The organism is Paraburkholderia caribensis (assembly GCF_002902945.1).
In the GTDB taxonomy this organism is placed as follows: Bacteria; Pseudomonadota; Gammaproteobacteria; order Burkholderiales; family Burkholderiaceae; genus Paraburkholderia; species Paraburkholderia caribensis.
Genome location: NZ_CP026101.1, coordinates 3,158,095 through 3,215,765, shown reverse-complemented (window position 1 = coordinate 3,215,765; position 57,671 = coordinate 3,158,095). Strand labels below are relative to the sequence as shown.

The window sequence follows — 57,671 nt, the reverse complement described above, 5'->3', positions numbered from 1 at the left end:
CTCCAGACGACGCGCCCGATGACCAATGCACCGATGAATCGTCTGGTGTTTGCTCAGGACACGGGTTCGGCGATCAAGGGCGGCGTGCGTGCCGACTATTTCTGGGGACTCGGTGACGAAGCGGGCGATCTGGCTGGGAAAATGAAGCAGGGTGGCCGGATGTGGCTGTTGCTGCCTAATTCTTGATCCTCGGTCTTGATCCTGGGTCTTGATCCTGGATCTTGATCCCGGGCCGTGATGCTGAGTGCCGAGCCCTAGGTCAGCGGATAGCCCGATCTGAAACAGCCCGACGGTTTATGTCACTGCCGTCGGGCTGTTTGCTCTTGTGCGCAGGTACTGTGCGATTCGCCGGCGCGTCGAGCGTCACGCGCCTGCCTTGCGCTTGTCGATCACGCGGCGCGCCTTACCCACCGAGCGCTCGATGCCGTTCACGCCTAGCAGCACCACGTTCGCTGTTACGCCGATAAGTGCCTTGATGTCATAGGCCAGCGCTTTACGTGCGGTGTCCAGCGCGGCCGTGTCCGGCGCGGTCTCCGGGCAAGGTTCAATGTTCAGCGTCATCACGTCGAGCGGGCCTTCTTTGGTCAGCACGATCTGATAATGCGGCGCGAGCGCGTGCTGCTTCAGCAGCAGTTCTTCGATCTGCGTCGGGAACACGTTGACGCCGCGAATGATCATCATGTCGTCCGAGCGACCGGTGATTTTTTCCATCCGGCGCATCGTGCGCGCGGTTCCGGGCAGCAGGCGCGTGAGATCCCGCGTGCGGTAACGGACGATCGGCAACGCTTCCTTCGTCAGCGATGTGAACACGAGTTCGCCGAGTTCGCCGTCGGGCAACACTTCGCCCGTTTCGGGATCGATGATCTCGGGGTAGAAGTGGTCTTCCCAGATCGTCGGGCCGTCTTTGGTTTCGACGCATTCGGACGCCACGCCCGGACCCATTACCTCGGACAAGCCGTAGATGTCGACGGCGTCGATACCCATCCGTTCTTCGATCGCGCGGCGCATGTCGTTGGTCCAGGGCTCCGCGCCAAAGATGCCAATGCGCAGCGAGCACGTCTTGGGATCGATACCCTGGCGCTCCAGTTCGTCGGCGATCGACAGCATGTAGCTGGGCGTCACCATGATGATGTCGGGACGGAAGTCCTGGATCAGCTGCACCTGTTTTTCGGTCTGACCGCCGCCGAACGGAATGACCGTGAGTCCCGCGCGTTCCGCGCCGTAGTGCGCGCCGAGCCCGCCCGTGAACAGGCCATAGCCGTAGCTCACGTGCACCTTGTCGCCGCGCCGCGCGCCTGCCGCACGGATCGAACGTGCGACGAGATTCGCCCAGGTGTCGATATCGCGCGCGGTATAGCCGACGACAGTCGGCTTGCCTGTCGTTCCCGACGATGCGTGAATACGCGAGATCTGTTCTTGTGGTACGGCGAACAGGCCAAACGGATAGTTGTCGCGCAGGTCCATTTTCGTAGTGAAGGGGAAGCGCGACAGGTCGGACAGCGTCTTTAGTTCCGACGGATGCACACCCGCTTCATCGAACTTGCGCCGATAGACAGGGGAATTCTCATAGGCGTGGGCGAGCGACCATTTCAGCCGTTCGAGCTGTAGCGCGGCGAGCTCGTCGCGGCTCGCCTTTTCGATGGGATCGAGCGGGAGCGGGGTAGTCATCGAATGTCTCCTTGCTTTCAGAATAGGATGCCGCGCGAAAGGCGACGCAATTACGTGAGAGGCGACGTTCCCTGTCAGTCGTCGACGCGGATCACGGTGCCTTTGATTTGCGCGGACTTGCCGCGAAACATCGCAACGGTTTCGTTCGCGCGGTTCGTGATGCGAATGTCGTAGATGCCGTTGCGGCCGCTCAATGTTTGCTCGATAGCTTCCGCAGTCAGGACGTCGCCGCCTTGCACAGGGCGCAAAAACTCAATGGAGCAGCCCGCTGCGACGGTATTGATGTTGTACGAGTTGCAAGCGAACGCGAATGCCGAATCGGCGAGCGTGAACATCAGACCGCCGTGACAGATCTGATGGCCATTCAGGAAATCCGGCCGTACGCTCATCCGGAGGCGCGCGTAGCCAGCGCGCACTTCGAGAATCTCGATGCCGAGCGCCTTGCTGCAGGCGTCGTTCGCATACATGGCTTCGGCAGTCGCGCGGGCGAGTTCGTCGGGCTTCATCGGGTTGCTCAGGTTGGGTTGCGTGGACATGTCAGCGGCCCTCGAAGCGCGGCGCGCGTTTTTCGATGAACGCGCGGACCCCTTCCGCGTAGTCATGCGATGCGCCGAGTTCGCGCTGCATGTCGCGTTCGAGATCGAGTTGCTGATCGAGTGTTTGCGTTGCGCTCGACCGCATCGCCTGCTTGATGGCCCCGATCGCGCGCGTGGGCTGCTGCGCGAGTTGCGCGGCGAGCTGGGTTGCCGCGCTTTGCAGTTCGCTATCGTCCACGGCCTTCCAGATAAGGCCCCAGCTTTCCGCCTTGTCGGCGCTGAGCTTGTCGCCCGTGATCGCCAGTCCCAACGCGCGAGCCATGCCCACGCGTTGCGGCAGGAACCACGTGCCGCCGGAGTCGGGCACGAGGCCAATTTTCACGAACGCCTGGATGAAGCTCGCCGAGCGTGCGGCCAGCACGAGGTCGCAGGCGAGCGCGAGATTCGCGCCGGCGCCTGCGGCCGTACCATTGACGGCGGCGATGACGGGCAGCGGAAGCGCTTGCAAACGCCGGATCAACGGATTGAAGTGTTGATCGATCAGGTCGCCGAGATTCGTCATGGCACCCGGCGTGAAATCGAGATCGGCCAGATCCTGGCCAGCGCAGAAGCCGCGACCGGCACCCGTGAGTATGAGCGCGCGCGCGGCGGCCGCTTCTACTTCGTCGAGCGCCGCATTCAGTTCCCGATGCATGGCGCGCGTGAAGCTGTTCAGCTTGTCGGGACGGTTCAGCGTCACCGTCGCGACGCGCGTTGCAGCGTCGAAGTCTACGCGGATGGCTTCATAGGGCATCGCTTGTCTCCTCGTCTCCATTCGGTTTCGGGTGTCGGGTCGCTCAGACGCGCTCGATGGCGAGTGCGATGCCCTGTCCGACGCCGATGCACATCGTGCACAGTGCGTAACGGCCATTGGTGCGCTCGAGCTGATACAGCGCCGTCGTAATCAGGCGCGCGCCGGACGCCCCGAGCGGGTGCCCCAGCGCGATCGCACCACCGTTGGGATTGACGCGAGGATCGTCGTCGCGCAAACCGAGTTGACGCAGAACGGCCAGACCTTGGGACGCAAACGCTTCGTTGAGCTCGATCACGTCGAACTGGTCGAGCGTCATATTGAGTTGCTTGAGCAGCTTCTGCGTGGCGGGCGCCGGCCCGATGCCCATGATGCGCGGCTCGACGCCTGCCGTCGCCATGCCGATCACACGAGCACGCCGCCGCAGGCCGTACTGTTCTGCCGCTGTGTGACTGGCAATGAGAAGTGCGCATGAACCGTCGTTGACGCCTGATGCGTTGCCTGCCGTCACCGAGCCATCCGGCCGCACGACACCCTTCAGTTTGCCCAGTGATTCGAGCGACGTTTCACGCGGATGCTCGTCGAGCGTCACGCGGATTGGTTCGCCCTTCTTCTGCGGAATTTCGACGGGCACGATTTCCTGCGCGAGCGTTCCATCGCGTTGTGCGCGGGCCGCCTTTTCCTGACTGCGCATTGCGAACGCGTCCTGGTCGGCCCGGCTGATATTGAAGTCGACGGCGACGTTTTCCGCCGTCTCGGGCATCGAGTCGACGCCGTAGTCGCGCTTCATCTGTGCGTTGACGAAACGCCAGCCGATGGTCGTGTCGTGAATCTCCGACTGCCGGGAGAACGCCGATGTTGCCTTGCTCATTACGAACGGCGCGCGCGTCATGCTCTCGACGCCGCCCGCAATCATCAGGTTTGCCTCGCCAGCCCTGATCGCGCGGGCAGCCGTGCCGACCGCGTCCATGCCTGATCCGCACAGCCGGTTAATCGTGCCGCCGGGCGCGTCTGTCGGCAAGCCGGCGAGCAGTGCTGACATGCGTGCCACGTTCCGGTTATCTTCCCCCGCCTGATTGGCGCAACCATAGATCACGTCGTCGAGCGCGCGCCAATTTACGCCTGGATTTCGTTCGATCAGCGCCTTGATCGGGACAGCGCCCAGATCGTCGGCACGGACGTCTTTGAGCGCGCCGCCGTACCGGCCGAAGGGAGTGCGAATCGCGTCACAGATAAATGCGTCGGTCATGTCGGGGTTCCTGCAAGAGAGCGGACCGGCAAGCGCGCCGGCCCTTGAACTGCATGTTAGTTCGACGTCTGACACGGTTTCAGTCGGCCCGAAGTTATAGGCCAAAACGTCGGTCAAACGTCCTATATCGTTCGGCCGACTTACGCGGCGACGGCCTTCGGTTCAACATGAACCCGGCTTTGAACGACGCGGAAGCGATTCGCGACGAAGGCAGCGTCGGCGAGCGCGGCATTCGCAGCGGGGTTGGCGCCCGTGCCGTGGAAGTCGGAGAACGCTGCCGACTGATTGACGAAAACGCCGCCCGTCAGATTGATGGAGAGCGCGACGCCGCCAAGAATCGAAGCTTCCGTGGCCGCCTCGATCACCGTGTCGTCCGTGCTATAGACCGAGAGAGTGAGCGCGCCGTGTTCGGCGGCGATGCGACCGGCAAGTTCGAGTGACTGCGCAGTCGAGTCCGTGGCGATCACGAAGGAGATCGGGCCGAACCATTCTTTCGTGAACTTCGCTTCGTCGGTCGCGGCATCGAGTTGCAGCACAAGAGGAGTTCGTACGCGGGCGCCCGCGAATGTCGGATGCTCTAGCGACTGGCTGTCCGCGAGAACGTGTCCCAGCTCGCGGGCTTCGTCGATACGCTGCTCGATCGCTTCGTTCTGGATCGCGCCCAGCAGTTCTACAGCGCGGGCCGGGTCCGAGCCGAGTTTGTAGACAGCACTGGCAATTGCGTCGGCAACGGCCTGGAACGAGATCGTGCCTTCGGCCGTTCGAATGCCGTCGCGCGGCACATAGATGTTTTGTGGCGCAGTGCACATCTGGCCCGAGTACAGGGCCAGCGAGAACGCGATGTTACGCGCGACGGCTTTGATGTCGTCGACGGAGTCGATCACGATCTGGTTAACGCCGGCCTTTTCGGTGAACACCTGCGCCTGGTGTGCGTTGCGCTCCAGCCAGGTGCCGTTTTGCGTACTGCCCGTGAAGTCGATCAGCTTGATTTCCGGGCGCTGTGCGAGGTTCTGAACCAGTTCGCCGTCGTTCGGTTCGGTCGCGAGCAAGGTCACGACGTTCGGATCGAAACCGGCTTCACGCAGCACGTCGCGGGCGACGCGCACGGTGATCGCGAGCGGCAGGATCGCGCCCGGGTGCGGCTTGACGATGACAGTGTTGCCAGTTGCCAGGTCTGCGAACAGACCCGGGTAACCATTCCACGTCGGGAAGGTGCAGCACCCGAGGACGAGACCTGTTCCGCGTGGCGCGATGTTGAAGCGCTTCTGCATCGCGAGCGGCGGATTCTTACCTTGCGGCTTTTCCCAGTGAGCGGTGGCGGGAATTCGGCGCAACTGATCCCACGCGTAGGTGACGGCTTCGAGCGCGCGATCCTGCGCATGCGGACCGCCCGCCTGGAAAGCCATCATGAATGCCTGACCAGTGGTGTGCATCACGCTGTAGCCGATCTCAAAGCTCAGCCGATTGAGGCGCGCAAGAATCTCGAGGCTCACGCCGATCCAGGCTTTAGGACCAGCTTCGCGCCATGCCGGTTGCGCTTTGGCTGCAGCTGCAATCAGTGCGTCCGGATCCGATTTGGGATACCGGACGCCGAGCGGAAAACCGAAAGGCGATTGTTCCGCTGCTGTGATCTCGCCCGTGCTCGGCTGGTCGAGTTCGAACTTATTGTTCAGGAGAGCTTTGAACGCCGATTCGCCGTCCGCGTTCGCCGTTTCCCCGTACACTTTGGGACTCGGCATTTCAGAGAACGGGCTCCAGTAGCCGCGGGCTTCAATGGCGGCAAGGGCTTTCTGCAGCGTGTCTTCGTGCTTCGTAAAGAGTGTGTGGGTCATGGCGGGCAAGATGCTGACTGAATGTTGGAGGCAACCTCGTCGATTTATTGACCGACCGGTTGGTTGGTGAATGTTAGCATTATTGGGATGCGGCGCGAGCCTCTTGCGCCTGCTGGTAAACACTTAGGAGGAGTGCATGGGTTTCGAGAACATTCTGGTTGAGACGCGTGGCCGCGTCGGCCTCATTACACTGAACCGTCCGAAGGCGCTTAACGCGCTCAATGACGCACTGATGGATGAACTGGGCGAAGCGCTGAGGGCGTTCGATTCGGATGAGGGCATTGGCGCCATTGTTATTACTGGAAGCGAGAAAGCATTTGCGGCGGGCGCGGACATCGGAATGATGTCGACATACTCTTATATGGATGTTTATAAGGGCGACTACATCACGCGCAACTGGGAAGCTGTCCGATCAGTTCGCAAGCCGATCATTGCTGCCGTTGCCGGTTTCGCGCTTGGCGGTGGCTGCGAACTCGCGATGATGTGCGACATCATTCTTGCGGCTGACACTGCGAAGTTCGGTCAGCCGGAGATCAAGCTTGGCATCATGCCTGGGGCCGGCGGTACGCAACGATTGCCGCGCGCGGTGTCGAAGGCCAAGGCGATGGATATGTGCCTGACCGCGCGATTCATGGATGCCGCCGAGGCGGAGCGTTCCGGACTGGTGTCGCGTGTGATCCCGGCGGCGAATCTGATCGACGAGGCAATCACTGCGGCTGCGACCATCGCCGAGTTTCCGATGCCGGCGGTCATGATGGTAAAGGAGTCGGTCAACCGCGCTTACGAGACGACTTTGGCAGAGGGCGTGCATTTCGAGCGTCGATTGTTCCATTCGCTCTTCGCAACGGAAGACCAGAAAGAAGGGATGGCTGCGTTCGTCGAGAAGCGAAAACCCGTCTTTAAGCACCGTTGATGGAATCGCTCAAAAACCACTTGCAACCCCGCATGCAAGTGTCTAGAATTCCGGTCTTTCGCGCTGCGGCCAACGCGGCGCGAAGCAAACGAGGAAGGCGGGAGAGCCAGCATTGACGGGGCTTTCCGGTGGAGTCGGCGGGTTGGGAAGTTAAAAAAACCGGTTGACGAAACGAAAAAGGTTCTTCATAATCTCGTTTCTCTGCTGCTGACGCAGCAACGTGGTGAAAGCAAGGCGCTTCCCGCGAATGTTCTTTAACAATCAACAGCCGATAAGTGTGGGCGCTCGATGACGAGGCGCGCGGTGATCTTCGGGTCACTGATAGCGAAAGTAATCGAGTCTCACACGGAAGAAATTGAGGAAGGTTTGACTGGGTTGAAAGACCCAGCGCAGATCTTTCGTCAGTGATTTTGAGTGAGCGACCGGTTTCTGACGAAACCGAAAAACAGTAACAGGTTTGAACTGAAGAGTTTGATCCTGGCTCAGATTGAACGCTGGCGGCATGCCTTACACATGCAAGTCGGACGGCAGCGCGGGGGCAACCCTGGCGGCGAGTGGCGAACGGGTGAGTAATACATCGGAACGTGTCCTGGAGTGGGGGATAGCCCGGCGAAAGCCGGATTAATACCGCATACGCTCTGTGGAGGAAAGCGGGGGATCTTCGGACCTCGCGCTCAAGGGGCGGCCGATGGCAGATTAGCTAGTTGGTGGGGTAAAGGCCTACCAAGGCGACGATCTGTAGCTGGTCTGAGAGGACGACCAGCCACACTGGGACTGAGACACGGCCCAGACTCCTACGGGAGGCAGCAGTGGGGAATTTTGGACAATGGGGGCAACCCTGATCCAGCAATGCCGCGTGTGTGAAGAAGGCCTTCGGGTTGTAAAGCACTTTTGTCCGGAAAGAAAACCGCTTCTCTAATACAGGGGCGGGATGACGGTACCGGAAGAATAAGCACCGGCTAACTACGTGCCAGCAGCCGCGGTAATACGTAGGGTGCAAGCGTTAATCGGAATTACTGGGCGTAAAGCGTGCGCAGGCGGTTCGCTAAGACCGATGTGAAATCCCCGGGCTTAACCTGGGAACTGCATTGGTGACTGGCGGGCTAGAGTATGGCAGAGGGGGGTAGAATTCCACGTGTAGCAGTGAAATGCGTAGAGATGTGGAGGAATACCGATGGCGAAGGCAGCCCCCTGGGCCAATACTGACGCTCATGCACGAAAGCGTGGGGAGCAAACAGGATTAGATACCCTGGTAGTCCACGCCCTAAACGATGTCAACTAGTTGTCGGGTCTTCATTGACTTGGTAACGAAGCTAACGCGTGAAGTTGACCGCCTGGGGAGTACGGTCGCAAGATTAAAACTCAAAGGAATTGACGGGGACCCGCACAAGCGGTGGATGATGTGGATTAATTCGATGCAACGCGAAAAACCTTACCTACCCTTGACATGTACGGAACCTTGCTGAGAGGTGAGGGTGCCCGAAAGGGAGCCGTAACACAGGTGCTGCATGGCTGTCGTCAGCTCGTGTCGTGAGATGTTGGGTTAAGTCCCGCAACGAGCGCAACCCTTGTCCCTAGTTGCTACGCAAGAGCACTCTAGGGAGACTGCCGGTGACAAACCGGAGGAAGGTGGGGATGACGTCAAGTCCTCATGGCCCTTATGGGTAGGGCTTCACACGTCATACAATGGTCGGAACAGAGGGTTGCCAAGCCGCGAGGTGGAGCCAATCCCAGAAAACCGATCGTAGTCCGGATCGCAGTCTGCAACTCGACTGCGTGAAGCTGGAATCGCTAGTAATCGCGGATCAGCATGCCGCGGTGAATACGTTCCCGGGTCTTGTACACACCGCCCGTCACACCATGGGAGTGGGTTTTACCAGAAGTGGCTAGTCTAACCGCAAGGAGGACGGTCACCACGGTAGGATTCATGACTGGGGTGAAGTCGTAACAAGGTAGCCGTATCGGAAGGTGCGGCTGGATCACCTCCTTTCCAGAGCTTTAGCGTTTCACAAGTTGAGCGCTCACACTTGTCGGCTGTTAATTGAAGACAGGCTCAGGGGTCTGTAGCTCAGTCGGTTAGAGCACCGTCTTGATAAGGCGGGGGTCGATGGTTCGAATCCATCCAGACCCACCAGCGTCTTGTCTGCGGTGGCTGATCGCGAAACCCCCCTGTGTACTGTGTGACTGGGGGATTAGCTCAGCTGGGAGAGCACCTGCTTTGCAAGCAGGGGGTCGTCGGTTCGATCCCGTCATCCTCCACCAATTCCCAATGCACAGTGTTCTGCAGAACGCAGAAGACTTCGCATTGGCAATTGAGCCAGTCAGACTGGATATGAAGCAGTAACTCATATCGGCTGTCGTTCTTTAACAATCAGGAAGAAGTAGTAAAGAGATTCACGAAAGCGTGCTTAGAGATGGGCGCGTGAGTAGGTGAATCAGGGTTGTGATTGTATCAATGTATTTTTTGAGTTCATCGAAAGACGAACCTGGAATACGGCACAACGCGAATACTCAGCCTGTAGCGAGTGAGTCTGGCGTGGCAACACGACGAGACACACCCGTTATAGGGTCAAGCGAACAAGTGCATGTGGTGGATGCCTTGGCGATCACAGGCGATGAAGGACGCGGTAGCCTGCGAAAAGCGGTGGGGAGCTGGCAAACGAGCTTTGATCCACCGATATCCGAATGGGGAAACCCACTCCTTATGGAGTATCCATGGCTGAATACATAGGCCATGTGAAGCGAACGCGGTGAACTGAAACATCTAAGTAACCGCAGGAACAGAAATCAACCGAGATTCCCAAAGTAGTGGCGAGCGAAATGGGACCAGCCTGTACTCTTTATCTTTGTTGTTAGCCAAACGCTCTGGAAAGTGCGGCCATAGTGGGTGATAGCCCCGTAGGCGAAAACAGCGAGGAAGAACTAGGTGTACGACAAGTAGGGCGGGACACGTGAAATCCTGTCTGAAGATGGGGGGACCATCCTCCAAGGCTAAATACTCGTGATCGACCGATAGTGAACCAGTACCGTGAGGGAAAGGCGAAAAGAACCCCGGGAGGGGAGTGAAACAGATCCTGAAACCGCATGCATACAAACAGTCGGAGCCTCGCAAGGGGTGACGGCGTACCTTTTGTATAATGGGTCAGCGACTTACATTCAGTGGCGAGCTTAACCGATTAGGGCAGGCGTAGCGAAAGCGAGTCCGAACAGGGCGATTCAGTCGCTGGGTGTAGACCCGAAACCAGGTGATCTATCCATGGCCAGGATGAAGGTGCGGTAACACGTACTGGAGGTCCGAACCCACTAACGTTGAAAAGTTAGGGGATGAGCTGTGGATAGGGGTGAAAGGCTAAACAAACCTGGAAATAGCTGGTTCTCTCCGAAAACTATTTAGGTAGTGCCTCGTGTATCACCTTCGGGGGTAGAGCACTGTCATGGTTGAAGGGTCCATTGCGGATTACTTCGCCATAGCAAACTCCGAATACCGAAGAGTGCAATCACGGGAGACAGACATCGGGTGCTAACGTCCGGTGTCAAGAGGGAAACAACCCAGACCGCCAGCTAAGGTCCCCAAATATGACTAAGTGGGAAACGAAGTGGGAAGGCTAAAACAGTCAGGAGGTTGGCTTAGAAGCAGCCACCCTTTAAAGAAAGCGTAATAGCTCACTGATCGAGTCGTCCTGCGCGGAAGATGTAACGGGGCTAAGTCATATACCGAAGCTGCGGATGCGTGCTTTGCACGCATGGTAGGAGAGCGTTCCGTAAGCCTGCGAAGGTGCGTTGAAAAGCGTGCTGGAGGTATCGGAAGTGCGAATGCTGACATGAGTAGCGATAAAGGGGGTGAAAGGCCCCCTCGCCGTAAGCCCAAGGTTTCCTACGCAACGTTCATCGGCGTAGGGTGAGTCGGCCCCTAAGGCGAGGCAGAAATGCGTAGCTGATGGGAAGCAGGTCAATATTCCTGCACCAGTGTGAAATGCGATGGGGGGACGGATCGCGGAAGGTTGTCCGGGTGTTGGAAGTCCCGGTCGCTGCGTTGGAGAAGGTGCTCTGGCAAATCCGGGCACGGAATTCAAGGGCGTGGCGCGAGCTTCTTCGGAAGCGAAGCAATCGGAAGGGGTTCCAGGAAAAGCCTCTAAGCTTCAGTTTCACATTGACCGTACCGCAAACCGACACAGGTGGGCGAGATGAGTATTCTAAGGCGCTTGAGAGAACTCGGGAGAAGGAACTCGGCAAATTGGTACCGTAACTTCGGGATAAGGTACGCCCCTGTAGCTTGACGCCCCTGCGGGCGGAGGGTGAAGGGGTTGCAATAAACTGGTGGCTGCGACTGTTTAATAAAAACACAGCACTCTGCAAACACGAAAGTGGACGTATAGGGTGTGACGCCTGCCCGGTGCCGGAAGATTAAATGATGGGGTGCAAGCTCTTGATTGAAGTCCCGGTAAACGGCGGCCGTAACTATAACGGTCCTAAGGTAGCGAAATTCCTTGTCGGGTAAGTTCCGACCTGCACGAATGGCGTAACGATGGCCACACTGTCTCCTCCCGAGACTCAGCGAAGTTGAAGTGTTTGTGATGATGCAATCTCCCCGCGGCTAGACGGAAAGACCCCATGAACCTTTACTGTAGCTTTGCATTGGACTTTGAACCGATCTGTGTAGGATAGGTGGGAGGCTATGAAGCTGGAACGCTAGTTTCAGTGGAGCCGTCCTTGAAATACCACCCTGGTTTGTTTGAGGTTCTAACCTTGGCCCGTGATCCGGGTCGGGGACAGTGCATGGTGGGCAGTTTGACTGGGGCGGTCTCCTCCCAAAGTGTAACGGAGGAGTACGAAGGTACGCTAGGTACGGTCGGAAATCGTGCTGATAGTGCAATGGCATAAGCGTGCTTAACTGCGAGACCGACAAGTCGAGCAGGTGCGAAAGCAGGTCATAGTGATCCGGTGGTTCTGTATGGAAGGGCCATCGCTCAACGGATAAAAGGTACTCTGGGGATAACAGGCTGATACCGCCCAAGAGTTCATATCGACGGCGGTGTTTGGCACCTCGATGTCGGCTCATCTCATCCTGGGGCTGTAGCCGGTCCCAAGGGTATGGCTGTTCGCCATTTAAAGAGGTACGTGAGCTGGGTTTAAAACGTCGTGAGACAGTTTGGTCCCTATCTGCCGTGGGCGCTGGATATTTGAAGGGGGCTGCTCCTAGTACGAGAGGACCGGAGTGGACGAACCTCTGGTGTACCGGTTGTCACGCCAGTGGCATCGCCGGGTAGCTATGTTCGGAAGAGATAACCGCTGAAAGCATCTAAGCGGGAAACTCGCCTTGAGATGAGATATCCCCGGGGCTTCGAGCCCCTTGAAGGGTCGTTCAAGACCAGGACGTTGATAGGTCAGGTGTGGAAGCGCAGTAATGCGTTAAGCTAACTGATACTAATTGCCCGTAAGGCTTGATCCTATAACCGGTGTGTTTTACGCATCAGGTTGAGATCGGTGTTGTGCCAGAAACAACACAACCCATACCCTCTTTACGCTTCTTCCCGATTGGCTGTGGCGCGACCAGGTTACCCAACCTCCAGCGCGACGCAGCAACCCGTCATGCCTGATGACCATAGCGAGTCGGTACCACCCCTTCCCATCCCGAACAGGACCGTGAAACGACTCCACGCCGATGATAGTGCGGATTGCCCGTGTGAAAGTAGGTAATCGTCAGGCTCCTTACCCAAGACAAGACCCCGCCCTCAAAAGCGGGGTCTTGGCGTTTCCGGCGCATGTTTTTAACGTCGAGCCAGCGGCCCTGCCAAACCGCAACGGCCCAGATCTGTCTATCCCCGCCATCTCCGGACGGCATCAACCTGCATAACCGTCACCAGGCGGGGCGATCGTCAGCTTGGCCGACCCGCGGCCACTTTGTGCTCACATCCCGGACCGCACGCCATCGGCGGAGCAGTAAACGCGTCCCTTCGCATACCCATGCTACGTTGGCAAGCTCTAAGCCTCAGCTAAAAAACGCTGCGCCAACCGCACCCAGTACGTGGCCCCGACCGGCAGCAGGTCATCGTTGAAATCGTAGCTAGCATTGTGCAGCATACAGGGACCGGCACCATGCCCGGCCTCGCGATGTCCACCGTTGCCGTTTCCGAGGAACGCATAGCAGCCGGGCTTCGCCAACAGCATGAACGAAAAGTCTTCTGCGCCCATCGTTGGTTCGACGGTATCGTCAACCTTCTCCTCTCCGACGACTTCCTTCATCACCGCCGCAGCAAACCGCGCTTCCTTCCCGCTATTGATCGTCGGCGGATAGTTGCGATGGAAGGTCATCTCGACCGAACACTCGTAGGCTTCAGCCGTGCTCTGCACGATCTTTCGCATCCGCGTTTCGATCAGATCGAGCGTCTCTGTCGTGAAAGTCCGAACGGTCCCCGCAAGCCATGCATAATCCGGCACGACGTTGACAGCATCACCGGCATGAATCTGGGTGATCGACAGGACGGCGGTATCGAGCGGCTTTTTGTTGCGCGTGATGACGCTTTGCAGGCCATTCGCGATTTGCACAGCCGTGAACACGGGATCGCGACCGTTATGCGGCAAAGCCGCATGCGAGCCGACGCCTTTAATTTCAATGCGGAACTCGTTGCTCGACGCCATGATCGGACCTTCGGTGACGCCGAAATGTCCCGCGGGCATGCCCGGCCAGTTATGGATGCCAAATACGGCGTCCACCGGAAAGCGCGTGAACAGCCCATCGTCGATCATCGCCTGCGCACCGGCTCCGCCTTCCTCCGCCGGTTGAAAGATGAACACAATCGTCCCGTCGAAATCGCCGTGCTTGGCGAGATGGCGCGCCGCGCCCAGCAGCATCGCGGTATGTCCATCGTGACCGCACGCATGCATCTTCCCTTCGTTTTTCGAGCGGTGATCGAAAGTATTCAGTTCCTGGATAGGCAGCGCGTCCATATCCGCGCGCAAGCCGATTGATTTCGTCCCCGTTCCGCGCTTGAGCACACCGACCACGCCGGTTTTTCCGATGCCTTCATGCACCTCGATACCCCATCCAGCCAATGTCTTGGCGACGAGTGACGCTGTCTGCGTCTCTTCATATCGCAACTCCGGATTGGCGTGGATTGTTCGTCGGAGAGTCTGAATTTCGCCGCGAGCGGCTTGGATTTCAGGAAGCAGTTTCATGATGGATTGAGTGTCTGGCTGTGTGTGCAGTTGATCCGGACAGTCGATTCCGGAGAAGATCAAAATCGATTCTACGCCGATCCCCATTTTTGACGGCCATGTGTCGGATCCGGACGCCGGAACGTAATAAAATCAACACCTTCATCCGCGCAGTCCCTCGATACAAACATGAACGCTCCCGCTGAATTCGCCCGCGCCGTCTGTCCGCACGATTGCCCCGATACCTGCGCAATGCGCGTAACCGTCGACAACGGCCGCGCGATCAAGGTTGTCGGCGAACCGGATCACCCGCCGACGCAAGGCGTCCTGTGCACGAAGGTCAGCCGTTATGCGGATCGCGTGCATCATCCACACCGGCTCACGACGCCGATGCGGCGGATTGGTCGAAAAGGCGAAGGGCGCTTCGAGCCGATCAGTTGGGATGAAGCGCTGCGCGTCGCCGGCGAGCGTCTGTCGGAAATCGCCGGCCGTGCGCCGGAAGCGATCGTGCCGTACAGCTACGCAGGCACGATGGGTTTCGTGCAGGGCGACAGCATCGCGCAGCGCTTTTTCCATAAGCTCGGCGCCTCGCAACTGGACCGGACCATTTGCGCAGCGGCTGGCGCGGCGGGTCTCAAATATACATACGGCGCAAGCCTCGGGATGCTCACGGAGTTTTTCTCCGAGAGCGAGGTGATTCTGATCTGGGGCGCAAACCCGATCGCGTCGAATCTGCACTTCTGGACGCGGGCGCAAGAGGCGAAGCGCAACGGCGCGCGCCTGATCGCAATCGACCCATACCGCTCGCTCACTGCTGAAAAATGCCATCAGCACATTGCGCTCAAGCCGGGCACGGATGGCGCGCTTGCGCTGGGCATGATGCGCGTGCTGATCGAAGAAGACATGCTCGATCGCGCCTACATCGCTGATCACACGCTTGGATTCGATCAACTGAAAGCGCGCGCTCTCGACTATCCGCCTGCGCGCGTCGCTGAGATCTGTGGGATTGACGAGCAGGTGGTCGTGGATCTGGCGCGCCTCTACGGCAGCACGAAAAAGTCGGCGATTCGCCTGAACTACGGCATGCAGCGTGTACGCGGCGGCGGCAACGCCGTTCGCGCGATCGCTTGCCTGCCGTCGTTGACGGGCGCCTGGCGCGAGCGTGCGGGCGGTGCGCTGTTGTCGTCGTCCGGCTGGGCGCCTGTCGATTCACACGCGTTGTCGCGGCCCGACCTGATGCCGGGCTGGCCTTCGAAACAGCCGCGCGTCGTGAATATGAACGCTATCGGCGACGCGCTTTGCCATTCGGGTGACGCCGCATTCGGGCCGAAGGTCGAGGCGATCGTCGTGTACAACTCGAACCCCGTCGCGGTGGCGCCGGATTCCGAGCGCGTCGCCGCCGGCTTTGCGCGCGAAGATCTGTTCACGATCGTGCTCGAGCACTTCCAGACCGACACGGCCGACTATGCCGATCTGCTGCTGCCCGCTACGACGCAGCTCGAGCATCTCGATGTTCATAAGTCTTACGGGCACACGCACGTGATGGTCAACCTGCCTGCGATCGCGCCCGTCGGCGACGCGCGGCCGAACACGGAAATCTTTCGCGGTATCGCGCGCGCGATGGGCCTCGATGAGCCGGCGCTGTATGAAAGCGATGAGGCGGTGGCGTCGTCGGCGTTTCGTTGGAACGATCCGATGCTGGAAGGCCACAGCTGGGAGACGCTCAAGCGCGACGGCTGGGCAAAGCTGAATGTCCCCGATGCGCCGTTTGCGAATGGCGGCTTTCGCACACCATCGGGCAAGTGCGAGTTCTATAGCGAGCGACTCGCGCAATTGGGCCTCGAACCGGTGCCGGATTATCTGCCGCCTTACGAGTCGGCAGACGGCTCACCTGAACTCGCGGCCCGCTATCCGCTCGCGATGATCTCGCCGCCCGCGCGCAATTTCCTCAACAGCACGTTCGTGAACGTCGAAAGCCTGCGTGCGACGGAAGGCGAGCCGCATCTCGATATCCATCCCGCCGACGCAAGCAAACGCGGCATCAACGACGGCGATCAGGTCCGCATCTTCAACGATCGCGGTTCGATGCAAGCGCGCGCCCGCGTGACCGACAAGGCACGCGTTGGACTCGTCGTCGGCCTGTCGATCTGGTGGAAAAAGCTCGCGCCGGACGGTCGCAACGCCAACCAGGTCACGAGCCAGGCGTTGACCGACCTGGGCGGCTCCGCCACCTTCTACGACTGTCTCGTCGAGGTCGAACGAGCCTGAGTGGCTTTTTCGCACGCGCGGCGGGAACGCGACCGCTGCGCCTTCGTGCCCGGTCCGTGCGCTTTCGAGTGCACCGTCTAACTGGGGGCTTATCCCGAATGTCGGCACGTGTGCGCATGCTACGATGCGGCTTTTAGCACGACCATTCGAAAATCACGGAGGAGACGCCGTATGGAAAAAGTCTGGCTGAAGTCGTATCCGCCCGGCGTGCCAAAAGAGATCGATCCGACGCAATACGAGTCGGTCACCGACATGCTGGAGGAGAGCTTCCGCGAATATCGCGCAAAGCCGGCCTTCGCCTGCATGGGCAAGCAGATCACGTACGGCGAACTCGACAGCCTGTCGACGCGCCTTGCCGGTTGGCTCCAGTCGAAGGGCATTGCGCGCGGTGCGCGTATCGCCATCATGATGCCCAACGTCCTGCAGTATCCGGTCGCGCTCGCGGCGATCCTGCGCGCGGGTTACGTCGTCGTGAACGTGAACCCGCTTTACACGCCGCGCGAGCTCGAGCATCAGCTCAAGGACAGCGGCGCGGAAGCGATCATCCTTCTCGAGAACTTCGCGGTGACGTTGCAGGCGATCGTACGCAATACGTCGATCAAACATATCGTCGTCGCGTCGATGGGCGATCTGATGGGTGCGAAGGGATTGATCGTCAATTTCGTCGTACGTCGCGTGAAAAAGATGGTCCCCGCATGGAATCTGCCGGGCCACGTCAGATTCAACGATGCCATTTCCGACGGCGCGCGCAGCAAGTTCAAACCTGTGAAGCAGAGTCCCGACGACGTCGCGTTTCTCCAGTACACAGGCGGCACGACGGGCGTCGCCAAGGGCGCCACGCTCCTGCATCGCAATCTGGTCGCGAACGTGCTGCAGTCGCATGTGTGGGTGGAGCCGGCGCGCAAGAAGCGCGGTGACATCGATCAGTTCGTGACCGTTGTAGCACTGCCGCTTTACCACGTGTTCGCGCTGACGGTTTGCGGTCTGCTGACGATCCGCACGGGCGGCCTCGGCGTGCTGATTCCGAATCCGCGCGATATCGCCGGCATGATCCAGTCGCTGCAAGGCTACAAAATCACGACGTTTCCCGCCGTGAATACGCTGTACAACGCGATGCTCAATCATCCCGATTTCGGGAAGCTCGATTTCTCGAATCTGCTGGTTGCGAATGCCGGCGGGATGGCCGTGCAGGAAGCCGTCGCGAACCGCTGGTACGAGCGCACGCGCGCGCCGATCGTCGAAGGCTACGGATTGTCGGAGACGTCGCCGTGCGTCACCTGCAATCCGACCACAGTCACTGAGTACAGTGGCACGATCGGCCTGCCGCTGCCGTCGACGGAAGTCTCGATCCGCGACGACGACGGCAACGAATTGCCTCCCGGCCAGGCGGGAGAGTTGTGCATCCGTGGTCCGCAGGTGATGGCGGGCTACTGGAACAGGCCCGACGAAACGGCAAAGGTGATGACGTCCGACGGCTTCTTCCGTTCAGGCGACATCGCGACCGTCAACGACGATGGTTTCGTGAAGATCGTCGACCGGAAGAAGGACATGATTCTCGTGTCGGGCTTCAACGTCTATCCGAACGAGATCGAAGACGTGGTCGCCAGGCACCCCGGCGTATTCGAAGTGGCGGCTGTCGGCGTGCCCGACGAGCATTCGGGCGAAGCGGTGAAGCTTTACATCGTGAAGAAGGACGACGCGATCACCGACGCCGACATCTTCGCGTACTGCAAGACTCAGCTGACGGGCTACAAGCGCCCGAGGCTCGTCGAGTTTCGCAAGGAACTGCCGAAGAGCAATGTCGGCAAGATCTTGCGGCGCGAATTGCGTGACGGCCGGGCGTAACGCGTCGGCGCGAGCAAGGTTGTAGGCGAGGAGACCTGTGGCGCAAAGATAGATGTGAGAGTCAGCGCCTCAAATCAGGGACGGCCCAATGGTGCAAACCGTTGGGCCGTTTTTGTTTGCATTGGCGCGAGCGACCAAAGGCTTCGCAAGCACCAATAAAAAAGGGCGCCCTAAGGCGCCCTCGAGGGTAACTACGCTTTCACAACTTATTAGAACTTGTGACGGATACCAACGCGAGCCGTCAACTGGTTGTTCGAGTTTGACGGCGTCAGGCCGTTGATCGAAGCAACTGCTTGCTGGCCCGTCGAGTCCGTACCCGAAGCATGCTGGTACACGCCGATCAGGTAGACGTCCGTGCGCTTCGACAGGAAGTAGTCCGCGCCCAGTGCGCCCTGGTTGTAGTGCGCGCCGCCATGACCGTTGAACGAAGCGAGGCGCGTGTAATCATATGCTGCGCCCAGAACGAGAGCCGGCGTCAACTGATACTTGAAGTTGATTTCGCCGTTGTTGAACGTTGCCGAGCCGCGGTAAGCCGGAGCCGTGACGTTCTCCGTGCCGAGGTTGCCGAACTGGATGAACGAATACGTCACGCCGACCGTTGCTGCGCCGAACGTGTACGCACCACCCGCGCCAGCGACCTGGTACGAGTTAGCCGAAGCGAAGCCCGAGATGACCGGGTTGCTCTGGACGCCCGTAACCTTGCCGATGTTGTTGGTCGGGTTCGCGCCGCTGCTCGGCACGTTGCCCCAGAAGGAGGTATTCGGATCGCGGACGTTCAAGTAGCCAGCACCCAACACCAGCGGGCCGTTGTTGTAGCCAGCGCCCACCGACCAGATCTGGTTGCGGCCCGTCGCACCTGCAACACCACCGAGGCTATACATGCCGCCGAACGTCAGGCCGGCGTAGTTCGCGCTCGTGAACTTGATTGCGTTGTTCACGCGGTTTGCGTTGTTGAAGTTGTCCAGATCGTCCGGGTGAGCCGCGATGTAGCCGCCCCACTGGTCGCCGGCTTCCAGCGGACCGACATAGTCGACCACGGAGTCGTACTGGCGACCCAGCGTAACCGTACCGAACTGGCTCGACAGACCAACGTAAGCCTGACGGCCGAACAGCGCGCCGCCCTGACCCGACTTACCGCTGTTCACGTCGAAGCCGCTTTCCAGCACGAACACGGCCTTCAGGCCGCCGCCGAGGTCTTCAGTACCGCGCAGGCCCCAACGGCTGCCTTGCAGAACGCCGCTCGACAGGTTGTACAGGCTCTGGTTCGTGCGGCCAGCACCGGCTGCTGCCTGCACGTGGTTCGTGTAGTTAAAACCTTCATCAATAATGCCGTACAGCGTCACGCTGCTCTGAGCGTGAGCGACGCCAGCAAACGCGCCCAATGCTGCAAGAGCGAGAAGCGACTTTTTCATCGAAAGATCTCCAAGGAATTGCGAATTATTTTCAAGCAAGGCAAGTATTTATCTGTGTCGCGACCTTGCGTAACTTCTTCGAGAAGTTGCCACGTAATGTAACAAAGACACCTAAGCGCACAAAGAAAAAGCAGGGCAGCCATCCGGCCGCTGTTTCGTTTACGCAACATGATCTAAAATCCAGAATCGGCCGTCGGAGACGCTTCGGAATTTTTCTTGCCACCGGCCGCAAAGTCTCGCTGGGCAAGGCTTTGCGCGAAGCGTTCCGGACGCCGCGTCGTGGAGGCCAGAATGCTGCTTGATGATTTGATTAATGAGTTCGATCGGGGTTTACGCTCAATGACCGGGGTGTCGCGCATGTCGCGTCCGCTACCCGTGCCGCCCGCTTCGACAGAGCCAGTCGAGCTGACTGATGAAGAGCGCGCGCACGCAGCAGGACTGATGCGCGTGAATCACGTCGGCGAGGTGTGCGCGCAAGCGCTGTATCAGGCGCAAAAACTGGCAACGCGCTCGCCCGCGCTCAAGCAGGCCTTCGAGCACGCCGCGCGCGAAGAGGAAGATCATCTGGCGTGGACGTACAAGCGCCTCGAAGCGCTCAATTCGCGTCCAAGCCTGCTCAATCCGCTCTGGTATGCTGGCGCCCTTGCAATCGGTCTTGCGGCTGGCCGCCTTGGTGATCGCGTGAGCCTCGGCTTCATGGCGGAAACGGAGCGGCAGGTGGAACTGCATCTGGATGGCCATCTGACCACGCTGCCGGAAGGCGATCACGAGTCGCGCGCGATCGTCGAACAAATGCGTATCGATGAAGCCGCGCACGGCAAGGCCGCAACGGATGCGGGCGGCGTCGAGTTACCGTTCCCGGCGCGCGCGCTGATGCGGGCCGCGTCGAAGATCATGACCCGCACGGCGTATCACGTGTAGCCTGGCTTAAAGCACAACTGTTCGAAGTGGGCGGCGCACCCCGCGTCGCCCTTGGAAATTCGCTCCAAATCTTCCGTCTTACCGCGCTTTTCACCCATCACGAACGCTTTTATTCCACGCTCTTCCCTCGCACTTTTCACGTATCACCTTCACAAGTTTCGTTAGTTCATTCATTTATAACGATTTTCCATTTTTAGGCGTCACCTGAGCAGGCGTCGCTAAGTCCTTGTTCTAGCAAACAAAATTCGTCAAAAAACCGCGACTCTCCCTTGACCCGTGTTGGGGGTTACTCTAAAGTGGGAGACAGTGTGAGAAAGTGTATTTTTGTGTGATCCAACGCGCTTTCTTCGGTAAATTTCCAGAATCGGGCGACATCTTTCAGCGCCCTGAAAAGAGGGGAGTGAAGTGTTCCAAGGGGCGTCAGCGCTGACACTCGATGCGAAGGGGCGGATGTCCGTCCCGTCTCGCTATCGTGATGCGCTGCAAGGACAGGCAGAAGGCCGAGTGACGATTACGCGTCACCCGGACGGCTGCCTGTTGCTGTTTCCGCGCCCTGAGTGGGAAGTCTTTCGCGCCAAGATCGTCGCGCTGCCGATGGAAGCCAAATGGTTTCAGCGCATTTTTCTCGGCAGTGCTGCGGATGTCGATCTGGACACGGCTGGCCGCGTGCTGATCGCGCCCGAGCTGCGCCAGGCGGCGAAGCTGGAAAAAGAAGTGATGTTGCTGGGAATGGGAAGCCGGTTCGAGATTTGGGACAAGGAAACCTACGACGCGCAGGAACAGGCGGCGATGTCGCAGGGCATGCCCGAGTCTCTGAAGAACTTCACATTTTGACCGCAGGTAATAGATATGGCGCCTGCGATGAGTAACGAATTGCAGCATCGCACGGTGCTGCTCGAAGAAGCGGTGAATGCGCTCGTCACGCGCGCGGACGGTATCTATATAGATGGCACGTTCGGGCGCGGCGGCCACAGCCGCGCGGTGCTGGCAAAGCTGGGCGAGTCAGGGCGCCTGATCGGATTCGACAAGGACCCGCTCGCCATTGCCACCGCGCAGCAGATCGCCGATCCGCGCTTCGAGATCGTGCATGAAAGTTTCGCATCACTGCGCGACGCGATGAGCGAGCGCGGGGTAGGGCGTGTGTCGGGAGTGTTGCTGGATCTGGGCGTGTCGTCGCCGCAGTTCGACGACCCGGAGCGGGGTTTCAGTTTCCGCGCCGACGGCCCGCTCGACATGCGGATGGACCCGACGCGCGGCGAGTCCGCTGCGGATTGGCTGGCGCGGGCCACGGTGCAGGAAATGACGGAGGTGATACGGGATTATGGGGAAGAACGGTTTGCTTTTCAGATTGCAAAGGCGCTTGCTGCTCGCCGGGCAGAGTCCGACCGTCTTGGGCCTCTCGTCAGCACGGGCGAGCTTGCCCAAATCGTGGCTAACGTCGTCAAAACCCGTGAGAAGGGTAAGGACCCGGCAACCCGCACCTTTCAAGCTATACGGATTCACATCAATCAAGAGCTTGCGGAGCTGCAAGTCGTACTAGAAGCAGCATTGTCGTTGCTGGAGCAAGGGGGGCGGCTGGTCGTGATCAGCTTTCATTCGCTCGAAGACCGGATCGTCAAGCGGTTCATGCAGGCGCACTCGAATGCGCCTGCTGTCGACCGCCGTCTGCCGATCCGCGCCGTCGACCTGCCGAGCCCGCCGCTCAAACTGATTGGCCGCGTATTCGCGAGCGACGCCGAAGTCGCCGCGAACCCGCGCGCCCGTTCCGCCGTGATGCGCGTCGCGGAGCGGATCGCGCCATGAACCGTCTCAATATCTTCCTGCTGATCGTCGTGATGGGTTGTGCGCTTTCGGTCGTCAACGCGACCAATCAGCAGCGTCAGTTCTTTATCCAGTTGCAGCGCGCCCAATCGCAGGAGCGCCAGCTGCAGCAGGACTATTCGCAGCTTCAATATCAGCAGAGCGCGCTGTCGAAGACCTCGCGCATCGAGCAGATCGCGACCGATTCTCTAAAGATGCAGGGCGCGACCACGGGACGCACGCAATATCTGACGCTCGAAGCCGGCTCCGCCAAGGCCGAAGACGCGCCGATCCCGGTCTCGGCGCCGACTCCGGCGTCGGCCGCGAAAGCTCGTGGAGCCACGCGATGAAGAAATCGTCGAACAAGAACAAGAGCGTCGCGTTCTCGGCGAATCCGATTCTCTCGGTGCGCCTGCCGATGTGGCGCTCGAAGCTCGTCGTGTTCCTGCTCTTCATGGCGTTCGTCGCGCTGACGGCGCGGGCGTTCTGGATTCAGGGCCCGGGCAACGGTTTCTATCAGAAGCAGGGCGAAAGCCGCTATCAGCGCCGGCTGGAGTTGCCCGCCACGCGCGGCAAGATTCTCGACCGTAACGGCCTCGTGCTCGCGACGAGCCTGCCCGTGCGCGCAATCTGGGCGATTCCCGAGTCGGTGCCCGACGACCTCGGCGCGGACAAGCTCGCCGATCTCGCCAAGCTGCTCGACATGACGCAGCCGGAGCTGCGCAAGAAGCTGTCGGAAGACAAGACCTTCGTCTATGTGAAGCGCCAGGTGCCCGTCGAAGTGGCCGCGAAAGTGGAAGCGCTGAACATTCCGGGCATCTATCAGCGCAACGAGTACAAGCGCTTTTATCCGGAAGGCGAAATCACGGCTCACCTGATCGGCTTCACGAACGTCGAGGACGAGGGCCAGGAAGGCGTCGAACTGGGCGACCAGAAGCTGCTCGCGGGCATGGCGGGGAGCCGTCGCGTCATCAAGGACCGTCTCGGCCACATCATTGAAGACGTGGACGAGCAGGTTGTGCCGCACAACGGTCAGGACGTCGATCTGTCGATCGACAGCAAGATCCAGTACATCGCGTACACGAACCTGAAAGCGGCCGTGCAGAAGTTCAAGGCGAAAGCTGGCGCCGCGATGGTCATCGACGTGCAAACGGGCGAAGTGCTCGCGCTCGTCAATTACCCGACCTATAACCCGAACGATCGCTCGCATCTGACGGGAGAGCAGTTGCGCAACCGCATCCTGACCGACACGTTCGAGCCGGGCTCGATCATGAAACCGTTCACGGTGTCGCTCGCGCTCGATCTGCACCGCGTTACGCCGACTACACTGGTTGATACGGGTGGCGGCCGTTTCGTGCTGGACGGCGCGCCCATCACCGACGACTCGGGCTTCGGCGTGCTGACGGTGGGCGGCGTGATCCAGAAGTCGAGCAACATCGGCGCGACGAAGATCGCCATGCAGCTCCGGCCCGAAGAGATGTGGAACATGTACACGGGCATCGGTCTCGGCCAGGCGCCGAAGGTCGGTTTCCCGGGTGCGGCGGCGGGCCGTTTGCGCCCCTGGAAGAGCTGGCGCCGTATCGAGCAGGCGACGATGTCTTACGGCTACGGTCTGTCCGTGTCGCTGTTTCAGCTGGGCCGCGCCTACACGGCCATTGCGAACGACGGCCGGATTCTGCCCGTGTCGATTTTCCGCACGCCGAAAGACCAGCCGGCAACAGGCACGCAGGTCTTCGCGCCGACCACCGCGCGCGAAGTTCGCGCGATGCTCGAAACGGTCGTCTCGCCGGGCGGCACGTCGCCGGATGCAGCGGTGCCCGGCTATCGCGTCGGCGGCAAGTCGGGTACGGCGTACAAGCACGTGGGCCGTGGCTATGACCACAGCAAGTACCGCGCGTCGTTCGTCGGCATGGCGCCGATGCCGAATCCGCGCATCGTGGTGGCCGTGTCCGTCGACGAACCGACGGCGGGCAGCCACTTCGGCGGCCAGGTGTCGGGCCCGGTGTTTTCGTCGATCGTCGGCGACACGCTGCGCTCGCTGAACGTGCCGCCCGATCAGCCCGTCAAGCAGATGGTCGTATCGGACGAAACGAATCCCGCGAAGCCCGCCGCCGCGTCGCAGCCGGCCGCGAACGGTGCAAACGGTGCAAAGAGACTTTCGACGCATGCCGCGCCGAAGAAGCTGCAGATTTCAGACAGTACGAAGAACCGCCCCGGAGTAGTCAGATGAGTGCGCTGCGTTCTTCTCATCCAGCGCAACAGCAGATTGCTGACGCGCTAGCCTGGCTGCGCGCACGCGTGCAGCCAGGTGCGCATTTGCACGCCGATACCCGCAAGATCGCGGCCGGCGACGTTTTCCTCGCGTACGCCGTTGACGGCGCCGACAACCGCCCTTTCATCGCGAACGCGATCGAGCGCGGCGCGGCTGCCGTGCTCGTTCAGCCAGAAGACTTCACGGGGGATATCGATCCCGCGACGACGTTCGCGGTGCCGCGCCTGAACGAACTGGCGGGCACGATCGCGAGTGCGTGGTACGGCGATCCGAGCGACGCGATGCGCGTGATCGGCGTGACGGGCACGAACGGCAAGACGTCGTGCACGAACTGGATTTCGGCCGCGTTGACGGCGCTTGGCCAGCCGTGCGCGATTATCGGCACGCTCGGCAGCGGCATGCCGGGCCACCTCGTGTACACAGGCTTCACGACGCCCGACGCGCCGCAACTGCAACGCAACCTCGCGCAGTTGCGCGCCGCGGGCGCCAAAGCGGTCGCGATGGAAGTGTCGTCGCACGCGCTGCATCAGGGCCGCGTGAACGGCACCGCGTTCAGCGTCGCCGTGTTCACGAATCTCACGCAAGATCATCTCGACTATCACGGCACGTTCGAAGCCTACGAAGCGGCGAAGGCGCGCCTGTTTGCGTGGCCGGAACTGAAGGCCGCCGTCATCAACGCCGATGACGAAGCGGGCCGTCGCATGATCGCGAGCACCAAAGGCCACGCGAAGACCATCGCCTACGCGCTTCAATCGCACGCCGACGTGCAGGCCGACGCGTCGATCGTCGCGTCCAACGTGCGTGCGACGGCGACGGGCACGGCGTTTCACATCGCGTCGGACTGGGGCAACACCGACATCGAAGTCAACACGCTCGGCACGTTCAACGTGAGCAATCTGCTCGGCGTGCTTGGCGCGCTGCTCGCAGCCGACGTGCCGTTCGACGCCGCTGTCGCGCAACTGGCGAAGCTCGAATCGGTGAACGGCCGGATGGAACGCCTCGGCGGCCGCCTGCAGAACGATGAGCCGCTCGTCGTGATCGACTTCGCGCACACGCCGGACGCGCTGGAAAAGACCTTGACGGCATTGCGCCCGATCGCGGATGCGCGCGGCGGCAAGCTGATCTGCATGTTCGGCTGTGGCGGCGACCGCGACGCGACCAAGCGCCCGCTGATGGGTGAAATCGCGGAGCGCTGCGCCGACAGCGTGGTCGTGACGAGCGACAACCCACGCAGCGAAAATCCGCAGAAAATCATCGAGCAGATCGCGGCCGGCATGAAGGACGCGTCGAAGGCGCGCCGCATCGAAGACCGCGCGAGCGCGATCCTGCAAGCCGTGCGTTGCGCGGCGCGCGAAGACGTCATCGTGCTGGCGGGCAAGGGGCACGAATCGACGCAGGAAATCATGGGCAAGAAGCGCGCGTTCTCGGATCAGGATCACGCGCGGCTCGCGCTGGCTGCTCGCGTCACGCATGCACGCGGAGGTGGCGAATCATGATGTTCACGCTGCGTGAAGCCGCCGCGCTGATTCCTGGCGCCAAAGTAACAGGCGACGAGTCGGTCGCATTCGAACGCGTCTCGACGGACAGCCGTTCGTGCGGTCCCGGCGATCTGTTCGTCGCGCTGAAGGGCGACCGTTTCGACGCGCACGATTTTCTGGCCGACGTCGCCTCGCGCGACGTGAGCGCGGTGCTCGTCACCCGCACGCCGGACAACTTCAACGTGCCCGCATTGCGCGTAACGGGCGACACGCGCACGGCGTTGGGCGCATTGGCCAACGGCTGGCGTCGCCGCTTTACGATGCCGCTCGTCGCGGTGACGGGCAGCAACGGCAAGACGACAGTCAAGGAAATGATCTCGTCGATCTTCGCGGCGGCTGTCGGCGAACAATCGCGTCTCGCCACGGCTGGCAACTTCAACAACGACGTCGGCTTGCCGCTGACGCTGTTCCGCCTGAACGAAGCGCATCAGCTCGCCGTCGTCGAACTCGGCATGAATCATCCGGGTGAAACGGCGCTGCTCGGCACGATTGCCGAGCCGACTGTCGCGGTCGTCAATAACGCGCAGCGCGAGCATCAGGAATTCATGGCGACTGTCGAGGCGGTCGCGCTCGAACACGCGAGCGTGATTCACGCGCTGAAGCCGGAAGGCGTCGCTGTGTTCCCGGCCAACGATGCTTACGCCGGTATCTGGCGCGTCGCGGCGACGGGCAATCGCATCGTCGATTTCGCGTTGAACACGAACGAACGCACGACGGAAGCTGCCGTCCAAGGCACGCTCGACGGCAATCAGTTGAGCATCGATACGCCCGAAGGCCATCTCGACGTCACGCTGCAAGTGCTCGGCGCGCACAACGCGCACAACGCGCTGGCAGCCACGGCGGCTGCGCTGGCGTCGGGTGTTTCGCTCGAAGCGATCAAGCGCGGTCTCGAAGCATTCGGCGCAGTGAAGGGCCGCTTGCAGGTGAAGCGCGCGGTACTCGGCGCGATGGCGGGCGCAACCGTGATCGACGACACGTACAACGCCAATCCCGATTCGATGCTCGCCGCCATCGACGTGCTCGCTGAGCGTCCGTCGCCGCGCGTGCTGGTGATGGGCGACATGGGCGAAGTCGGCGACAACGGCCCGGCGTTTCATCGCGAAGTCGGCGCGTACGCGAAGGCGCGCGGCATTGACGCGCTGTATGCGCTGGGCGATGCGTCGCGCGATGCCTGCGCCGCGTACGGCAGCGAAGCACACCATTGCGACGACGCGGCTGCGCTCGTCGCGCAATTGCAGCAGGCCGGTTACGGCGCGGCTGCGACGTATCTCGTGAAAGGCTCGCGTTTCATGAAAATGGAACGCGTGGTGGACGCCGTTACGAGTCCACAACCCGCTGCACCGGGCAACGCGCCCGGCGCACACTGAAAGAGAAGGACAGAAGTATGTTACTGGCGCTGGCGCAATGGCTGCAGAACGACGTAGGCTTTTTGCGCGTGTTCAGTTATCTGACGTTTCGTGCAGTCGCGGCGACGATCACCGCACTGCTGATCGGGCTCGTCTGCGGCCCGTGGGTGATTCGCAAGCTCGCGCAGATGAAAGTCGGCCAGGCCGTGCGCAAGGACGGCCCGCAGACGCACCTCGTGAAATCCGGCACGCCGACGATGGGCGGCGTGCTGATTCTGATCGGTATCGCCGTGTCCACGCTGTTGTGGGCCGACCTGACCAACCGCTTCATCTGGATCGTGATGCTCGTCACGTTCGGCTTCGGCGTGATCGGCTGGGTCGATGACTATCGCAAGGTCGTCTACAAGGACCCGCGCGGCATGTCGTCGCGCGAAAAGTATTTCTGGCAGTCGGTGATTGGCCTGTTCGCAGCCGTGTATCTCGCGTTCAGCGTGTCGGAAGCGAGCAACGTGCGCGTGTTCGACCTGTTCATGGCGTGGGTGCGCAGCGGTCTTTCGATGGGCCTGCCCGCCCGCGCCGACCTGTTGCTGCCGTTCCTCAAGTCGATGACCTATCCGCTCGGCGTGTGGGGCTTTATCGCGCTGACGTATTTCGTGATCGTCGGTTCGAGCAACGCAGTGAACCTCACCGATGGCCTCGACGGCCTCGTCATCATGCCCGTCGTGCTGGTCGGCTCGTCGCTCGGCGTGTTCGCGTACGTGATGGGCAGCGCGGTCTATTCGAAATACCTGCTGTTCCCGCACATTGCGGGCGCGGGCGAAATGCTGATTTTCTGCTCGGCGATGGGCGGGGCAGGCCTGGCGTTCCTCTGGTTCAACACGCACCCGGCGCAGGTGTTCATGGGCGACGTCGGCGCGCTCGCACTGGGCGGCGCGCTCGGCACGATCGCCGTGATCGTGCGTCAGGAAATCGTGCTGTTCATCATGGGCGGGATTTTCGTCGCCGAGACGGTGTCGGTGATGTTGCAGGTCACGTGGTTCAAGTTCACGAAGGCACGTTTTGGTGAAGGCCGTCGCATCTTCAAGATGGCGCCGCTGCATCACCACTTCGAATTGTCTGGCTGGAAGGAAACGCAAGTGGTGGTGCGCTTCTGGATCATCACGCTGATGTTGTGCCTGTTCGGTTTGTCCACGCTCAAGTTGCGTTAAGCCGCATTCGAGTCGTACTTAAGGTCGCAAGCAAGTCGCAAAGCAAGGGGAAGCAGTCGATGTTTGGCGAGAAGTTTCGGGATCGGCAAAAGCCGATGGTGCTCGTGCTGGGGCTCGGTGAATCGGGCCTCGCGATGGCGCGCTGGTGCGCGCGGCATGGTTGCCGCCTGCGCATTGCCGACACGCGCGAAGTGCCGCCGAACCTGTCTGCGCTCGAAGCGCATGGCATCGAGGGGAATTTCGTCGGCGGGCCGTTTTCCGAGGTGCTGCTCGAAGGCGTGGAGCTGGTTGCGATCAGCCCCGGCCTGTCGCCGCTCGCCGCCGATCTCCTGCCGCTGATCGCCGCCGCGCGCGACCGCGACATCCCCGTGTGGGGCGAACTCGAATTCTTCGCGCAGGCATTGCGCACGCTCGGCGAAAGCGGCTACGCGCCGAAGGTGATCGCGATCACGGGGACGAACGGCAAGACCACCACGACGAGTCTGACGGGCCTGTTGTGCGAGCGGGCGGGCAAGAAGGTCGCGGTCGCGGGCAACATCAGCCCGGCCGCGCTCGACAAGCTCACGGAAGCAATCGACAACACCGCGCTGCCCGACGTCTGGGTGCTCGAACTGTCGAGCTTCCAGCTGGAAACCGCGCACACGTTCGAGCCGGACGCCGCCGTGATCCTGAACATCACGCAGGATCATCTGGACTGGCACGGCGGTCTCGATGCTTACGCTGCGGCTAAGGGCAAGATTTTCGGCAAGAACACGGTGCGCGTGCTCAACCGCGACGACGCGCGCGTGATGGCGCTCGCGCCGTCGCAGCCAGGCGGCGCGCAGGTGGTGACCTTCGGCGTCGGCGAACCGGCGCGCGACGGCGACCTCGGCTTGATGCGCGAAAGCGGCATGGTCTGGCTCGTCGATGCGCACGACCGCGACGCGACCGACGAGCCCACGCCCACGCGCCGTCGCAAGAGCGAATCCACGACGCCGCCGAACATCGGGCTGAAGCGGCTGATGCCCGCTGACGCGCTGCGTATCCGCGGCTTGCATAACGCGACGAACGCGCTGGCCGCATTCGCGCTCGCGCGCGCCATCGGTCTGCCCGGCGCGCCGCTGCTGCACGGTTTGCGCGAGTATCGCGGCGAGCCGCATCGCGTCGAACTGATTGCGTCGATCGACGGTGTGGATTACGTCGACGACAGCAAGGGCACCAATGTCGGCGCGACGGTCGCGGCGCTCGACGGCCTCGCGCAGCGCGTCGTGCTGATCGCGGGCGGCGACGGCAAGGGCCAGGAGTTCGATCCGCTCGCCGAGCCGGTGATGCGCTGGTGCCGCGCGGTGATGCTGATCGGCCGCGACGCGCCGCAGATTCGCGCGGCGCTCGCGCATACGGGCATCGCGATGACCGATCACGCGACGCTCGAAGAAGCGACGCGCGCAGCCAGCGCGGTCGCGCAGCCGGGCGACGCCGTCTTGCTGTCGCCAGCGTGCGCCAGCTTCGACATGTTCAAGGGTTACGCGCACCGCGCCGCCGTGTTCAAGAGCGCGGTCGAAGACATCGCTGCCGAACGGGGGACGATGATATGAGCTGGACGGAACGCTTCGGGTCGCAACTCGGCAAGCAGCGCGGCTCCGCAGGTGGCGCGGCGGCGGAGCGCACGTCGCGCACGGGCGGGCTGTCGAGCGCCGTCAACGGTGTGCGCCCGCTGCGCTCGCGGATGCTCGACTACGACCACTCGCTGCTGTGGGTCGTCGTCGCGCTGCTGGGTCTCGGCGTCGTGATGGTGTACTCGGCGTCGATCGCCATGCCGGACTCGCCGAAGTACGCGTCGTATCGCGACTACGCGTTTCTCGTGCGCCAGCTGATCTTCGTCGTGATGGGCTCGGTCGCGGGCGTGATCGCGTTCCGCATCCCCATCTCGACGTGGGACAAGTACGCGCCGAAGCTCTTCCTGATCGCGCTCGTCGCGCTCGTGATCGTGCTGATTCCGCACGTCGGCAAGGGCGTGAACGGCGCGCGCCGCTGGATTCCGCTCGGCATCACGAACATGCAGCCGTCGGAAATCATGAAGCTCGCCGTGACGATCTATGCGGCGAACTACACGGTGCGCAAGCAGGAATACATGCACAGCTTCGCCAAGGGCTTCCTGCCCATGGGTTTCGCCGTCGGCGTGGTCGGCATGCTGCTGCTGCTCGAGCCGGACATGGGCGCGTTCATGGTGATCGCGGCGATCGCGATGGGCCTGTTGTTCCTCGGCGGCGTGAACGGCAAGATTTTCGGCGGACTGGTGGCGACGGCTGTCGGTACATTCACGTTGCTCGTGTGGGCGTCGCCGTGGCGCCGCGAGCGGATCTTCGCGTACCTCGATCCGTGGGACGACCGCTATGCGCAGGGCAAGGCGTATCAATTGACGCACTCGCTGATCGCGTTTGGCCGAGGCGAATGGTTCGGCGTGGGCCTCGGCGGCAGTGTCGAAAAGCTCAACTATCTGCCCGAAGCGCATACCGACTTCATCCTGGCCGTGATCGGCGAGGAACTCGGTTTCGTCGGCGTGCTCGTCGTGATCCTGATGTTCTACTGGATCGTGCGCCGTTCGTTCGAGATCGGCCGTCAGGCGCTCGCGCTCGACCGCACGTTCGCAGGTCTGGTCGCGAAGGGCGTCGGCATCTGGTTCGGCGCGCAGACCTTCATCAACATGGGCGTGAACCTCGGCCTGCTGCCTACCAAGGGTCTCACGCTGCCGCTCGTCAGCTACGGCGGCTCGGGCATTTTGCTGAACTGCGTCGCGGTGGCGGTGCTGATGCGCGTCGATTACGAAAACCGGGTCCTCATGCGCGGGGGCAAGGTATGACGAAGCAACAACGCACGCTGATGGTGATGGCGGGAGGCACCGGGGGACACGTGTTCCCGGGTCTCGCCGTCGCGCACCTGATGCAGGCGTGGGGCTGGCGCGTCGTGTGGCTCGGCAATCCCGCCGGCATGGAAGCGACGCTCGTCCCGAAACACGGCATTCCGATGGAGTACGTGCAGTTCGGCGGCCTGCGGGGCAAGGGTATGAAGACCAAGCTGATGCTGCCCGTGAATCTGCTGCGCGCGTGCATGCAGAGTCTCTCGGTGCTGCGTCGCGTGAAGCCCGATGTCGTGCTCGGCATGGGCGGCTACATCACGTTCCCGGCGGGCGTGATGACGGCAGTGAGCGGCACGCCGCTCGTGCTGCACGAACAGAATTCGATCGCCGGTCTCGCGAACAAGGTGCTCGCGAAGCTTGCAAAGCGCGTGCTGGTCGCGTTTCCGGACGCGTTGCCGCATGCGGAGTGGACGGGTAATCCTATTCGTGAGGAACTTGCGCGCACGGCAGCACCCAAAGCACGCTACGCCGCGCGTAGTGGTCCGCTGAACGTGCTGGTGGTGGGCGGCAGTCTGGGTGCGGCGGCGTTGAATGAAGCGGTGCCTCGCGCGCTGGCCCGACTCGCACCGCAAGAGCGTCCGCGCGTCGTGCATCAGGCGGGCGCGAAACATATCGACGCATTGCGCGCGAACTACGAAGCAGCCGGCATCGCGACGGGCGACGACGTGCAACTCGTGCCGTTCATCGACGACATGACGAGCGCCTATGCAAACGCCGATCTCGTGATCTGCCGTTCGGGCGCGATGACGGTCGCCGAGATCGCGGCGGTGGGCGTGGCGGCATTCTTCGTGCCGTTCCCATACGCCGTCGACGATCACCAGACAACTAACGCAGCGTTTCTCGCCGATCACGGCGCGGCGCTGCTCGTACAACAGCGCGATCTGTCGGTGGATAACCTCGCCGACTGGTTGCGCAGCCAGACGCGGGCGTCGCTCGCGGACATGGCGGAGCGTTCGCGCTCGCTCGCGAAACCCGATGCCACCGAACAGGTCGCGCAGATCTGCGCAACGGTGGCAGGCGTGACACCGAGCCTGAGCCCGGAAGGAAAGCAGCAATGAAACATATCGTCAAACACATTCACTTCGTCGGGATCGGCGGCGCGGGCATGAGCGGCATCGCCGAAGTGCTCGTCAATCTCGGCTATCAGGTGAGCGGTTCGGACCTGTCGCGCAATGCGGTGACGGAGCGCCTTGCTGCGCTCGGCGCGCGCATCGCGATCGGTCACGACGCAGAGAACATCGAAGGCGCGAACGCCGTCGTCGTATCGACGGCCGTGCGCAGCGACAACCCTGAAGTGCTCGCGGCACGTCATCGCCGTATTCCCATCGTGCCGCGCGCGGTGATGCTCGCGGAACTGATGCGCCTGAAGCAGGGCATCGCGATTGCCGGCACGCACGGCAAGACGACCACGACTTCGCTGGTGGCGAGCGTGCTCGCGGCGGGCGGCCTCGATCCGACCTTCGTGATCGGCGGACGGCTGATCAGCGCGGGCGCGAATGCGCGCCTCGGCACGGGCGATTTCATCGTCGCCGAAGCGGACGAATCGGATGCGTCGTTCCTGAACCTGTTCCCGGTGATCGAAGTCATCACGAACATCGACGCCGATCACATGGACACCTACGGCCACGACTTCGCGCGGCTCAAGCAGGCGTTCATTGAATTTACGCACCGTCTGCCGTTCTACGGTATTGCGGTGCTGTGCGTCGACGATCCGAACGTGAAGGAGATCCTGCCGTTCGTGTCGAAGCCGATCATCCGCTACGGCTTTGCGCCCGACGCGCAGGTGCGCGCCGTCAATGTCGAGGCGCGCGAGGGCAAGATGCATTTCACGGCGATGCGCGAAGACGCGCCGCCCATCGACATCGTCTTGAACCTGCCTGGCCTGCACAACGTGCAGAACGCGTTGGCCGCAATTGCGATTGCGACTGAACTCGAGGTGAAAGATGCCGATATCCAGCGAGCGCTCGCGGATTTCAACGGCGTCGGCCGGCGTTTCCAGCGCTACGGCGAAGTGAGCGTGACGGGCGGCGGCGCCTACACGCTCGTCGACGACTACGGCCACCACCCGGTGGAAATGGCCGCGACGATTGCGGCGGCGCGTGGCGCGTTCCCCGACAAGCGCCTCGTTCTCGCATTCCAGCCGCACCGCTTCACGCGCACGCGCGACTGCTTCGAAGATTTCGTCAAGGTGCTGTCGACGGTCGATGCGCTCGTGCTGACGGAAGTCTACGCAGCGGGCGAGGCGCCCATCGTCGCCGCGGACGGCCGTTCGCTCACGCGTTCGATCCGTGTGGCGGGCAAGGTCGAGCCGGTGTTTGTCGAAACAGTAGATGAAGTGCCGGACGCGCTCGCTGCAATCGTGCGCGACGGCGATGTGGTGATCACGATGGGCGCAGGTTCGATTGGCGGTGTGCCGGGTCGGCTTGCAGGAAATGAAGGTGCGAAATGAGCAGTATCGATCCTAAATCTTTTGGCAAGGTCGCGGTCCTTCTCGGCGGTGTATCCGCCGAGCGCGAAGTGTCGCTGAACTCCGGCCGTCTCGTGCTGCAAGGGCTGCGCGATGCGGGTGTCGACGCGCATCCGTTCGATCCGTCCGAGCGTCCGCTCGCGGCGTTGAAGGACGAAGGCTTCGTGCGCGCGTTCAACGCGCTGCACGGCGGCTACGGCGAGAACGGCCAGATTCAGGGCGCGCTCGATTTCTACGGCATCCGTTATACGGGCAGCGGCGTGCTCGGTTCGGCGCTCGGTCTCGACAAGTTCCGCACGAAGCTCGTGTGGCAACAGCTCGGCGTGCCCACGCCGCCGTTCGAAGCCGTGCTGCGCGGCGACGACTACGCCGCGCGCGCGAACGAAATCGTCGCGAAGCTCGGCTTGCCGCTGTTCGTGAAGCCGGCCAGCGAAGGCTCGAGCGTCGCCGTCATCAAGGTGAAGACGGCCGATGCGCTCGTGCCCGCGCTCGAAGAAGCGGTGAAGTTCGACAAGATCGTCGTGGTGGAGAAGAGCATCGAAGGCGGCGGTGAATATACGGCGTGCATCGCGGGCGATCTCGATCTGCCCATCATCCGCATCGTGCCCGCCGGCGAGTTCTACGACTATCACGCGAAGTACATCGCCAACGACACGCAGTACCTGATTCCCTGCGGCATCGCGGCTGAAGAGGAAGCGCGCCTGAAGAAGATCGCGCGCCAGGCCTTCGACGTGCTCGGTTGCACCGATTGGGGCCGCGCCGACTTCATGCTGGACGGAGAAGGCAAGCCGTATTTCCTGGAAGTGAACACGGCGCCCGGCATGACTGACCACTCGTTGCCGCCGAAGGCGGCGCGTGCGGTCGGCATCAGCTACCAGGAGCTGGTGGTGCAGGTGCTTGCATTGACGCTCAAGGACTGATCGAGAACTAAAGGATAGCGCCCGGATCATGTGGAACAACGTTCGCCAGCTCAATCTCGCCGCCAACGCATTGCATGCGTTGTTGCTGCTCGTGCTGCTGGCGGCGGGCGGTTACTGGCTGATTCAGCGCCCGAACTTCACGCTGCGCGAGATCCGTATCGACGGCGATACGGAGCACATCAACTCGCCGACGGTGCGCGCGGGCGTGGTCGGCCGGTTGAAGGGCAACTTCTTCACCGTCGATCTCGACACGGCGCGCCAGGCGTTCGAGCAGATGCCGTGGGTGCGTCACGCGAGCGTGCGGCGCGTGTGGCCGAATGCGCTCGCGGTGACGCTCGAAGAGTACAAGCCGCTCGGCACGTGGGGAGCCGATCAGCTGGTAAGCACCGACGGAGAGGTGTTCACCGCGAACCAGGGCGAGCTAGACGAAGAACTGCCCGCGTTCGAGGGCCCGGACGGGTCCGCGAAGGAAGTTGTCGCGCGTTATCAGGACTTCAGGAAGTGGTTTGCGCCCGTCGGCGCAACGCCGGATGAAGTGACGCTGTCGCCGCGTTTCGCGTGGACGGTGAAGCTGTCGAACGGCATGCAGGTCGAAATTGGACGCGAGCGTAATCAGGACACGCTCTACGACCGCTGCAAGCGGCTCACCGCGGCATGGGGCGCGGTGACGCAACGTTGGGGGAAGGACATCGAATATGCGGACTTGCGTTATCCGAACGGTTTCGCCATTCGTGCAGCAGGCATGCGCTTCATTACGGAACCCGACAAGGGCAAGAAGTAACAGGACATCACACGCAATGAGCACGCTATGAGTAAAGACTATAAAGATCTGCTGGTAGCCCTCGACATCGGCACGGCGAAAGTGGTCGCCATCGTCGCCGAGTTGAAGGGCGAAGGTCATTACGAGGTGATCGGACTCGGCCAGAGCGAATCGAAGGGGCTCAAGAAAGGCGTCGTGGTGAACATCGAGGCCACGGTGCAGTCCATTCAGCGCGCGCTCGAAGAAGCCGAGCTGATGGCCGACTGCAAGATCACGAACGTGTTCACCGGGATCGCCGGCAGCCATATCCGCAGCTTCAATTCGAGCGGGATGGTCGCGATCAAGGAAAAGGAAGTGACGCAGACGGACGTCGCGCGCGTGATCGAGACGGCCAAGGCGATCAACATTCCGACCGATCAGCAGGTGCTGCACATCCTGACGCAGGAATTCATCATCGACGGTCAGGAAGATGTGCGCGAGCCGATCGGCATGAGCGGCATTCGCCTCGAAGTGAAGGTGCACATCGTGACGGGCGCGGTGAGCGCGGCGCAGAACATCGTCAAGTGCGTGCGCCGCTGCGGACTCGAAGTGAACGATCTGATCCTGCAGCCGCTCGCGTCGTCGCTCGCGGTGCTGACGGAAGACGAGAAGGAACTGGGCGTGGTGCTGGTCGATATCGGCGGCGGCACGACGGACATCGCGATCTTCAGCGAAGGCGCGATCCGTCACACGGCTGTGATCCCCATTGCCGGCGACCAGATCACCAGCGACATCGCGATGGCGCTGCGCACGCCGACGCCGGATGCCGAAGACATCAAGGTCAGCTACGGCATCGCGAAGCAGGCGCTCGCCGATCCTGACGAGATGATCGAAGTGCCGGGTCTCGGGGAGCGCGGTCCGCGCACGCTGTCGCGCCAGGCGCTCGCGGCCGTGATCGAGCCGCGCGTCGAAGAACTGTTTTCGCTCGTGCAGCAGGTGGTGCGCGAGTCGGGTTACGAAGAACTGCTGAGCTCGGGCGTCGTGCTGACGGGCGGCGCGTCGATGATGCCGGGCATGGTCGAGCTGGGTGAGGACATTTTCCTGAAGCCGGTGCGCATCGGCGTGCCGGAGTATGCAGGCGGTCTCGCGGACGTGGTGCGCAATCCGCGTTATTCGACGGCAATGGGTCTGCTCGTCGAAGGACGCTCGCAGCGCATGCGTGGTCGCAAGGTCGCGGTGCAGTCGGGATCGATGGGTCAGGTGTTCACGAGGATGAAGGACTGGTTCCTCGGCAATTTCTAAAAGAATTCGAAGCAAAAGGGAAATTCGCGCCGGTGACGGCGGCCGGCGCGCGACAGGAGGTTGCCCGATCTCCTGCCGAATAACGGCCGAGGAAGTGGTTCTTTTTTTCTTGACGGAGGCAACATGGAATTCCAGATGCTGGAAACGGAAACCAACGGCACCATCATCAAGGTGGTGGGCGTCGGTGGTGCGGGCGGCAATGCAGTCACGCACATGATCAATCGCGGCGTGCAAGGCGTCGACTTCATCGTGATGAACACGGACGCTCAGGCGCTGTCGCGCTCGCGCGCGCCGAACGTCATCCAGTTGGGCAACACGGGTCTGGGCGCAGGCGCCAAGCCGGAAATGGGCCGCTCGGCAGCAGAAGAAGCACGTGAGCGCATCGCGGACGCACTGCGTGGCGCGCACATGGTGTTCATCACGGCAGGCATGGGCGGCGGCACGGGCACGGGCGCAGCGCCCGTGGTCGCGCAGATCGCCAAGGAAATGGGCATTCTGACGGTTGGTGTCGTCAGCAAGCCGTTCGAGTTCGAAGGCGGCAAGCGCATGCGCGTCGCCGAAGCCGGTTCGCAGCAACTGGAGGATCACGTCGACTCGCTGATCGTCGTCCTGAACGACAAGCTGTTCGAGGTGATGGGCGATGACGCCGAGATGGACAAGTGCTTCCAGTGCGCTGACGACGTGCTCAACAACGCAGTTGCCGGTATCGCGGAAATCATCAACGTCGACGGTCTGGTGAACGTCGACTTCGAAGACGTGAAGACGGTGATGGGCGAGCAGGGCAAGGCGATGATGGGCACGGCGACGGTGGCCGGCGTCGATCGCGCGCGTCTGGCGGCGGAACAGGCTGTTGCAAGTCCGCTGCTGGAAGGCGTCGATCTGTCGGGCGCGCGTGGCGTGCTGGTGAACATTACGTCGAGCCGTTCGCTGCGTTTGTCCGAAACGCGCGAAGTCATGAACACGATCAAGAGCTATGCTGCTGATGATGCGACCGTGATTTTCGGCGCGGTGTACGACGACGCGATGGGCGATGCGCTGCGCGTGACGGTGGTGGCAACGGGTCTGGGCCGCGCTGCGAAGAAGCAGCAATCGGCGCCGATGACGCTGCTGCGCACGGGCACGGACAACCAGCCGGTTGGCGCAATGCAACATGCGTACACGCCGCATCACGCAGCGACGGCAGACTACGGTTCGCTGGATACGCCGGCAGTGTGGCGCACCTCGCGTGATACGGCTGCTTCGCACGTGCAGGCGCTGCAGGAAAAGGGCGTCGACACGTACGACATCCCGGCCTTCCTGCGCAAGCAGGCGGACTGAGATTCACGCAGGAGCGGGCTTTCTGCGGCGTAATCTTGCTGGTGGGTGATTACGCGCAGCAGAATTGCACGAGCGTGGCGGGTGGAATGGCAAAAAGGCCGCGTGGATTGCGCGCGGCATGGACAAGTGCCCTCTTCGTAGTTGCGAAGCGGATCGGGTCACTGTCGCCAGATGATTACTCCACTGCGGCACGAGACCGTGCGAGCGTGCTCCGCATCGATGCGAAGGAACGAGCATGATTCAGGTAGGTGAAAAGCTTCCCCAGGCGACCGTTTACGAACTGATCGAAGACGAACGCGAGGGCTGCACGATCGGGCCGAACAGCTTCGACGTGCGCGAGCAGACGGCGGGCAAGCGCGTGGTGATCTTCGGATTGCCGGGCGCGTTCACGCCCACCTGTTCGGCGAAGCACGTGCCGGGCTATGTCGAGCAGGCAGAGAAGTTGCGTGCTGCGGGTATCGACGAGATCTGGTGCGTATCCGTCAACGACGCGTTTGTGATGGGCGCGTGGGCACGCGATCAGCACACCTCGGGCAAGGTGCGCATGATGGCGGACGGTAGCGCGGCTTTCACCCGAGCCCTCGGTCTGGAGCAGGATTTGTCGGCGCGCGGCATGGGAATCCGTTCCCAGCGCTATGCGATGGTGGTCGACGACGGCGTGGTCAAGACGCTGCACGTCGAGGCACCCGGCAAGTTCGAAGTGAGCGATGCGGCCAGTATTCTCGCGACGTTGAGCCAGGCATGACACGGCCTTGAAGCTTCGTCGCAGCCGCGCAGAATGGTTTGTTGCGCTGCGGCAACGCTTTTCGTGACGCTGTTGTGACAGGCCGTAACGCGGGCCGATGACCGGAAACGCCTCCGTTCCGGGCATCGGCCCGTCACGCTTCCCGATTAGGTAACGTAGAGAAACAGATTGAAACGTCAGCGCAACGACGCTCCGGAAACGATTGGAGTATAATTCGTGCTATGAATTAAAAAGTCCTGATTGGGATTTTCAATCGAATAGAAGACCACCATGTTGAAGCAGCGCACTATCAAACAGATCGTCAAAACGGTTGGCATCGGCCTGCATTCGGGCCGTAAGGTCGACCTGACGCTCCGCCCGGCGGCGCCGGACACGGGTATCGTGTTTTGCCGCGTGGATTTGCCCACGCCGGTGGACATCCCCGCGTCTGCGATGGCGATCGGCGATACGCGCCTCGCATCGGTGTTGCAGAAAGACGGCGCGCGCGTGTCGACGATCGAGCACCTGATGTCCGCGTGTGCGGGCCTCGGTATCGACAACCTGTACGTCGACGTCACCGCTGAAGAAATTCCCATCATGGACGGCAGCGCCGCGTCCTTCGTGTTCCTGATCCAGTCGGCGGGCATTGAAGAACAGAACGCAGCGAAGAAGTTCATCAAGGTCACCAAGCCCGTCGAAATCCGCGACGGCGACAAGTTTGCGCGGCTCGACCCGTTCTTCGGCTTCAAGCTGAAGTTCACGATCGACTTCCGCCATCCCGCCGTCGACAAGACCGGCCAGGCGCTCGAAGTGGATTTCGCGAACACGTCGTATGTGCGTGAAATCGCCCGTGCGCGTACGTTCGGTTTCGCGCATGAAGTCGAAATGATGCGCGAGCTGGGTCTGGCGCGCGGCGGTAGCATGGACAACGCGATCGTGCTCGACGAGTACCGCATCCTGAACAACGACGGTCTGCGCTACGACGACGAGTTCGTGAAGCACAAGATGCTCGACGCGATCGGCGACCTGTACGTGGTCGGTCACCCGTTGCTCGCGGCCTATGACGCGTACAAGTCGGGCCATGGCCTGAACAACGCGCTGCTGCGCGAACTGTTGGCGCATGAAGATTCGTACGAGATCGTCACCTTCGACGATCCGCAGAAGGCGCCGCGCGGTTTTGCGTACGACACGCAGACGGCGTTTGCCTGAGGCCAGTCTGCCCCGGTGACAACGGGGCCGAAACAAAAAAGCGACCTGTACGGTCGCTTTTTTTCATTTCAGCGCGCGATTTATCTGCGCAGTCACTTCCGATGCCGTGCCGCCATGCGCGCCAACGCTTCCTGCAGCGGCGACGGCTCCAGCGATTCGCTCAGTTCGTGCAGCGCGTCCGCACCCACGCGCGACATGCGCGCCTGCTTCACGCGCGGCGGCTCTTTCACAGCCTGCGGACGCACGCGAATCTTCAGCGTATTGACGGGCCAGCCGCGCTGCTGCAAATCCGATAGCAGACGCGGTTCCAGATGCCGCAGCCGCGCGGCGAGCGCATTGTGGGCCGCAAACAGCGCCAGCACGCCGTCCTTGATGAAGCCGGGCTCGACGCTCGTCGCCAGATAGTCGGGCAGCAATTCGGTGAGGTCGCGCTCCAGTGCGGCGATCTGCTCGACGCCTGCGCGCAGCGCGGCGAACGCATCGGTGCGGTTCAGGACCTCGACGACCGCCTGCGGCCTGCGCACGCTGAACGCCTTCGAGCCCAGCTTCGGGCCGGGCTTGAGCGACTGCCTTGAAAACGGTGAGAAACGGCTCATCTGGGATTCTGGTAACAGCCCGCGCCCCGCGCGTGCTCGATGTCGGGATTGTACCGTGCGGCAATGGCGCGTAACTTCCCCCTCGCAGCATGCGGGATGGTCACATCCGCAGCGCGCTTGCCCTGGCCGGATGGCCAACCATCTTGCCGCTGACACAGGCGTACCCGGGGGCGCGTGCTAAAATCCGTGATTCGAATTTACTCTTGGACCTAAGCCGCCGAGGCCCCTCCGACAACGAGTTGCAACAAGGTGAAAGGGTGTAAAAACCGGCCTTGCAACCCCCGCCGAAGCCGCGACGCAACCACGATCCGATGACCACCGGTTTTCTACAAAAGATTTTTGGCAGCCGCAACCAGCGGCTCGTCAAGCAATATCAAAAGACCGTCACGGCGATCAATGCGCTCGAACCGCAGATCGAGCAATTGACGGATGATCAACTGCGCGCGAAAACCACGGAATTCCGGCAACGCGTGAGCAGCGGCGAGTCACTCGACAAGCTGCTGCCCGAGGCGTTCGCTGTCTGCCGCGAGGCGAGCAAGCGGGTGCTGAAAATGCGGCACTTCGACGTACAGTTGATCGGCGGCATGGTCCTGCACTACGGCAAGATCGCGGAAATGCGCACCGGCGAAGGCAAGACGCTCGTCGCGACGCTGCCCGTGTATCTGAACGCGCTCTCGGGGCGCGGCGTGCACGTCGTCACGGTGAACGACTATCTCGCCCAACGCGACGCCGAGTGGATGGCGCGTCTCTACAACTTCCTCGGCCTTTCCGTCGGCATCAATCTGTCGCAGATGGACCACGGCATGAAGCAGGAGGCGTACGCCGCGGACATCACGTACGGCACGAACAACGAGTTCGGCTTCGACTACCTGCGCGACAACATGGTCTACGAGACCGATGCACGCGTGCAGCGGGCGCTGAATTTCGCGGTCGTCGACGAAGTGGACTCGATCCTGATCGACGAGGCGCGTACGCCGCTCATCATTTCCGGCCAGGCTGAAGATCACACCGAACTCTACGTGCGCATGAACGCGCTGCCGCCGCTGCTCGACCGCCAGATCGGCGAGGAGAAGGCGGACGGTACGGGCGTCGAGAAGCCGGGCGACTACACGCTGGACGAAAAGGCGCGCCAGGTGTTCCTGACGGAATCAGGGCACGAAAAGGCCGAGCGCCTGCTCGCCGAGTGGGGCCTGATCGGCGAGGGCGAAAGCCTCTACGCGCCGCAGAACATCACGCTGATGCACCACGTGTACGCCGCGCTGCGCGCGCACACGCTGTTCTACAAAGACCAGCACTACGTCGTGCAGAACAACGAAGTGGTGATCGTCGACGAATTCACGGGCCGTCTGATGGCGGGCCGGCGTTGGTCGGATGGCTTGCATCAGGCTGTCGAAGCCAAGGAACATGTGAAGATCCAGAGCGAGAACCAGACGCTCGCCTCGATCACGTTCCAGAACTACTTCCGCATGTATGCGAAGCTGTCCGGCATGACGGGTACGGCCGACACGGAAGCGTACGAGTTCAACGAGATCTACGGGCTCGAGACGGTCGTGATTCCGACCAACCGGCCGCCCAAGCGGATCGACAAGCAGGACCAGATCTACAAGACGGCGATGGAGCGCTACAACGCCGTGATTCGCGACATCCGCGAATGCTACGAGCGCGGCCAGCCGGTGCTGGTTGGCACGACGTCGATCGAAAATTCCGAACTGCTGTCGCAACTGCTGAACAAGGCCGGTTTGCCGCACGAAGTGCTGAACGCGAAGCAGCATGCGCGTGAAGCGGCAATCGTCGCGGAAGCGGGCCGTCCGAAGCGCGTCACGATCGCGACCAACATGGCGGGCCGGGGCACCGACATCGTGCTCGGCGGCAATGCCGAAAAGCAGGCGGCGTTCATCGAAGCCGATCTTTCAATCCCCGAAGACGAAAAAGCGGGCCGCATCCAGAAACTGCACGACGAGTGGCAGGCGCTGCACGATCAGGTGAAGGCCGCGGGCGGTCTGCACATCATCGGCACCGAGCGTCACGAATCGCGCCGTATCGACAACCAGCTGCGCGGCCGTGCGGGCCGTCAGGGCGATCCGGGCTCGTCGCGTTTCTATCTGTCGCTGGAAGATCCGTTGCTGCGCATTTTCGCGGGCGACCGCGTGCGCGCCATCATGGACCGCCTGAAGATGCCGGAAGGCGAGGCGATCGAAGCGGGCATCGTCACGCGTTCAATCGAATCTGCGCAGCGCAAGGTCGAAGCGCGCAACTTCGATATCCGCAAGCAGCTGCTCGAATACGACGACGTCTCGAACGACCAGCGCAAGGTGATCTACCAGCAGCGCAACGAACTGCTCGAAGCGCACGACATCACCGAAACCATCGGCGCGATGCGTCACGGCGTGATCAGCGACATCGTCCATCAGTTCGTGCCGGCGGGCAGCATCGAAGAGCAGTGGGACGTGCCAGAACTCGAAGAAGTGCTGCGCAACGACTGGCAGCTCGATCTCGCCGTCCAGGAGATGATCAACGAGTCGCAGCAGATCGACGCCGACGAGATTCTCGAAGCCGTGACGGCCGCAGCCGATGAGGCTTACGAATCGAAGGTGGAGCAGGTTGGCCGCGAGTCGTTCAGCGCGTTCGAGCGCTCGGTCATGCTGCAGACGCTGGACCGCAGCTGGCGCGAGCACCTCGCTGCGCTCGACCACCTGCGTCAAGGCATTCATCTGCGCGGTTATGCGCAGAAGAATCCGAAGCAGGAGTACAAGCGCGAAGCGTTCGAACTGTTTGCTGCAATGCTGGACTCGGTGAAGCTGGAAGTCACGCGCATCGTGATGAATGTGCAGATCCAGTCGCCGGAACAGCTGGAACTGGCCGCCGAGCAGATGGAAGAGCAAGGCAGCCATCTGGTCGACAACGTCGAGTTCCGTCACGCCGACTACGCGGAAGGTGGCGCGGCTGTGGCGGCGGCGCCCGTCGCGGCGAATGCGGCGGCCGCGATGATCGGCGATGCAATGGCACACGGCCAGGGTGCAGCGGCGCCGCTGTCTGGCGACAACGTGCCGAAGGTCGGCCGCAACGATCCCTGCCCGTGCGGCAGCGGCAAGAAGTACAAGCAGTGCCACGGCAAGATTGCGTAACACACGAAGGCGGCGCGCGGTAAGCGCGCCGCGTCGTTTGAAGCGTGCATTGCTGGTGATTTCGCGGTGGCGCAGGTCCATCTGGCGCCATCACTTTTGATCCCCAATGCCGGCGTCCGCCGGCATTTCAGTCTCGACAGGTCGCAAACATGGCTGTCAATTTCCCCTCGATCGATCCCGCTCAACTCCATCCCGTCGCCGGCGTCACGCTAGGCTGGGCCGAGGCGAATATCCGCAAGCCGAACCGCAAGGACGTGCTCGTCATTTCCGTCGACGAAGGCGCGACGGTCGCGGGCGTGTTCACGTTGAACCGCTTTTGCGCAGCGCCCGTGTCGGTGTGCCGCGAGCACCTGGAGCGCGTGCGCAAGGGCGGCAAGGGTATTCGCGCGCTGGTCGTGAACACGGGCAATGCGAACGCGGGCACGGGCGAGCCGGGCATGGCACACGCGCGTGAGACGTGCGACGAACTCGCGCGCCTCGCGGGCATTGCGCCTGAGCAGGTGCTGCCGTTCTCGACGGGCGTGATTCTGGAGCCGCTGCCTGTCGATCGTCTGAAAGCCGGGTTGCCCGCCGCGCTGGCGAACCGTCAGGCTGCGCACTGGTACGACGCGGCGCAAGCCATCATGACTACGGACACGCTGCCGAAAGCCGTGTCGCGTCAGGTCAAGGTCGACGGCCACACGGTCACGCTGACGGGCATCAGCAAGGGCGCGGGCATGATCAAGCCGAACATGGCGACGATGCTCGGCTTCCTCGCATTCGACGCCAACGTCGCACAGCCGGTGCTCGACGAACTCGTCAAGTATGTCGCGGACCGCTCGTTCAACTGCGTGACGATCGACGGCGATACGTCGACCAACGACTCGTTCATCCTGATCGCATCGGGCAAGTCGAGCCTGCCCGCGATCACGTCCACGGATTCGCCCGCCTATGTCGCGTTGCGCGACGCCGTGACGGAGACGGCGCAGACGCTCTCGCAACTGATCGTGCGCGATGGCGAGGGCGCGACGAAGTTCATGACGGTGCAGGTCGAAGGCGGATCGAGTGTCGCCGAGTGCCGTCAGATCGCTTATGCGATCGGCCATTCGCCGCTCGTGAAGACGGCGTTCTACGCATCGGACCCGAACCTCGGCCGCATTCTGGCTGCGATCGGCTATGCGGGCGTGACGGACCTCGACGTCGGCAAGATCGACTTGTATCTGGACGATGTGCTGGTCGCGAAAGCGGGCGGACGCAACCCCGAGTACAAGGAAGAAGACGGACAGCGCGTGATGAAGAAGGCCGAAATCCTGATTCGCGTCGTGCTCGGCCGTGGCGATGCGCAAGCGACGATCTGGACGTGCGATCTGTCGCATGATTACGTGAGCATCAACGCCGACTACCGTTCCTGAATTGCGCCGATCACGACATGGATAAACTCGAACAATTCCTGACCCGCGCCGAAGCCGTGCTGGTGCGCCTCGAAGCGATGCTTCCGCCGGCTGCGCCCCAAATCGACTGGTCCGCGGCTGTCGCATTCCGCTGGCGCAAGCGCCAGGGGCGCGGCTACCTGCAGCCGGTGCCCGCGATCTCGCTGATTTCGCTGGACGATCTGCAGAATATCGATCGGCAGAAAAACCTGATCGAGCAGAACACGAAGCAGTTCGTGAGCAAGCAACCTGCCAACAACGTGCTGCTCACGGGCGCGCGCGGAACGGGCAAATCGTCGCTGATCAAGGCGTGCCTGAACGCGTATTCGAAGGACGGTCTGCGTCTGATCGAAGTCGACAAGGACGATCTGCACGACCTGGGCGATATCGTCGATCTGATTTCGGCGCGCCCCGAGCGCTTCATCGTGTTCTGCGACGATTTGTCGTTCGAAGAGGGCGAATCGGGCTACAAGGCGCTGAAAGTGGCGCTGGATGGATCAGTGGCCGCGCAGTCGGACAACGTGCTGATCTACGCGACGTCGAACCGCCGCCATCTGCTGCCCGAGTACATGAGCGACAACGAGACGTACAAGCACACCTCCGACGGCGAGATTCACCCGGGCGAAGTGGTCGAAGAAAAGATCTCGCTGTCCGAGCGCTTTGGCTTGTGGGTCAGCTTCTACCCGTTCAAGCAGGACGACTATCTGTCCATCGTCGCGCACTGGCTGCATCACTTCGGCTGCAATGACGCCGACGTCGAAGCGGCGCGCGGTGACGCGCTGATCTGGGCGCTGGAGCGCGGTTCGCGCTCGGGGCGCGTCGCGTGGCAGTTCGCGCGCGACTGGTCCGGCAAGCGGGCACAAGCATGAGCGACGCCGCGCAAAGCCACGCGGGCGAGGTGAACGAAGCCGGCCGTCCCGTCACGGAAGTGGCTGTCGGCGTGCTCGTTCAGCCCGATGGCCGCTATCTGCTCGCGCAGCGGCCTGCCGGCAAACCGTACGAAGGTTATTGGGAATTTCCGGGCGGCAAGCTGGAGCCGGGCGAAACGGTGGAAGCCGCGCTCGCGCGCGAATTGCATGAAGAACTCGGCATCGACGTGCAGGCGAGTCACCGCTGGCACGTGCTCGAGCACGACTATCCGCACGCGTATGTGCGTCTCTATTTCTGCAAGGTGACGGCGTGGCACGGCGAGCCGCACGGACGAGAAGGTCAGGCGTTCGCGTGGCAGACGCTGCCGGCGCAGGTGTCGCCGCTGTTGCCCGCGACGATCCCCGTGCTGGAGTGGCTCGCGGCGGAGTGAGTTGAAGGCGCGGAGTCGCCTGTGCGGCTTCCGCCTTACCATGAATAGCGGCGAGGGCGGCGCGCGCTGTTCCCGTTCAGTGCGAGCGGTGCTCGCCGGGTGTGTCGTCGGTGGGCGGCTCTTCGTCGGTGCCGCCGATCTTATATTTCTCGGCAGCCCACGCGCCGAGATCGATCTGCTTGCAGCGCTCGGAACAGAAGGGACGGAAGCGGTTCTCGGGAGTCCAGCGGACATCTCTACCGCAGCTTGGGCATTTGACTACAGTGACCATTCGATCAAACGTTCAATCGCAAACAGTGAAACCAATTAAATGAGGCCGTTTGCGTCAGTTTAAAGACTGCACAGCGTCAACTGGAACGGCACGTCGACATCGACCGCGCGCGGACGCAGATCGCCGTCCTGCACGGTGAAGCGCACCCACAACATGTACTTGTTGGCGCTGGCCTCCGGGATCACCCGCAATTCCGGTGCCACGCGCACCTGCATCAGCTGATACGTGCGACCCGACAGCATCTGCTGGTAACTGCCCTGCATGGCCATTACTTTCGAAGCCTGTCCCGATTCGCGCGCGAGCCGCAGCACGATGGCGGCTGCGTCGCGCAGCGGCAGAAGCGGCATGACCCACTTGGCGATGTCCTGGCGACGCTGGTCGGGATGCGTCTGCTGCCACGCGTAGTACGACGGAAGATCGAACTTGCAGGTGCCACCCGGGATGATGGCGCGACTGCGGATGCTGGCGAGCCACTCGTTATCGGCAAGATGCTGCCCAGTCTTGCCCTGCATTTGCGTCAGCCCGGCGAGCGTCTGTTCGATTTCGCCGAGGACGGCTTCGAGGGCGTTCTGCTCGATGCCGGGATTGCCGCGAAACGGAGCGAGCGTTTGACGCTGCCGCTCCAGTTCCTTCATCAAATCGGACTTCAGATCCGCGCGGCCCGCGACTTCCGAAATTTCGAACAGCGTAGTCAGCGCGACGTGATGTTCCCTGGCATCTTCCTGAGTCAGAAAGAACGTGAAACGCTCGAACAGATCTTCGAGGCGCAGCAGCGTCCGGATTCGCTCGTTGAAGGGATACTCGTAAAGGATCAAGCGGGCTCGCCTCGGGCGTGGTCGGTGACGGAATTGCAGGACATTCTAATGCCGTGAGACTACCCTAGCAATCACACACTTTTTTAGCGAGCTTCTGTCAATTTTTGAGCGGTGTTGCGCGCATTCGTTGCGTGTAAATGCCGTTCCCGACAACATGCGCGCACGCTACGGACAATGAACAGAATCGCTCACGGCTTACGCGCCCGCGAGCGAAACATACGTGCGATGAAGCCGATCGACGTCAACGTCGAGTTCTTCGAGCGACCGGTTGTCGTTGACAATGACATCGTCGGCGGCGGCGAGTCGCGCTTCGCGCGTCGCCTGCCGCGCGATGATCGCGAGCACCTGTTCGCGCGTGAACGCATTGCGGCGCATGACGCGAGCGATCTGGGTTTCGACGCTGCAATCGACGGCCAGCACGCGATTCACACGTGTTTTCCAGCTACCCGACTCGACGAGCAGCGGTACGACGACGATCACATATGGGCCGGGCGCCTGCTGACGCTGACGCTCGGTCTCCGCGCGGATCAACGGATGCGTGATTGCTTCGAGTCGTTTGCGCGCCGTCTCGTCACTAAAGACGAGCGCGCGCATACGGGCGCGATCGAGCGAGCCGTCTTCGGCGACGAACGACGGACCGAACTCCGTTGCGATGGACGGCATGGCGAGACCCTGCGGCGCCGTGATGCGATGCGCGATCACGTCTGTATCGACGAGCGTCACGCCGCGTTTTGCGAACAGATCGGCGACCGTGGACTTGCCGCTGCCGATGCCGCCCGTGAGTCCAACAGCAAACATGCGTCAGCCTCCCAAAGCCATATAAAGCGGCGTGCCGACGAACAGCGTCACCGCGCCGCCTGCCGCGAGGAACGGACCGAAGGGCAGCGGCTCTTCGAAACGCATGCGCCCGATCCATGTCGCGACCAGACCGACCACGGCGCCCGTCACCGCGGCAATCAGAATGATCTGCGGCAGTGCGGCCCAACCGAGCCACGCGCCGAGCGCGGCGAGCAGCTTGAAGTCGCCATAACCCATGCCTTCGACGCCACGCACGATCTTGAACACCCAATGCACGCACCACAGTGCCAGGTAGCCTGCGATCGCGCCGATCACGGCATCATGCAGGCTCGCGAACACGCTATTGAAATTGACGATGAGGCCGGCCCAGAGCAATGGCAAGGTCATCGAGTCAGGCAACAGGTGTGTGTCGATATCGATTGCGCTCATTGCCAGCAGTGTCGCGCATAGGGCGAACGCAGCGAGCGCCGTGCCCGTTGCGCCAAACGAGATGAGCGCGCCCAGCGCCAGTGCCGCGCTCGACAGTTCGAGCAGCGGATAACGAAAACTCACGCGCGTCTTGCAGTGCGAGCATCGGCCGCGCAACACCAGATAGCTGAGCACCGGGATGTTCTCCCACGCCCGCAGCACGTGGCCGCAATGCGGACATGCGCTGCGCGGCAACCAGAGGTTGTAGCGCTCGGGCAGGCCGTCTTCATCGAATGCGTGGTCTGTCGCTTCGCTCACTTCGGCGCGCCATGCGCGCTCGAGCATGATCGGCAAGCGGTGCACGACGACGTTCAGGAAGCTGCCGATCACCAGACCGAATGCGATCGCGAAGGCGATCTGCGCGCCCGGCGGCAGCGTGCCGAAAGCCGCGCCGAGGCTGTCCGCGAAACGGACGAGCGGGCCGCTGAAGGAAGGTTCTGACACGGACGTGAGCGTGGTCTGCATGATCGATTGTCTGGATTCGGCTGCGATGCTACTACACCACGTTGCCAAGTTGGATGATGGGAAGATACATCGCGACGACCAGACCGCCGACCAGCCCGCCCAGCACGACGATCACGAGCGGCTCGCACAGGCTCGCGAGCCCCGCGATCTTTTCGTCTACCTGACGATCGCTCAGCGACGCGACATCGAGCAGCATCGTATCCAGCGTGCCCGATTCTTCGGCGATGGCGACCGGTTGCACGATTTCTTCGGGGAAACATTGCGCTTCGCGCATGGCGGGCGCGAGTCGCACGCCGCGCCTCAGTTGCGCTGAGATCGCGACGGTCGCGCGATCGAACCATGGGTTGCCCGTTGCGTGCGTGAGCGAATCGAATGCGTCGGCGAGCGGCGTGCCTGCCGACAGCAACGTACCGAGTGCGCGGCTCCAGCGCGCCGCGCACAGCGTGGTGAGCAGCGAACCGGCGACGGGCAGACGCAGCGCCGCGCGGGCGAACTGCAGACGAGCGGCTTCCGAGCGCCGCAGCACGCGACGCACCGCGAATACGAACACGCACGCGAGCGAGGCGAGCGGCACGCTCCAGCGGCCAGCCGCGGCGGACATCGCGAGTACGAGTTGCGTCGGCGCGGGCAGCTTTGCGCCGAAACCGTCGAAGATCTGCTTGAACGTCGGGACGACCCACACGAGCAGCGCGGCGGTGATCGCGAGCGCAAGCAACAGGATCGCAACGGGATAAGTGAGCGCAGCGCGCACTTTCGCGCGCTGGGCAGCGGCGCGCTCACGGTCGTCGGCGAGGCGGGCAAGGACCGTTGGCAGCGCGCCCGAGGCCTCGCCGACTTCGACCAGCTGGCAATACAGCGCGCCGAACTGCGTCGGGTGACGGGCAAGCGCCGCCGAAAAGCCCACGCCCGCGGTGATGTCGCGCGCCAGCGCGTGGACGATGCGCGGCATCCCTTTGCTTCGCGCGTGGTCATTCGATGATGCATGCGCCAACAGTTCGAGCGATGGCGCGAGCGGTAAGCCCGCGCGCAGCAGACTCGATAGCTGACGGGTGAACAACGTGACGTCGGCGGCGCGTGCTTTTGGCTGAGGTGCCGCCCCGCGTGCAGTCCATTCGACGGCATACAGCGCGTCTTGCTTCAGCAACGCGCGCGCCGTCGAGAGGTCTGGCGCGATCACCGTTCCGCGCCGGCGCATACCTTGCGCGTCGAACGCGCGCCACTCGAAGCGCTGTTCCTGGATGGCCGTAGACGTCATGCGACCTCCGTTGCGCTCAATGCTTCGGCGAGGCTCGTCGTGCCGTCGAAAGCACGGGCCAGCGCGGCTTCGCGCAAGGTCGGCACGTGCTCGATATGCGCCTGCCGTGCGATCTCATGCGTGCCGGCGCGCGCGACGATGAGTTCGCGCATCGCGTCCGAAACCGGCATGGTTTGATGAATGCCGACGCGTCCGCGAAAGCCGATCCCATGGCACGCTTCGCAGCCGTGTGGCACGTAGGGGCGCCAGTGCGCGATCTGATCGTCGGGCACGCCGGCCGCGCGTAGCGAAGCGGACGTTTCCGACGACGCACGCCGGCATGCGGGGCACAGACGCCGCACGAGCCGCTGCGCCGTGACGAGGCGCAGCGCCGCCGCCAGGTTGTACGGCTCGACGCCGATGTCGATCAAACGGGCAATGGCCGCCGGCGCATCGTTCGTATGCAGTGTCGACAGGACGAGGTGTCCTGTTTGCGCTGCCTTGACGGCGACGTCGGCTGTCTCTTCGTCGCGGATTTCGCCGACCATGATGACGTCCGGGTCCTGTCGCAGGAACGCGCGCAGCGCGACGGCAAACGTCAGCCCGGCCTTCTCGCGCACGCTGACCTGATTGATGCCCGCAAGCTGGATTTCGGCGGGATCTTCGACCGAGCAGAGATTGCGCGACTCGGCATTCAGCAGTTGCAGGAAGCAGTACAGCGACATCGTCTTGCCACTGCCCGTCGGACCCGTGACGAGCACGAGCCCGTGCGGCGAGCGGATCGACCGGTCCACGATGTCGCGCTGTCCTGGCGCGAGTCCAAGTGAGTCGAGCGAGAGATCGGCGGGCAACGCTTCGAGCCTGCGCAGCACGAGTTTTTCGCCGAACAGCGTAGGCAGCGAATTGACGCGATAGTCTTCGACGCGACCCGTCGCGATCGGCAAGCGTAAGCGGCCATCCTGCGGCACGCGCCGCTCCGCGATATCCATGCGCGCCAGCACTTTCACGCGTGTGATAAACGCGTCGCGCAGATGCGCGGGCGGTCGTGCCAGCTCATGCAGCACCCCGTCGACGCGCAGACGCATCCGCCAGCCGTGCTCCATCGGTTCGATGTGCAGATCCGATGCGTTGAGACGCGCGGCTTCCTGTAGCGTGTCGGCGAGCAGCCGCACGGCGGGCGGGCTGTCCGCGTCATTCGTGGCGGGTTGATGTGCGCGCCTGTTCGTGACGACGTTGGGCGCGGGCGCTGCGGTGAGGGAAGTGCGCATGGAAAGCCGGCTGCGAGCCGCCTGTAAAACATGACGGCTTCATCATCCGGTATCGCGCATGGGATCGCTATTCGGCCGAATGGCCAGGTAGGTGCTGGCGAGGTGCGCGCTCAGCGGCCGACGAGCCGCTTGATCTTCGAACCCGGCGCGGGACCGGGGCGAAAAATCTTAACTGTTCTGATTGCCTGATCGTCGCTGCGCAGAACTTCGATTTTGATGTCGTTGATCTTCACGCACACATCGCCTTCAGGAATTTCTTCGAGAATTTCGAGGATCAATCCGTTCAGCGTTTTCGGGCCGTCCGTCGGCAGCTTCAGTTGCAGCCAGCGGTTCAACTCGCGCAGCGGCATGCTGCCCGCGACGATGCATTCACCTTCTTCGTTCCAGCCGCCGCGCGAACTGGCGCTACGCGGCACGGACGTCGTGAATTCGCCGATCAGTTCCTCGATGATGTCTTCGGGCGTCACGAGTCCCTGCAGTTCGCCGTACTCATCGACCACGAGTGCCGTGCGATGACGGCTTTCCTGGAAGAACTGGAGTTGCTGGAAAACGGGCGTGCCCGTCGGCACGAAGTACGGCTCCGCGAGCAGTTCGCGCAACGTGTCGCGTTCCAGTTCCTGGTTGTGCAGGGCAGACAGCGTCTTGCGCACGTGCAGCACGCCGAGCACGCGGTCGAAATCGCCTTGATAGACGATCAGCTTGTTGTGATAGCAGGTTTCGAGCTGATGCAGGATCTGCTCGAATGGCGCGTCGAAGTCGAGAGCTTCGATGCGGCGGCGCGGGATCATCACGTCGTCGACGGTGATGTTTTCGAGGTCGAACAGGTTCAGCAGGATGCTGCGGTGCTTGGTCGGCATGAAGCTGCCGGACTCGAGCACGATGGTGCGCAGTTCCTCCGTCGACAGCCGCTGGTCGTGCGCGCCCTTGGTATTGATATGCAGCACGCGCAATATGCCGTTCGCGAACAGGTTCACGAACCAGATCAGCGGCTTTGACACGCGCATGAGCGGCGCGATCAGCAGGCTGGCGGGGAGCGCGATCTTTTCCGGAAACGTCGCGCCTACTATCTTCGGCGTGATTTCGGCGAACACGATGATGAGAAACGCGACGATACCCGTCGCAATCGACAGCACGAGGTTATTGCTGCCGAATGTGTGCAACGCGATCGACGTGGTGAGCACGGGGATGATCGTGTTGAACAGGTTGTTGCCGATCAGGACGGCGCTCAGCAACTCATCGGTGCGAGCGAGCAGGCCTTGGGTGGTCTTCGCGCCGAGCGCGCCCTTGGTCGCGAGATGTTTCAGGCGATGGCGGTTGATCGCCATCATCGCTGTCTCGGTAATGGAGAAGAAGCTGGAGCAGATGAGAAGCAGGACGACGGCGCCTATTTGCGCCCATAAGGGAAGTTGTTCCACGCGACGTGAATAAGAGAAGGGGAGGGATGGGGAGAATATAGCAGAGGGGCTGCGAGCCCTCAGCGGGCAGACGGACAGCTTGAAATCTCGCGCGGTCTTTAAACGCGCGGCAGCCCGCCATTGCCACTTGTCCGTACGGCGGACGAAAAAAAACCGCGCAATGCGCGGTTTTTTTAAAATCTGGTCGGGGTGAGAGGATTCGAACCTCCGGCCTCTACGTCCCGAACGTAGCGCTCTACCAGGCTAAGCTACACCCCGATTTGGTACTGCAGATCACTCGATCCGGACTAATCCGGCGTGTCAGTCTCGATTAAGACTGCCTCGTCGTCGAGTAAGAACATAATTCTAGCAGGCTTTCTTTGTAAATGGAATCGGGAAACGAAGAAATTGCTGCGGCTGCGGCCTGCGCTTCCTGCTTCGCGCATTCGAGCGTGTGATCTAGCGCGCCGGAACGCGTGATGGCCTCGAAAATTTCGTCGAAGCGGTCCGTGCCGCCTTGTTCGATTGCCTCGCGCGCAAGCGCCGCCTGCTCGGGCGTGCCGCGTTCGATCAGATAGATGAGCGGCAGCGTAGGCTTGCCTTCACGCAGGTCGTCGCCAGCGTTCTTGCCCATCGATTCCGGCGTGCCCGTGTAGTCGAGCCAGTCGTCCATGATCTGGAAGGCCGTGCCGATGCGCCGGCCGAATTCCGCTGCAGCCGCTTCCGTGGTCGCGTCGGCGCCCGCCAGCACGGCGCCCAACTGGGCCGCCGCCTCGAACAGCTTGGCCGTCTTGTAGCGGATCACCTGCATGTAACGCGCTTCGTCGACGTCCGCGTCGTGCATGTTCAACAGCTGCAGCACTTCGCCTTCGGAAATGATGTTGGTCGCTTCCGAAAGAATCTCCATCACGCGCATCTTGCCCACGCCGACCATCATCTGGAACGAGCGGGAATACAGGAAGTCGCCGACCAGCACGCTCGCCGCATTGCCGAACAGCGCATTGGCCGTCTGGCGGCCGCGGCGCAGATCAGATTCGTCGACGACGTCGTCGTGCAGCAGCGTAGCCGTATGGATGAACTCGACGACGGCCGCCAGTTCGTGCCGATGCCCCGTCCTGTCGCCGAGCGCGCCTGCCACGAGCAGCAGCAGCGCAGGCCGCAGACGCTTGCCTCCGGCACTGATGATGTACTCGGAGATCTGGTTGATCAGCATCACCTCGGACGCCAGACGGTGCCGGATGACGCGATTCACCTGCTGCATGTCTTCGGCGATCGGAGCGAGCAGATTTGCTGCGTTGGGGGTGGGGGTGGCGGTTGACGACATGGTGGCGAATTCGGGTAGTGCCGCGAATTATAAGGCGAACTGCGGCATTTCCGCGCCGGACACCATTTGTTCATGGCCGTTTTGATCCGTTTGCGGATGGATCGCCTGCGTTTGTCGCGCGCGGGACGGGCGGTCGCGGTCGTTGTCAACTGATTTTGACCGCGCAGCTAACTCTATGTATAATCGAGGGTTTCCGCGCGTGGTGCGTGGGGAAAATGAATCCAGAGTGAGGTTTTCAATGTACGCGGTCATAAAAACCGGCGGCAAGCAGTATAAAGTTGCTGTCGGCGAAAAACTTAAAGTAGAACAGATACCGGCAGACATTGACGCTGAAATCACGCTCGACCAGGTTCTCGCAGTGGGCGAAGGCGAATCGATTAAGTTCGGTACGCCGCTGGTCAGTGGGGCTTCCGTCAAGGCTACCGTCGTGTCTCAAGGTCGTCACAAGAAAGTGACCATCTTCAAGATGCGTCGCCGGAAGCACTACCAGAAGCATGGCGGCCACCGCCAGAACTACACCGAACTGCGCATCGACGCGATCAACGCGTAAGCGCATCGGGCAAGGAGCTAACAAATGGCACACAAAAAGGCAGGCGGATCGTCCCGGAACGGCCGCGACTCCGAGTCGAAACGACTTGGCGTGAAAGTGTACGGCGGTCAGGCGATCTTGGCTGGCGGCATCATCGTGCGTCAACGCGGCACGCGTATGCACCCGGGTGACAACGTCGGCATCGGCAAGGATCACACCTTGTTCGCGCTGACGGACGGCCACGTCAAGTTCTCGACGAAGGGCGCCGGCAAGAAGCACATGGTCAACGTCGTCCCGGCTGCTGTCTGAGCTTAATCAGGCACGGGCTTCAGGACCGGAAAAAAGGCCCCGCGAAGTTTGCGGGGCCTTTTTGTTTGCAGGCCTTTCGGACTTCTGTTCGCACACCTGCATCCGTCGCGGCACTTCGTTGTCGCGATGGGACAAGAATCGGACTCAATCTGGCCATTCGGCCAATGGTGCACGCGCGCCACGCGCGGCAAAATAGCAATACCTACGGGACGGAGTAACGCATGAAGTTCATTGACGAAGCGAGGATTGAAGTCATCGCCGGCGACGGGGGAGATGGCAGCGCGTCGATGCGCCGCGAGAAGTTCGTCCCGTTCGGCGGTCCGGACGGCGGCGACGGCGGCCGCGGCGGCAGCGTCTTTGCGGTCGCAGACCGCAACATCAACACGCTGATCGACTACCGGTACGCGAAAAAACATCAGGCGCGCAACGGCGAAAACGGCCGCGGCTCGGATTGCTACGGCAAGGGCGGCGACGACATCACGTTGCGCATGCCCGTCGGCACGATCATCACGGACATGGATACGGGCGAGTTGATCGCCGACCTCACCGAGCACAACCAGACTGTGCAGATCGCGCAGGGCGGCTCGGGCGGCCTCGGCAACCTGCACTTCAAGTCCAGTACGAATCGCGCGCCGCGTCAGAAGACGGAAGGCAAGCCGGGCGAGCGCCGCATGGTGCGCCTCGAATTGAAGGTGCTCGCGGATGTCGGTTTGCTCGGCATGCCGAACGCGGGCAAGTCGACGTTCATTTCCTCGGTGTCGAACGCGAAGCCGAAAATCGCCGATTATCCGTTCACGACCCTTGCGCCGAATCTCGGCGTGGTGCGCGTCGGGCCGAGTCGCAGCTTCGTCATCGCCGACATTCCGGGGCTGATCGAAGGCGCGGCGGAAGGTGCTGGCCTGGGGCATCAGTTCCTGCGGCACTTGCAGCGCACGGGCTTGCTGCTGCATATCGTCGATCTTGCGCCGTTCGACGAATCGGTCGATCCCGTCGCGGAAGCGAAGGCGATCGTCAACGAACTGCGCAAGTACGACGAAGAGCTGTTCGGCAAGCCTCGCTGGCTGGTGCTGAACAAGCTCGACATGGTTCCCGAAGACGAGCGCGAAGCACGCGTGGCCAAATTCCTGAAAGACTTCGAATGGGACGGCCCCGTCTTCGAAATTTCGGCGCTCACGGGCCAAGGCTGCGAAAGCCTCTGCTACGCCGTGTACGACTACATCTCCGAGCATTCGGATGCGCACCGCGCGGCGGAAGCCGAAGATATGGCCGCTGACGTGCGCTTCCGGGAAGGGCAGGCGAGCGGCAGCGCGGGCGCGCCCGTCGAGCCGCAGGAGTAAACAGCCGTACCCTGGATGCCGGCGCACTCCCAGCATGCGCCGGCCTTACGAATCATCTTGGAGGCCGCGCACAATGCGTTCCGTTATCGCAGATTCCAGGCGATTGGTAGTGAAAGTCGGTTCGAGTCTCGTCACGAACGACGGGCGCGGGCTCGATCACGCGGCAATTGGCCGCTGGGCCGCGCAGATCGCCGCGCTGCGCGAGCAGGGCAAGGAAGTCGTGCTCGTCAGCTCGGGCGCGATCGCCGAGGGCATGCAGCGTCTTGGCTGGACCAGGCGTCCGCGTGAAATCGACGAACTGCAGGCAGCCGCCGCCGTGGGCCAGATGGGCCTCGCGCAGGTCTATGAAAGCCGTTTCGCCGAGCATTCCATTCGCACCGCGCAAATCCTGCTGACGCACGCCGACCTGGCCGATCGCGAACGCTATCTGAACGCGCGCTCCACGCTGCTGACGTTGTTGCGTCTGGGCGTGGTGCCGATCATCAATGAAAACGACACCGTCGTCACGGACGAAATCAAGTTCGGCGACAACGATACGCTCGGTGCGCTGGTGGCGAATCTGATCGAAGGCGATGCGCTGATCATCCTGACCGACCAGCAAGGTCTCTTCACCGCGGACCCGCGCAAGGACCCGGCCGCGACGCTCGTCCAGCAGGCCGATGCGGGCTTGCCGGAACTCGAGGCGATGGCGGGCGGCGCCGG

47 protein-coding genes, 3 tRNA genes and 3 rRNA genes (2 of these 53 only partly in view) are annotated in these 57,671 nt (G+C 62.0%); 36 read left to right on the top strand and 17 right to left on the bottom strand.

Going from position 1 to position 57,671, the window contains the following annotated elements:
* Window positions 1-186: the end of a murein transglycosylase A gene (gene mltA / locus C2L66_RS14220; protein WP_082670307.1), read on the top strand. Its footprint begins 1,047 nt before the window's first position; the window shows 186 of its 1,233 coding nt (coding positions 1,048-1,233); its start codon lies off the left edge, out of view; its stop codon occupies window positions 184-186.
* A 177-nt stretch (window positions 187-363) separates the two neighbouring features.
* Here mltA and paaK read toward each other — a convergent pair whose 3' ends face one another.
* The 5 genes from paaK to paaN form a co-directional block, all read right to left on the bottom strand.
* Window positions 364-1,668, bottom strand: a complete 1,305-nt coding sequence (gene paaK / locus C2L66_RS14215; protein ID WP_060599644.1) for a phenylacetate--CoA ligase PaaK — start codon at window positions 1,666-1,668, stop codon at window positions 364-366.
* Between the two features lie 74 nt (window positions 1,669-1,742).
* The gene (gene paaI, locus C2L66_RS14210; RefSeq protein WP_060599645.1) at window positions 1,743-2,204 is read right to left on the bottom strand and encodes a hydroxyphenylacetyl-CoA thioesterase PaaI; all 462 of its coding nucleotides are present in this window, start codon (window positions 2,202-2,204) and stop codon (window positions 1,743-1,745) included.
* 1 nt (window position 2,205) lies between these two features.
* A complete protein-coding gene (gene paaG / locus C2L66_RS14205; RefSeq protein WP_060602458.1) occupies window positions 2,206-2,997 on the bottom strand; it encodes a 2-(1,2-epoxy-1,2-dihydrophenyl)acetyl-CoA isomerase PaaG in 792 nt (263 codons plus the stop codon).
* 43 nt (window positions 2,998-3,040) lie between these two features.
* Window positions 3,041-4,243 carry a 3-oxoadipyl-CoA thiolase gene (gene pcaF, locus C2L66_RS14200; RefSeq protein ID WP_060599646.1) on the bottom strand — a complete coding sequence of 401 codons (1,203 nt, stop codon included), beginning with the start codon at window positions 4,241-4,243 and terminating at the stop codon, window positions 3,041-3,043.
* Window positions 4,244-4,383: 140 nt separating this feature from the next.
* On the bottom strand, window positions 4,384-6,075 hold the full coding sequence (paaN, locus tag C2L66_RS14195; RefSeq protein WP_060599647.1) for a phenylacetic acid degradation protein PaaN: 1,692 nt from the start codon (window positions 6,073-6,075) through the stop codon (window positions 4,384-4,386).
* Between the two features lie 136 nt (window positions 6,076-6,211).
* Between paaN and C2L66_RS14190 the strand changes: the two genes are divergently transcribed.
* From C2L66_RS14190 to rrf, 6 genes are all read left to right on the top strand, one after another.
* Window positions 6,212-6,988: an enoyl-CoA hydratase gene (locus C2L66_RS14190; protein ID WP_054929061.1), complete on the top strand. Its 777-nt coding sequence runs from the start codon at window positions 6,212-6,214 to the stop codon at window positions 6,986-6,988.
* A gap of 459 nt (window positions 6,989-7,447) precedes the next feature.
* A 16S ribosomal RNA gene (locus C2L66_RS14185) occupies window positions 7,448-8,978 on the top strand.
* A gap of 67 nt (window positions 8,979-9,045) precedes the next feature.
* Window positions 9,046-9,122: transfer RNA gene (locus C2L66_RS14180), tRNA-Ile, on the top strand.
* Window positions 9,123-9,174: 52 nt separating this feature from the next.
* Window positions 9,175-9,250, top strand: a tRNA-Ala gene (locus tag C2L66_RS14175).
* Between the two features lie 305 nt (window positions 9,251-9,555).
* A 23S ribosomal RNA gene (locus C2L66_RS14170) occupies window positions 9,556-12,437 on the top strand.
* A 143-nt stretch (window positions 12,438-12,580) separates the two neighbouring features.
* Window positions 12,581-12,694, top strand: a 5S ribosomal RNA gene (rrf, locus tag C2L66_RS14165).
* The 16S, 23S and 5S rRNA genes sit together here with 2 tRNA genes alongside, the layout of an rRNA operon.
* Before the next feature lie 276 nt (window positions 12,695-12,970).
* Here the strand turns inward: rrf and C2L66_RS14160 are convergent.
* Window positions 12,971-14,164: a M20 aminoacylase family protein gene (locus C2L66_RS14160; RefSeq protein ID WP_054929060.1), complete on the bottom strand. Its 1,194-nt coding sequence runs from the start codon at window positions 14,162-14,164 to the stop codon at window positions 12,971-12,973.
* 168 nt (window positions 14,165-14,332) lie between these two features.
* Here C2L66_RS14160 and C2L66_RS14155 point away from each other — a divergent pair, with 168 nt between their 5' ends.
* Both C2L66_RS14155 and C2L66_RS14150 read left to right on the top strand, forming a co-directional pair.
* Window positions 14,333-16,411 carry a molybdopterin-containing oxidoreductase family protein gene (locus C2L66_RS14155; RefSeq protein ID WP_054929059.1) on the top strand — a complete coding sequence of 693 codons (2,079 nt, stop codon included), beginning with the start codon at window positions 14,333-14,335 and terminating at the stop codon, window positions 16,409-16,411.
* Between the two features lie 171 nt (window positions 16,412-16,582).
* Window positions 16,583-18,256 (top strand): long-chain fatty acid--CoA ligase, encoded by a 1,674-nt coding sequence (locus tag C2L66_RS14150; protein ID WP_060599648.1) that lies wholly within the window; start codon window positions 16,583-16,585, stop codon window positions 18,254-18,256.
* A gap of 209 nt (window positions 18,257-18,465) precedes the next feature.
* Here the strand turns inward: C2L66_RS14150 and C2L66_RS14145 are convergent, their stop codons facing one another.
* Complete coding sequence (locus C2L66_RS14145) at window positions 18,466-19,668, bottom strand: porin (RefSeq protein ID WP_054929057.1); 1,203 nt, start codon at window positions 19,666-19,668, stop codon at window positions 18,466-18,468.
* Between C2L66_RS14145 and C2L66_RS40650 the strand changes: the two genes are divergently transcribed.
* From C2L66_RS40650 to lpxC, 19 genes are all read left to right on the top strand, one after another.
* Complete coding sequence (locus C2L66_RS40650) at window positions 19,638-19,970, top strand: hypothetical protein (protein WP_148654553.1); 333 nt, start codon at window positions 19,638-19,640, stop codon at window positions 19,968-19,970. The genes C2L66_RS14145 and C2L66_RS40650 overlap by 31 nt on opposite strands.
* On the top strand, window positions 19,960-20,589 hold the full coding sequence (gene coq7 / locus C2L66_RS14140; protein ID WP_054929056.1) for a 2-polyprenyl-3-methyl-6-methoxy-1,4-benzoquinone monooxygenase: 630 nt from the start codon (window positions 19,960-19,962) through the stop codon (window positions 20,587-20,589). Before C2L66_RS40650 ends, coq7 begins: the two co-directional genes overlap by 11 nt.
* Before the next feature lie 405 nt (window positions 20,590-20,994).
* The gene (gene mraZ / locus C2L66_RS14135; RefSeq protein WP_009771045.1) at window positions 20,995-21,423 is read left to right on the top strand and encodes a division/cell wall cluster transcriptional repressor MraZ; all 429 of its coding nucleotides are present in this window, start codon (window positions 20,995-20,997) and stop codon (window positions 21,421-21,423) included.
* A gap of 15 nt (window positions 21,424-21,438) precedes the next feature.
* Window positions 21,439-22,392 carry a 16S rRNA (cytosine(1402)-N(4))-methyltransferase RsmH gene (rsmH, locus tag C2L66_RS14130; RefSeq protein ID WP_054929055.1) on the top strand — a complete coding sequence of 318 codons (954 nt, stop codon included), beginning with the start codon at window positions 21,439-21,441 and terminating at the stop codon, window positions 22,390-22,392.
* The gene (ftsL, locus tag C2L66_RS14125; protein ID WP_054929054.1) at window positions 22,389-22,739 is read left to right on the top strand and encodes a cell division protein FtsL; all 351 of its coding nucleotides are present in this window, start codon (window positions 22,389-22,391) and stop codon (window positions 22,737-22,739) included. The genes rsmH and ftsL overlap by 4 nt, the downstream gene beginning before the upstream one ends.
* On the top strand, window positions 22,736-24,619 hold the full coding sequence (locus tag C2L66_RS14120) for a peptidoglycan D,D-transpeptidase FtsI family protein (RefSeq protein WP_054929053.1): 1,884 nt from the start codon (window positions 22,736-22,738) through the stop codon (window positions 24,617-24,619). Before ftsL ends, C2L66_RS14120 begins: the two co-directional genes overlap by 4 nt.
* Window positions 24,616-26,157, top strand: a complete 1,542-nt coding sequence (locus C2L66_RS14115; protein ID WP_060599649.1) for a UDP-N-acetylmuramoyl-L-alanyl-D-glutamate--2,6-diaminopimelate ligase — start codon at window positions 24,616-24,618, stop codon at window positions 26,155-26,157. Before C2L66_RS14120 ends, C2L66_RS14115 begins: the two co-directional genes overlap by 4 nt.
* Complete coding sequence (locus tag C2L66_RS14110) at window positions 26,154-27,566, top strand: UDP-N-acetylmuramoyl-tripeptide--D-alanyl-D-alanine ligase (RefSeq protein ID WP_060599650.1); 1,413 nt, start codon at window positions 26,154-26,156, stop codon at window positions 27,564-27,566. The genes C2L66_RS14115 and C2L66_RS14110 overlap by 4 nt, the downstream gene beginning before the upstream one ends.
* 17 nt (window positions 27,567-27,583) lie before the next feature.
* Window positions 27,584-28,753 (top strand): phospho-N-acetylmuramoyl-pentapeptide-transferase, encoded by a 1,170-nt coding sequence (gene mraY / locus C2L66_RS14105; protein WP_007747064.1) that lies wholly within the window; start codon window positions 27,584-27,586, stop codon window positions 28,751-28,753.
* Window positions 28,754-28,812: 59 nt separating this feature from the next.
* Window positions 28,813-30,327, top strand: a complete 1,515-nt coding sequence (gene murD, locus C2L66_RS14100) for a UDP-N-acetylmuramoyl-L-alanine--D-glutamate ligase (protein ID WP_060599651.1) — start codon at window positions 28,813-28,815, stop codon at window positions 30,325-30,327.
* The gene (ftsW, locus tag C2L66_RS14095) at window positions 30,324-31,592 is read left to right on the top strand and encodes a putative lipid II flippase FtsW (protein WP_054929049.1); all 1,269 of its coding nucleotides are present in this window, start codon (window positions 30,324-30,326) and stop codon (window positions 31,590-31,592) included. The genes murD and ftsW overlap by 4 nt, the downstream gene beginning before the upstream one ends.
* Complete coding sequence (gene murG, locus C2L66_RS14090; protein ID WP_054929048.1) at window positions 31,589-32,707, top strand: undecaprenyldiphospho-muramoylpentapeptide beta-N-acetylglucosaminyltransferase; 1,119 nt, start codon at window positions 31,589-31,591, stop codon at window positions 32,705-32,707. The genes ftsW and murG overlap by 4 nt, the downstream gene beginning before the upstream one ends.
* Entirely contained in the window at window positions 32,704-34,098 is a 1,395-nt protein-coding gene (murC, locus tag C2L66_RS14085; RefSeq protein WP_060599652.1) for a UDP-N-acetylmuramate--L-alanine ligase, read from the top strand. Before murG ends, murC begins: the two co-directional genes overlap by 4 nt.
* Complete coding sequence (locus C2L66_RS14080; protein WP_054929046.1) at window positions 34,095-35,036, top strand: D-alanine--D-alanine ligase; 942 nt, start codon at window positions 34,095-34,097, stop codon at window positions 35,034-35,036. Before murC ends, C2L66_RS14080 begins: the two co-directional genes overlap by 4 nt.
* A 28-nt stretch (window positions 35,037-35,064) precedes the next feature.
* Complete coding sequence (locus C2L66_RS14075; RefSeq protein WP_054929045.1) at window positions 35,065-35,817, top strand: cell division protein FtsQ/DivIB; 753 nt, start codon at window positions 35,065-35,067, stop codon at window positions 35,815-35,817.
* Between the two features lie 27 nt (window positions 35,818-35,844).
* The gene (gene ftsA, locus C2L66_RS14070; RefSeq protein WP_007747080.1) at window positions 35,845-37,077 is read left to right on the top strand and encodes a cell division protein FtsA; all 1,233 of its coding nucleotides are present in this window, start codon (window positions 35,845-35,847) and stop codon (window positions 37,075-37,077) included.
* Window positions 37,078-37,200: 123 nt separating this feature from the next.
* The gene (ftsZ, locus tag C2L66_RS14065) at window positions 37,201-38,394 is read left to right on the top strand and encodes a cell division protein FtsZ (RefSeq protein ID WP_007747082.1); all 1,194 of its coding nucleotides are present in this window, start codon (window positions 37,201-37,203) and stop codon (window positions 38,392-38,394) included.
* A 235-nt stretch (window positions 38,395-38,629) separates the two neighbouring features.
* Window positions 38,630-39,139 (top strand): peroxiredoxin, encoded by a 510-nt coding sequence (locus C2L66_RS14060; protein ID WP_060599653.1) that lies wholly within the window; start codon window positions 38,630-38,632, stop codon window positions 39,137-39,139.
* 270 nt (window positions 39,140-39,409) lie between these two features.
* Complete coding sequence (gene lpxC, locus C2L66_RS14055) at window positions 39,410-40,327, top strand: UDP-3-O-acyl-N-acetylglucosamine deacetylase (RefSeq protein ID WP_054929043.1); 918 nt, start codon at window positions 39,410-39,412, stop codon at window positions 40,325-40,327.
* 92 nt (window positions 40,328-40,419) lie between these two features.
* Here lpxC and C2L66_RS14050 read toward each other — a convergent pair whose 3' ends face one another.
* Window positions 40,420-40,923: a DciA family protein gene (locus tag C2L66_RS14050; protein ID WP_054929042.1), complete on the bottom strand. Its 504-nt coding sequence runs from the start codon at window positions 40,921-40,923 to the stop codon at window positions 40,420-40,422.
* A gap of 311 nt (window positions 40,924-41,234) precedes the next feature.
* On the opposite strand from C2L66_RS14050, the gene secA reads away from it, so the two are divergent.
* The 4 genes from secA to C2L66_RS14030 all read left to right on the top strand — a co-directional run bounded on the left by secA (window position 41,235) and on the right by C2L66_RS14030 (window position 46,757).
* Window positions 41,235-44,048 (top strand): preprotein translocase subunit SecA, encoded by a 2,814-nt coding sequence (secA, locus tag C2L66_RS14045; protein ID WP_054929041.1) that lies wholly within the window; start codon window positions 41,235-41,237, stop codon window positions 44,046-44,048.
* A gap of 149 nt (window positions 44,049-44,197) precedes the next feature.
* A complete protein-coding gene (gene argJ, locus C2L66_RS14040) occupies window positions 44,198-45,439 on the top strand; it encodes a bifunctional glutamate N-acetyltransferase/amino-acid acetyltransferase ArgJ (protein ID WP_060599654.1) in 1,242 nt (413 codons plus the stop codon).
* 17 nt (window positions 45,440-45,456) lie between these two features.
* Window positions 45,457-46,326, top strand: coding sequence for an ATP-binding protein (locus tag C2L66_RS14035; RefSeq protein WP_054929039.1), 870 nt, complete (start codon window positions 45,457-45,459; stop codon window positions 46,324-46,326).
* Window positions 46,323-46,757, top strand: a complete 435-nt coding sequence (locus C2L66_RS14030) for an NUDIX domain-containing protein (RefSeq protein WP_036002473.1) — start codon at window positions 46,323-46,325, stop codon at window positions 46,755-46,757. The genes C2L66_RS14035 and C2L66_RS14030 overlap by 4 nt, the downstream gene beginning before the upstream one ends.
* Window positions 46,758-46,833: 76 nt before the next feature.
* On the opposite strand, the gene C2L66_RS14025 is transcribed toward C2L66_RS14030, so the two are convergent.
* The 9 genes from C2L66_RS14025 to C2L66_RS13985 all read right to left on the bottom strand — a co-directional run bounded on the left by C2L66_RS14025 (window position 46,834) and on the right by C2L66_RS13985 (window position 54,794).
* Window positions 46,834-47,028, bottom strand: coding sequence for a DNA gyrase inhibitor YacG (locus C2L66_RS14025; protein ID WP_054929038.1), 195 nt, complete (start codon window positions 47,026-47,028; stop codon window positions 46,834-46,836).
* Between the two features lie 59 nt (window positions 47,029-47,087).
* Window positions 47,088-47,843 carry a cell division protein ZapD gene (gene zapD, locus C2L66_RS14020; protein WP_007747120.1) on the bottom strand — a complete coding sequence of 252 codons (756 nt, stop codon included), beginning with the start codon at window positions 47,841-47,843 and terminating at the stop codon, window positions 47,088-47,090.
* A gap of 195 nt (window positions 47,844-48,038) precedes the next feature.
* Window positions 48,039-48,641, bottom strand: a complete 603-nt coding sequence (gene coaE, locus C2L66_RS14015; protein ID WP_060599655.1) for a dephospho-CoA kinase — start codon at window positions 48,639-48,641, stop codon at window positions 48,039-48,041.
* 3 nt (window positions 48,642-48,644) lie between these two features.
* Window positions 48,645-49,574, bottom strand: a complete 930-nt coding sequence (locus C2L66_RS14010) for a prepilin peptidase (protein ID WP_054929036.1) — start codon at window positions 49,572-49,574, stop codon at window positions 48,645-48,647.
* 31 nt (window positions 49,575-49,605) lie between these two features.
* Entirely contained in the window at window positions 49,606-50,829 is a 1,224-nt protein-coding gene (locus C2L66_RS14005) for a type II secretion system F family protein (RefSeq protein WP_054929035.1), read from the bottom strand.
* A complete protein-coding gene (locus tag C2L66_RS14000; RefSeq protein WP_060599656.1) occupies window positions 50,826-52,076 on the bottom strand; it encodes a GspE/PulE family protein in 1,251 nt (416 codons plus the stop codon). The genes C2L66_RS14005 and C2L66_RS14000 overlap by 4 nt, the downstream gene beginning before the upstream one ends.
* Window positions 52,077-52,186: 110 nt before the next feature.
* Window positions 52,187-53,491 (bottom strand): HlyC/CorC family transporter, encoded by a 1,305-nt coding sequence (locus C2L66_RS13995; RefSeq protein WP_054929034.1) that lies wholly within the window; start codon window positions 53,489-53,491, stop codon window positions 52,187-52,189.
* 181 nt (window positions 53,492-53,672) lie between these two features.
* Window positions 53,673-53,749: transfer RNA gene (locus tag C2L66_RS13990), tRNA-Pro, on the bottom strand.
* Between the two features lie 52 nt (window positions 53,750-53,801).
* Window positions 53,802-54,794 carry a polyprenyl synthetase family protein gene (locus C2L66_RS13985; protein WP_054929033.1) on the bottom strand — a complete coding sequence of 331 codons (993 nt, stop codon included), beginning with the start codon at window positions 54,792-54,794 and terminating at the stop codon, window positions 53,802-53,804.
* Window positions 54,795-55,032: 238 nt separating this feature from the next.
* Between C2L66_RS13985 and rplU the strand changes: the two genes are divergently transcribed.
* The 4 genes from rplU to proB all read left to right on the top strand — a co-directional run.
* Complete coding sequence (rplU, locus tag C2L66_RS13980; RefSeq protein ID WP_007747161.1) at window positions 55,033-55,344, top strand: 50S ribosomal protein L21; 312 nt, start codon at window positions 55,033-55,035, stop codon at window positions 55,342-55,344.
* A gap of 24 nt (window positions 55,345-55,368) precedes the next feature.
* Window positions 55,369-55,632 carry a 50S ribosomal protein L27 gene (rpmA, locus tag C2L66_RS13975; RefSeq protein WP_036002497.1) on the top strand — a complete coding sequence of 88 codons (264 nt, stop codon included), beginning with the start codon at window positions 55,369-55,371 and terminating at the stop codon, window positions 55,630-55,632.
* Between the two features lie 221 nt (window positions 55,633-55,853).
* Complete coding sequence (cgtA, locus tag C2L66_RS13970; protein ID WP_054929032.1) at window positions 55,854-56,969, top strand: Obg family GTPase CgtA; 1,116 nt, start codon at window positions 55,854-55,856, stop codon at window positions 56,967-56,969.
* Between the two features lie 73 nt (window positions 56,970-57,042).
* On the top strand, window positions 57,043-57,671 hold the 5' portion of the coding sequence (gene proB / locus C2L66_RS13965) for a glutamate 5-kinase (RefSeq protein ID WP_036002504.1). It continues 490 nt past the right edge of the window; 629 of the gene's 1,119 nt are visible here — the first part of the coding sequence; its start codon is at window positions 57,043-57,045; its stop codon lies beyond the right edge, outside the window.

Bases quoted from the DNA above. Each gene is read 5' to 3' on its own strand.
- paaK (WP_060599644.1), bottom strand. From the start codon at position 1,668: ATGACTACCCCGCTCCCGCTCGATCCCATCGAAAAGGCGAGCCGCGAC.
- paaI (WP_060599645.1), bottom strand. From the start codon at position 2,204: ATGTCCACGCAACCCAACCTGAGCAACCCGATGAAGCCCGACGAACTC.
- paaG (WP_060602458.1), bottom strand. From the start codon at position 2,997: ATGCCCTATGAAGCCATCCGCGTAGACTTCGACGCTGCAACGCGCGTC.
- pcaF (WP_060599646.1), bottom strand. From the start codon at position 4,243: ATGACCGACGCATTTATCTGTGACGCGATTCGCACTCCCTTCGGCCGG.
- paaN (WP_060599647.1), bottom strand. From the start codon at position 6,075: ATGACCCACACACTCTTTACGAAGCACGAAGACACGCTGCAGAAAGCC.
- C2L66_RS14190 (WP_054929061.1), top strand. From the start codon at position 6,212: ATGGGTTTCGAGAACATTCTGGTTGAGACGCGTGGCCGCGTCGGCCTC.
- C2L66_RS14160 (WP_054929060.1), bottom strand. From the start codon at position 14,164: ATGAAACTGCTTCCTGAAATCCAAGCCGCTCGCGGCGAAATTCAGACT.
- C2L66_RS14155 (WP_054929059.1), top strand. From the start codon at position 14,333: ATGAACGCTCCCGCTGAATTCGCCCGCGCCGTCTGTCCGCACGATTGC.
- C2L66_RS14150 (WP_060599648.1), top strand. From the start codon at position 16,583: ATGGAAAAAGTCTGGCTGAAGTCGTATCCGCCCGGCGTGCCAAAAGAG.
- C2L66_RS40650 (WP_148654553.1), top strand. From the start codon at position 19,638: ATGCTGCAAGAGCGAGAAGCGACTTTTTCATCGAAAGATCTCCAAGGA.
- C2L66_RS14145 (WP_054929057.1), bottom strand. From the start codon at position 19,668: ATGAAAAAGTCGCTTCTCGCTCTTGCAGCATTGGGCGCGTTTGCTGGC.
- coq7 (WP_054929056.1), top strand. From the start codon at position 19,960: ATGCTGCTTGATGATTTGATTAATGAGTTCGATCGGGGTTTACGCTCA.
- rsmH (WP_054929055.1), top strand. From the start codon at position 21,439: ATGGCGCCTGCGATGAGTAACGAATTGCAGCATCGCACGGTGCTGCTC.
- ftsL (WP_054929054.1), top strand. From the start codon at position 22,389: ATGAACCGTCTCAATATCTTCCTGCTGATCGTCGTGATGGGTTGTGCG.
- C2L66_RS14120 (WP_054929053.1), top strand. From the start codon at position 22,736: ATGAAGAAATCGTCGAACAAGAACAAGAGCGTCGCGTTCTCGGCGAAT.
- C2L66_RS14115 (WP_060599649.1), top strand. From the start codon at position 24,616: ATGAGTGCGCTGCGTTCTTCTCATCCAGCGCAACAGCAGATTGCTGAC.
- C2L66_RS14110 (WP_060599650.1), top strand. From the start codon at position 26,154: ATGATGTTCACGCTGCGTGAAGCCGCCGCGCTGATTCCTGGCGCCAAA.
- mraY (WP_007747064.1), top strand. From the start codon at position 27,584: ATGTTACTGGCGCTGGCGCAATGGCTGCAGAACGACGTAGGCTTTTTG.
- murD (WP_060599651.1), top strand. From the start codon at position 28,813: ATGTTTGGCGAGAAGTTTCGGGATCGGCAAAAGCCGATGGTGCTCGTG.
- ftsW (WP_054929049.1), top strand. From the start codon at position 30,324: ATGAGCTGGACGGAACGCTTCGGGTCGCAACTCGGCAAGCAGCGCGGC.
- murG (WP_054929048.1), top strand. From the start codon at position 31,589: ATGACGAAGCAACAACGCACGCTGATGGTGATGGCGGGAGGCACCGGG.
- murC (WP_060599652.1), top strand. From the start codon at position 32,704: ATGAAACATATCGTCAAACACATTCACTTCGTCGGGATCGGCGGCGCG.
- C2L66_RS14080 (WP_054929046.1), top strand. From the start codon at position 34,095: ATGAGCAGTATCGATCCTAAATCTTTTGGCAAGGTCGCGGTCCTTCTC.
- C2L66_RS14075 (WP_054929045.1), top strand. From the start codon at position 35,065: ATGTGGAACAACGTTCGCCAGCTCAATCTCGCCGCCAACGCATTGCAT.
- ftsA (WP_007747080.1), top strand. From the start codon at position 35,845: ATGAGTAAAGACTATAAAGATCTGCTGGTAGCCCTCGACATCGGCACG.
- ftsZ (WP_007747082.1), top strand. From the start codon at position 37,201: ATGGAATTCCAGATGCTGGAAACGGAAACCAACGGCACCATCATCAAG.
- C2L66_RS14060 (WP_060599653.1), top strand. From the start codon at position 38,630: ATGATTCAGGTAGGTGAAAAGCTTCCCCAGGCGACCGTTTACGAACTG.
- lpxC (WP_054929043.1), top strand. From the start codon at position 39,410: ATGTTGAAGCAGCGCACTATCAAACAGATCGTCAAAACGGTTGGCATC.
- C2L66_RS14050 (WP_054929042.1), bottom strand. From the start codon at position 40,923: ATGAGCCGTTTCTCACCGTTTTCAAGGCAGTCGCTCAAGCCCGGCCCG.
- secA (WP_054929041.1), top strand. From the start codon at position 41,235: ATGACCACCGGTTTTCTACAAAAGATTTTTGGCAGCCGCAACCAGCGG.
- argJ (WP_060599654.1), top strand. From the start codon at position 44,198: ATGGCTGTCAATTTCCCCTCGATCGATCCCGCTCAACTCCATCCCGTC.
- C2L66_RS14035 (WP_054929039.1), top strand. From the start codon at position 45,457: ATGGATAAACTCGAACAATTCCTGACCCGCGCCGAAGCCGTGCTGGTG.
- C2L66_RS14030 (WP_036002473.1), top strand. From the start codon at position 46,323: ATGAGCGACGCCGCGCAAAGCCACGCGGGCGAGGTGAACGAAGCCGGC.
- C2L66_RS14025 (WP_054929038.1), bottom strand. From the start codon at position 47,028: ATGGTCACTGTAGTCAAATGCCCAAGCTGCGGTAGAGATGTCCGCTGG.
- coaE (WP_060599655.1), bottom strand. From the start codon at position 48,641: ATGTTTGCTGTTGGACTCACGGGCGGCATCGGCAGCGGCAAGTCCACG.
- C2L66_RS14010 (WP_054929036.1), bottom strand. From the start codon at position 49,574: ATGCAGACCACGCTCACGTCCGTGTCAGAACCTTCCTTCAGCGGCCCG.
- C2L66_RS14005 (WP_054929035.1), bottom strand. From the start codon at position 50,829: ATGACGTCTACGGCCATCCAGGAACAGCGCTTCGAGTGGCGCGCGTTC.
- C2L66_RS14000 (WP_060599656.1), bottom strand. From the start codon at position 52,076: ATGCGCACTTCCCTCACCGCAGCGCCCGCGCCCAACGTCGTCACGAAC.
- C2L66_RS13985 (WP_054929033.1), bottom strand. From the start codon at position 54,794: ATGTCGTCAACCGCCACCCCCACCCCCAACGCAGCAAATCTGCTCGCT.
- rplU (WP_007747161.1), top strand. From the start codon at position 55,033: ATGTACGCGGTCATAAAAACCGGCGGCAAGCAGTATAAAGTTGCTGTC.
- rpmA (WP_036002497.1), top strand. From the start codon at position 55,369: ATGGCACACAAAAAGGCAGGCGGATCGTCCCGGAACGGCCGCGACTCC.
- cgtA (WP_054929032.1), top strand. From the start codon at position 55,854: ATGAAGTTCATTGACGAAGCGAGGATTGAAGTCATCGCCGGCGACGGG.